The organism is Paucisalibacillus algeriensis, from assembly GCF_000577245.1.
In the GTDB taxonomy this organism is placed as follows: Bacteria; Bacillota; Bacilli; order Bacillales; family Amphibacillaceae; genus Ornithinibacillus.
The window spans coordinates 1-57,671 of record NZ_CBYO010000001.1 but is presented as its reverse complement, the minus strand read 5'-3'; the positions used below and the strand labels follow the sequence as shown (position 1 = coordinate 57,671).

The 57,671-nt window shown below is 34.2% G+C and carries 41 protein-coding genes, 2 tRNA genes, 1 rRNA gene, 1 riboswitch and 1 other annotated feature (1 of these 46 running past the window's edge); of the genes, 8 read left to right on the top strand and 36 right to left on the bottom strand.

Annotated features, from left to right (window positions below; genetic code table 11):
- The 7 genes from TY11_RS00220 to TY11_RS00190 all read right to left on the bottom strand — a co-directional run.
- Positions 1 to 1,149, bottom strand: the 5' portion of a protein-coding gene (locus tag TY11_RS00220; RefSeq protein WP_042141910.1) for an ABC transporter ATP-binding protein. The gene continues 564 nt to the left of window position 1, outside the view; only the first 1,149 of its 1,713 coding nucleotides appear in the window; the start codon lies at positions 1,147 to 1,149; its stop codon lies beyond the left edge, outside the window.
- Positions 1,150 to 1,173: 24 nt separating this feature from the next.
- Positions 1,174 to 1,722 carry an ECF-type riboflavin transporter substrate-binding protein gene (locus tag TY11_RS00215; protein ID WP_042141909.1) on the bottom strand — a complete coding sequence of 183 codons (549 nt, stop codon included), beginning with the start codon at positions 1,720 to 1,722 and terminating at the stop codon, positions 1,174 to 1,176.
- A 53-nt stretch (positions 1,723 to 1,775) separates the two neighbouring features.
- Positions 1,776 to 2,636 (bottom strand): SAM hydrolase/SAM-dependent halogenase family protein, encoded by an 861-nt coding sequence (locus TY11_RS00210; RefSeq protein WP_042141908.1) that lies wholly within the window; start codon positions 2,634 to 2,636, stop codon positions 1,776 to 1,778.
- Positions 2,637 to 2,694: 58 nt separating this feature from the next.
- Positions 2,695 to 2,965, bottom strand: a binding site (T-box leader).
- Positions 2,966 to 3,121: 156 nt separating this feature from the next.
- Positions 3,122 to 4,324 carry an aspartate kinase gene (locus TY11_RS00205; RefSeq protein ID WP_042141907.1) on the bottom strand — a complete coding sequence of 401 codons (1,203 nt, stop codon included), beginning with the start codon at positions 4,322 to 4,324 and terminating at the stop codon, positions 3,122 to 3,124.
- 123 nt (positions 4,325 to 4,447) lie between these two features.
- A riboswitch (Lysine riboswitch) is annotated at positions 4,448 to 4,714 on the bottom strand.
- 195 nt (positions 4,715 to 4,909) lie between these two features.
- Positions 4,910 to 6,913, bottom strand: a complete 2,004-nt coding sequence (locus TY11_RS00200) for a bifunctional diguanylate cyclase/phosphodiesterase (protein WP_369797373.1) — start codon at positions 6,911 to 6,913, stop codon at positions 4,910 to 4,912.
- A 207-nt stretch (positions 6,914 to 7,120) separates the two neighbouring features.
- Positions 7,121 to 10,897, bottom strand: coding sequence for a Cna B-type domain-containing protein (locus TY11_RS20755; protein WP_369797377.1), 3,777 nt, complete (start codon positions 10,895 to 10,897; stop codon positions 7,121 to 7,123).
- Between the two features lie 11 nt (positions 10,898 to 10,908).
- Positions 10,909 to 15,765 (bottom strand): SpaA isopeptide-forming pilin-related protein, encoded by a 4,857-nt coding sequence (locus tag TY11_RS00190; protein WP_042141906.1) that lies wholly within the window; start codon positions 15,763 to 15,765, stop codon positions 10,909 to 10,911.
- Between the two features lie 240 nt (positions 15,766 to 16,005).
- Here TY11_RS00190 and TY11_RS00185 point away from each other — a divergent pair, with 240 nt between their 5' ends.
- Positions 16,006 to 17,139 carry a response regulator gene (locus tag TY11_RS00185; RefSeq protein WP_042141905.1) on the top strand — a complete coding sequence of 378 codons (1,134 nt, stop codon included), beginning with the start codon at positions 16,006 to 16,008 and terminating at the stop codon, positions 17,137 to 17,139.
- Positions 17,140 to 17,334: 195 nt separating this feature from the next.
- On the opposite strand, the gene TY11_RS19965 is transcribed toward TY11_RS00185, so the two are convergent.
- Positions 17,335 to 20,442: a hybrid sensor histidine kinase/response regulator gene (locus TY11_RS19965; protein WP_081755775.1), complete on the bottom strand. Its 3,108-nt coding sequence runs from the start codon at positions 20,440 to 20,442 to the stop codon at positions 17,335 to 17,337.
- A 261-nt stretch (positions 20,443 to 20,703) separates the two neighbouring features.
- On the opposite strand from TY11_RS19965, the gene TY11_RS00175 reads away from it, so the two are divergent.
- Entirely contained in the window at positions 20,704 to 23,781 is a 3,078-nt protein-coding gene (locus TY11_RS00175) for a hybrid sensor histidine kinase/response regulator (protein ID WP_042141904.1), read from the top strand.
- A gap of 274 nt (positions 23,782 to 24,055) precedes the next feature.
- Here TY11_RS00175 and TY11_RS00170 read toward each other — a convergent pair whose 3' ends face one another.
- Genes TY11_RS00170 through TY11_RS00155 form a run of 4 tightly spaced genes read right to left on the bottom strand, consistent with a single transcriptional unit; the run spans position 24,056 to position 27,033 of the window.
- Positions 24,056 to 24,838 (bottom strand): Rv2686c family ABC transporter permease subunit, encoded by a 783-nt coding sequence (locus tag TY11_RS00170; RefSeq protein ID WP_042141903.1) that lies wholly within the window; start codon positions 24,836 to 24,838, stop codon positions 24,056 to 24,058.
- Positions 24,835 to 25,572 (bottom strand): fluoroquinolone export ABC transporter permease subunit, encoded by a 738-nt coding sequence (locus TY11_RS00165; RefSeq protein WP_042141902.1) that lies wholly within the window; start codon positions 25,570 to 25,572, stop codon positions 24,835 to 24,837. The genes TY11_RS00170 and TY11_RS00165 overlap by 4 nt, the downstream gene beginning before the upstream one ends.
- On the bottom strand, positions 25,553 to 26,422 hold the full coding sequence (locus TY11_RS00160; protein ID WP_042141901.1) for an ABC transporter ATP-binding protein: 870 nt from the start codon (positions 26,420 to 26,422) through the stop codon (positions 25,553 to 25,555). The genes TY11_RS00165 and TY11_RS00160 overlap by 20 nt, the downstream gene beginning before the upstream one ends.
- Entirely contained in the window at positions 26,419 to 27,033 is a 615-nt protein-coding gene (locus TY11_RS00155) for a TetR/AcrR family transcriptional regulator (RefSeq protein WP_042141900.1), read from the bottom strand. Before TY11_RS00155 ends, TY11_RS00160 begins: the two co-directional genes overlap by 4 nt.
- A 250-nt stretch (positions 27,034 to 27,283) precedes the next feature.
- Here TY11_RS00155 and TY11_RS00150 point away from each other — a divergent pair, with 250 nt between their 5' ends.
- On the top strand, positions 27,284 to 28,267 hold the full coding sequence (locus TY11_RS00150; protein WP_231495746.1) for a DUF3231 family protein: 984 nt from the start codon (positions 27,284 to 27,286) through the stop codon (positions 28,265 to 28,267).
- A 337-nt stretch (positions 28,268 to 28,604) separates the two neighbouring features.
- Here the strand turns inward: TY11_RS00150 and TY11_RS00145 are convergent, their stop codons facing one another.
- From TY11_RS00145 to TY11_RS00135, 3 genes are read right to left on the bottom strand one after another with little or no spacing between them, the layout of a single operon-like run.
- A complete protein-coding gene (locus tag TY11_RS00145; RefSeq protein WP_042141899.1) occupies positions 28,605 to 29,321 on the bottom strand; it encodes an ABC transporter permease in 717 nt (238 codons plus the stop codon).
- A complete protein-coding gene (locus tag TY11_RS00140) occupies positions 29,321 to 30,112 on the bottom strand; it encodes an ABC transporter permease (RefSeq protein ID WP_042141898.1) in 792 nt (263 codons plus the stop codon). The genes TY11_RS00145 and TY11_RS00140 overlap by 1 nt, the downstream gene beginning before the upstream one ends.
- Complete coding sequence (locus tag TY11_RS00135; protein ID WP_042141897.1) at positions 30,096 to 30,830, bottom strand: ABC transporter ATP-binding protein; 735 nt, start codon at positions 30,828 to 30,830, stop codon at positions 30,096 to 30,098. Before TY11_RS00135 ends, TY11_RS00140 begins: the two co-directional genes overlap by 17 nt.
- 585 nt (positions 30,831 to 31,415) lie before the next feature.
- On the opposite strand from TY11_RS00135, the gene TY11_RS00130 reads away from it, so the two are divergent.
- The gene (locus TY11_RS00130; protein ID WP_042141896.1) at positions 31,416 to 32,132 is read left to right on the top strand and encodes a LytR/AlgR family response regulator transcription factor; all 717 of its coding nucleotides are present in this window, start codon (positions 31,416 to 31,418) and stop codon (positions 32,130 to 32,132) included.
- A gap of 81 nt (positions 32,133 to 32,213) precedes the next feature.
- Positions 32,214 to 33,131, top strand: coding sequence for a sensor histidine kinase (locus TY11_RS00125; protein ID WP_042141895.1), 918 nt, complete (start codon positions 32,214 to 32,216; stop codon positions 33,129 to 33,131).
- 585 nt (positions 33,132 to 33,716) lie between these two features.
- Here the strand turns inward: TY11_RS00125 and TY11_RS00120 are convergent.
- The 11 genes from TY11_RS00120 to groES form a co-directional block, all read right to left on the bottom strand.
- Positions 33,717 to 34,934, bottom strand: coding sequence for a hypothetical protein (locus tag TY11_RS00120; protein WP_042141894.1), 1,218 nt, complete (start codon positions 34,932 to 34,934; stop codon positions 33,717 to 33,719).
- A 682-nt stretch (positions 34,935 to 35,616) separates the two neighbouring features.
- Positions 35,617 to 37,551 (bottom strand): DUF3732 domain-containing protein, encoded by a 1,935-nt coding sequence (locus tag TY11_RS00115; protein ID WP_042141893.1) that lies wholly within the window; start codon positions 37,549 to 37,551, stop codon positions 35,617 to 35,619.
- Positions 37,548 to 38,039: a three component ABC system middle component gene (locus tag TY11_RS00110; protein ID WP_042141892.1), complete on the bottom strand. Its 492-nt coding sequence runs from the start codon at positions 38,037 to 38,039 to the stop codon at positions 37,548 to 37,550. The genes TY11_RS00115 and TY11_RS00110 overlap by 4 nt, the downstream gene beginning before the upstream one ends.
- Positions 38,029 to 39,183, bottom strand: coding sequence for a hypothetical protein (locus tag TY11_RS00105; RefSeq protein WP_042141891.1), 1,155 nt, complete (start codon positions 39,181 to 39,183; stop codon positions 38,029 to 38,031). Before TY11_RS00105 ends, TY11_RS00110 begins: the two co-directional genes overlap by 11 nt.
- A 355-nt stretch (positions 39,184 to 39,538) precedes the next feature.
- Positions 39,539 to 40,540, bottom strand: a complete 1,002-nt coding sequence (locus TY11_RS00100) for a reverse transcriptase family protein (protein WP_042141890.1) — start codon at positions 40,538 to 40,540, stop codon at positions 39,539 to 39,541.
- 245 nt (positions 40,541 to 40,785) lie between these two features.
- A complete protein-coding gene (locus TY11_RS00095) occupies positions 40,786 to 42,777 on the bottom strand; it encodes a retron Eco8 family effector endonuclease (protein ID WP_042141889.1) in 1,992 nt (663 codons plus the stop codon).
- A gap of 227 nt (positions 42,778 to 43,004) precedes the next feature.
- Positions 43,005 to 44,123: a UvrD-helicase domain-containing protein gene (locus tag TY11_RS00090; protein WP_042141888.1), complete on the bottom strand. Its 1,119-nt coding sequence runs from the start codon at positions 44,121 to 44,123 to the stop codon at positions 43,005 to 43,007.
- Positions 44,107 to 45,711, bottom strand: coding sequence for an ATP-dependent nuclease (locus tag TY11_RS00085; protein WP_042141887.1), 1,605 nt, complete (start codon positions 45,709 to 45,711; stop codon positions 44,107 to 44,109). The genes TY11_RS00090 and TY11_RS00085 overlap by 17 nt, the downstream gene beginning before the upstream one ends.
- 207 nt (positions 45,712 to 45,918) lie before the next feature.
- Positions 45,919 to 46,479, bottom strand: a complete 561-nt coding sequence (locus TY11_RS00080) for a hypothetical protein (protein ID WP_042141886.1) — start codon at positions 46,477 to 46,479, stop codon at positions 45,919 to 45,921.
- A gap of 409 nt (positions 46,480 to 46,888) precedes the next feature.
- Positions 46,889 to 48,511: a chaperonin GroEL gene (gene groL, locus TY11_RS00075; protein WP_042141885.1), complete on the bottom strand. Its 1,623-nt coding sequence runs from the start codon at positions 48,509 to 48,511 to the stop codon at positions 46,889 to 46,891.
- Between the two features lie 46 nt (positions 48,512 to 48,557).
- Entirely contained in the window at positions 48,558 to 48,842 is a 285-nt protein-coding gene (gene groES, locus TY11_RS00070) for a co-chaperone GroES (RefSeq protein WP_042141884.1), read from the bottom strand.
- 246 nt (positions 48,843 to 49,088) lie between these two features.
- On the opposite strand from groES, the gene TY11_RS00065 reads away from it, so the two are divergent.
- Together TY11_RS00065 and TY11_RS00060 are read left to right on the top strand one after the other, a co-directional pair.
- A complete protein-coding gene (locus TY11_RS00065; protein ID WP_042141883.1) occupies positions 49,089 to 49,802 on the top strand; it encodes a CPBP family intramembrane glutamic endopeptidase in 714 nt (237 codons plus the stop codon).
- Between the two features lie 6 nt (positions 49,803 to 49,808).
- Entirely contained in the window at positions 49,809 to 50,009 is a 201-nt protein-coding gene (locus tag TY11_RS00060; protein WP_042141882.1) for a YdiK family protein, read from the top strand.
- Between the two features lie 41 nt (positions 50,010 to 50,050).
- Here TY11_RS00060 and TY11_RS00055 read toward each other — a convergent pair whose 3' ends face one another.
- On the bottom strand, positions 50,051 to 50,698 hold the full coding sequence (locus TY11_RS00055; protein WP_042141881.1) for a redox-sensing transcriptional repressor Rex: 648 nt from the start codon (positions 50,696 to 50,698) through the stop codon (positions 50,051 to 50,053).
- A gap of 186 nt (positions 50,699 to 50,884) precedes the next feature.
- On the opposite strand from TY11_RS00055, the gene TY11_RS00050 reads away from it, so the two are divergent.
- Positions 50,885 to 52,807 (top strand): ABC-F family ATP-binding cassette domain-containing protein, encoded by a 1,923-nt coding sequence (locus tag TY11_RS00050; protein WP_042141880.1) that lies wholly within the window; start codon positions 50,885 to 50,887, stop codon positions 52,805 to 52,807.
- 36 nt (positions 52,808 to 52,843) lie between these two features.
- Here TY11_RS00050 and TY11_RS00045 read toward each other — a convergent pair whose 3' ends face one another.
- The 9 genes from TY11_RS00045 to rrf form a co-directional block, all read right to left on the bottom strand.
- Positions 52,844 to 53,281: a hypothetical protein gene (locus tag TY11_RS00045; protein WP_042141879.1), complete on the bottom strand. Its 438-nt coding sequence runs from the start codon at positions 53,279 to 53,281 to the stop codon at positions 52,844 to 52,846.
- A gap of 261 nt (positions 53,282 to 53,542) precedes the next feature.
- On the bottom strand, positions 53,543 to 54,553 hold the full coding sequence (gene tsaD / locus TY11_RS00040; protein WP_042141878.1) for a tRNA (adenosine(37)-N6)-threonylcarbamoyltransferase complex transferase subunit TsaD: 1,011 nt from the start codon (positions 54,551 to 54,553) through the stop codon (positions 53,543 to 53,545).
- The gene (rimI, locus tag TY11_RS00035; protein ID WP_042141877.1) at positions 54,550 to 54,996 is read right to left on the bottom strand and encodes a ribosomal protein S18-alanine N-acetyltransferase; all 447 of its coding nucleotides are present in this window, start codon (positions 54,994 to 54,996) and stop codon (positions 54,550 to 54,552) included. The genes tsaD and rimI overlap by 4 nt, the downstream gene beginning before the upstream one ends.
- Positions 54,989 to 55,693 (bottom strand): tRNA (adenosine(37)-N6)-threonylcarbamoyltransferase complex dimerization subunit type 1 TsaB, encoded by a 705-nt coding sequence (tsaB, locus tag TY11_RS00030; RefSeq protein WP_042141876.1) that lies wholly within the window; start codon positions 55,691 to 55,693, stop codon positions 54,989 to 54,991. Before tsaB ends, rimI begins: the two co-directional genes overlap by 8 nt.
- Positions 55,694 to 55,719: 26 nt before the next feature.
- A complete protein-coding gene (gene tsaE / locus TY11_RS00025) occupies positions 55,720 to 56,175 on the bottom strand; it encodes a tRNA (adenosine(37)-N6)-threonylcarbamoyltransferase complex ATPase subunit type 1 TsaE (RefSeq protein ID WP_042141875.1) in 456 nt (151 codons plus the stop codon).
- A 4-nt stretch (positions 56,176 to 56,179) separates the two neighbouring features.
- Entirely contained in the window at positions 56,180 to 57,145 is a 966-nt protein-coding gene (gene thiL, locus TY11_RS00020; protein ID WP_042142131.1) for a thiamine-phosphate kinase, read from the bottom strand.
- 134 nt (positions 57,146 to 57,279) lie between these two features.
- Positions 57,280 to 57,356 (bottom strand) — tRNA-Asp (locus TY11_RS00015).
- Positions 57,357 to 57,432: 76 nt separating this feature from the next.
- Positions 57,433 to 57,509: transfer RNA gene (locus TY11_RS00010), tRNA-Met, on the bottom strand.
- A gap of 67 nt (positions 57,510 to 57,576) precedes the next feature.
- Positions 57,577 to 57,671: ribosomal RNA gene (rrf, locus tag TY11_RS19700) — 5S ribosomal RNA — on the bottom strand; the annotation flags it as partial.

Genomic DNA, 57,671 nt, shown 5'->3' with positions numbered 1-57,671 from the left:
CTGCATGACCATGCCAATTCGACTGGATCGTTCATAAATTGTGTCTTCGGTAATGTCTACTCCTTTATAAAGGACTTTCCCAGATTTGATTTTCTCAAAGCCGCATATTAGCTTAGACAAAGTGGATTTCCCAGCACCATTCTTCCCAACAATGCTAACCATTTCTCCTTTATGAATAGTTAAGGAAACGTCTTGAATAGTTGTAGAACTTTTATGGTAACCAAAATTTATATCTCGCAGTTCGAGAATAGGAGAATCCTTTTTCTCATATGTTACTGGACTTGTTGCTTCATACCACTCAGAAAGCTTGTCCTTACTTTCATCCAATTTCAATGTTTCAATGCTGGCAGGGCTCATCTCTGGCATCACCTTACAACCAGCATATTTTAATGCTTTGATATATAGTGGTTCTCTAAGACTACAAGACTCTAATACATTGGAAGCGAGTAGCTCATTAGGGTTTAGATCACTAACGATACTCCCTTCATTCACTACTATTATTCTATCAACATCCTGTGATAGAACATCCTCTAAGCGATGTTCTATTATGATAACAGTAGTATTGGTTTCCTTTTGTATTTCATTAATAAGGGCCATTGCATGTTTTCCTGTTGCTGGATCAAGATTAGCAAGTGGTTCATCAAATAACAAAATATCTACCTCTTCAACAATAACACCGGCTAAAGAAACACGTTGTTTTTGACCACCTGAAAGTTCATGAATCGAGGATTGGATCTTTGTTTCCATATTGATCAGTTTCGATACATTCAAAACTTGTCTTACCATTTTTTCCTGTGGTATAGCTTCATTCTCCAAAGCAAAGGCAATATCCTCTCCTACAGATAATCCAATAAATTGTCCATCGGGATCTTGGAGAACGGTACCTACCATTTGCGAAAGTGTAAAAATGTCGAGCTCTTTCGTATCTTGCCCTTTAATGGTTACACTTCCTTCCATTTCACCTTTATAAGAGAACGGAACTAGCCCATTTAAACAATGGGCTAGTGTACTTTTTCCAGAACCTGATGGGCCAACAATGACTACCTTTTCACCTTCATAAATCGTTAAATTGATATGATGTAATGTTGGTTCTATTTGGCTCTTATACTTAAATGAAAAGTTCTCAAACTGAATAATTGGTTTTCTCATGATTGACTCCTTCAGTTAATATGCTTATTCTTTTGTTAAACTATTACTCTTAGTACGAGTTTTGGCATAAGCAGCTAACAAAATAGTACCGATTATTCCTACCGTAATAATGTTTGAAATACCAGCAAATGCTCCTTGAGTAAATACCTTATTCGCAGGCTCTGCGTAAATTAATATATCAAGAACTGGAGCAAGAACGAACCAGCCAATCACTTGGACAACTACCTGAATTACATTAAATGAAATTATTTGCTTCGTACCAAACTCGCCGTTTTCCACATCTATTCGTTTTGTAAAAAGACCGATAAATAGACCAACAAATAATGAAACAATTACCCAGCTCCACCATACGGATCCGTAAGATAAGGCATCATTTAATGTATGACCAATAAATCCAATAAGTCCCCCAGCAATTGGTCCAAAAACCACTGCCATTAAAGCTAGAAATGCATAAGATGTTTGAACAGTTGTATTTGGTATTCCTGTAGGAATTGCGACAAACTTGGCTAATATCGCGAAAACAGCTGCTCCAATACCAATTGCTACAATAGTTTTAATAGAAAGTTTTCTCATTTTGTATTCCCCTTTTAAAGTTTTTTATATATTATTTTTATTCATAACCATCATTAATTATAATGAATTCCCTTTGCTTTGCGTATACTAATTTTCCAGTTTGCCCCTGTTTCAATATGATAAGCTTTCGCAAAGGAACCCTGATTGATTGCAACACCTATTTTGTCTAAAGAATTGACAAATAAAATTGGCTCTCCTAATCTGCTATCGGCAAATGAACGACCAAATTTAATGATGTTCTTATAAATATGGCGGCGGTTATTTTCAATTGAAACTTCCAATGCATCTCCATAATTAATTTCTGTTTCTTTGAAAATATCACGATCAATGTTCGTCCATAAGTTTCCAAAACGGACATCTAGTATATCGATATTTCCTGTCACTACCTCTTCTGTATAGCTGGCCTCTGTTAGTGGTAACTCAATAAGTTGGTCTACATCATATGATGGACCTACTTGCTCATAAGAGATAACTCCTGATGCAAGTCTTGCTCCAGTATAGGCATATACATCGCGACCATGGAATGTATAGGATTCACCTGAGTTTGGTAGTCGATTTACCTTTTCATCAATAATTCTCGCTTCGACGATACCAACACTTTCTTTAATATGGGTTAATGTTCCGTTGTCAGGAGTAACAATATATTGGTTATTCGCCGTTTTCACTACCACGCTTAGGCGATCTGTTCCAACCCCTGGATCAACAACCGACACAAACACTGTTCCTTCTGGCCAGTAGTTAACCGTTTGGAAAAGACGATAAGACCCTTCCCAAATATTATGTTGTGGTATTTCATGTGTTAAGTTATAAACACCTAAATCAGAATCGACTGATAGGGCTACGCCGTACATTGCACTAACCGCACCATCACTAAGTCCAAAATCTGTTTGTAATACTAAATGCTGTTTACTCATATACTTCTCCTCCAATATTCATATAAAATTAAAAAAACCACGTCATTATCGAAAAATCGATAAGGACGTGGTTTGATATACGTGGTTCCACCTTACTTCACTGCATGCTCACACATACAGCCTCATCAAGTACTTGAGCCCAAAAAACTCTTCATACTGTGGTGTTGGTAACGAGCACCAAATCTCGTCGTAACCTACTAATATCAACCGATACGTTCAGCACGAAACTCCAAGGCCATTGTTCAGATTCGTATTTTCGCTTCTTTTCAGCTACCGAAGCTCTCTGTGTAAAATAGCTAAATCCTACTTTTCCTTATCATCGTCTTTGAAAGAAAAATGATTCAATTGAAATATTGAATTAATTATAGTTAATAATTTTGAAATATGCAAGAGTTTTTTGCAAATTTATTTTTTTATATAAATTTCTGGGTATTATTCATTTCTTATAATTGCTCATATATGAGCAATGAAAGTCTTTATCTTGATTACAATTCAAATCGTTCACACAAGAGTTGAACTGCTTTATCACCGTTTTCAACATTAACTACATAAGAGATACTGATTTCTGATGTTGTGACTTGGTAAAATGGAATATCTGATTCAATTAGTGTACGAAATACTTTCGAAGCAACACCTGTTATGTCACGCATTCCCGAGCCAATTACGGATACTTTGACAAATTGGTTTTCAATTTTGAAATAGAGTTCAGGGTAATACTGTTTAAGGTGGAAGAATATTTTCTGGATTTGATGTTCTTCCGTATCTTTCATTGTAAATGATAATTGTAGTCCTTCGTTGTTCGTAATCTGCGAAATCATATCGACATTGACTTCTTCTTGTTCTAAATTGATGAATAATTCATCAAGTAGATGTGTATCATATTCTGGATAGTTCAATGTCACATGAATCATATCTTTATCAATCGCAACACCTGTGACTGCTTTCTTCTCTAGCATTTCAATAGTTGACATAACCCAAGTTCCTTTCTCCTCCGATAGTGTTTTACCTATATAAATCGGGATGTTGTAGTTCTTTGCAATTTCTACGCTTCGAGACACGAGTACTCCCGAACCCAGTGCACTCATTTCCATCATTTCCTCATAAGAGACAACTTGAAGTCGTTTTGCTTTCGGAAAGAGTCGAGGATCCGTACTATAGACCCCAGCAACGTCAGTATAAATTTCACATGGGCACCCGTGTGCTGCTGCAAGTGCTACAGCTGTTGTATCAGAGCCCCCACGTCCAAGTGTGGTAATTTCATTTTCTGTATTAAATCCTTGAAAACCCGCAACGATAAGAACATCATATGTAACAAAGAGTTGTTCAAAAAGCTTTGTATTGATTTTTGAAATCTTACTCTTTAAATGATGGCCAACCGTTTCAATTCCAGCTTGATAACCTGTGAGTGGCTTCGATTTTACTCCAAGATCATTGAGGATAATAGATAAATAAGAGATTGCCTGCTGCTCACCAGTCGTTAGAAGCACTGCCAGATCCTGCTCATTTGGTGATTGTGTAATTGAGCTCACATTTGCCAAAAGCTCATCTGTTGTTTTCCCCATCGCACTAACAACTACTACCAGCTGTTCCCCCTCTTCCACACGGTCCTTCAAGTAACAAGCAATATTCTTAATCTTCTCAAAACTACCAACACTCGTTCCACCAAATTTAAGCACATTTCTTTTCATAAACATCCTTCTTTCTGGGTGCCTGCCAATTCCCGTAATTTGTTAGAATTTGTCGAGGGCTTTCCCCGAACAAACAAAAAAACAAGCCGGAAATTCCGACTTGTTTTATTATCTGCCCTATATACAAGTGGAAGCACTCCATTATTACTAGAAAAACTCTCATTCGTTTGCCTTTTGGCGAATGTGTTAGTTTTTCTTGTGCAGACGGGAAAGATTATTATACTTTCCTACCTGCCAAAGAATAATGACAGACTGTATACTCTTAATATACAATCCAACAAAGTCCCATCTGCATATAGAACTCCATTTCGGCAAAGTCCCCTTTCACTTATTACAATTTGCAGCTTCACGTAATAAGTTACTGATGACCTTTGCTCCTCATCCATCAATTATTTAATTAATATTGTAAGTATACGAAAGTTTCATAGAATTGTAAACCCAATAAATTAGAAATGTCCCTAGACCATTTGGCAGGCTGGAGAATGATTACAAAAGAAAAAAGCTTCCCAAAAAGTTTAGTTTACTTTTGAGAAGCTAACAAGTTTTAAATTTGTTTATCCTTGATTCACTTATTCTAGTTATCCATTATTGCAAAACTCCAACATTATCATGGAATATCATCCAGTTTTCCACTTCATCCACCTTCATAGGCTTTCCATAAAAGTAACCTTGGATAACACGACAACCTAATTCTGTTAGATAATCGACTTGTTCCTGGTTCTCGATTCCTTCAGCGATTACATCTAATTTTAAATGTTCCGCCATCAAAATAATCGCATTTATAATCGCACGTTTACTAGTAGTTTCTAAATCATTAGTAAATAGCCTGTCTAATTTAATCGTATCAAGCGGTATCCTATCGAGTAAACCAATAGAAGAATACCCCGATCCAAAGTCATCTAAAGAAATCCTAACCCCCAATGAACGAAGTCTTTGCAATTGATTGAACACATTATTTACATCTGATAGCACTAATGACTCTGTAATTTCCAGTTCAAGTAAATTGGGATCTAGCTTCACTTTCTCTATTACCTGTTGTACTTGCTCTACTAAATTATCTGTTTGAAAAATTCGTATGGACAAATTCACAGAAATTGGTTGTATGATCCCCTTTTCCTTCCATAGTGCACACTGCGTACAAGCTTGTTCCAACACCCATTTTGTTATTGGAACAATAGCACCTGTCTCCTCAGCAATGGGGATAAATTCTCCTGGAGAGACTAAACCTAGACGAGGATGTTGCCAACGCAACAATGCTTCAAGTCCTTGTAATTTACCTAATTGTACATTCCATTTTGGTTGATATTCTATATAAAATTGTTGATTAGCTACTGCGAACTGTAAATCCTTTTCCAATTCCATTCTACGAACTTCCTTCAACCCAATGCCTTCATCATAGACACAATAACGATTCTTCCCTAAACTTTTTGCTCTATACATTGCTGTATCCGCAGATTTTAAGAGCTCCTGTCGATTCGATGTAATTGGACCAATACTAATTCCAATACTACCTGTTGTATATAGCTCATTTCCATCTATATAATATACTTCTTTTATTCTTAGTAAAATTTGATTAGCTACTTCCTCAGCTCGCGATCTTTCACATTTATGGATAACGAGCAAAAATTCATCTCCACCCATGCGAAATACTTGTTGATCTTTCGAAATAAATTCACTAAGGCGTGTGCCAACTTCCTTAACAAGTAAATCGCCAATATCATGTCCGAGTGTATCATTCACAATTTTAAAGTGATCTAAATCGATATATAGCACTCCAATTTGGTCACTTCCGATATACGTATCAAAAAAGCGATTCATTGCATTACGATTAGGTAAGTTGGTTATTGAATCTTGATATGCCATATTTTCTAGTACATGGCGCTCTAAAAACGTAATTAACCAAGAGATTAAAAGTATCACACCAATAGTTACAGTTACACCATACAGAAGGAAGTGATCATTCGATTGACCTGTATGATCCATCCCAGTATGAGGAAATATAGCAGCCTCCATTCCTGTATAATGCATGCCACAAATAGCAAATCCCATAATAACAGCGGATAATCCTTTTAACCAACTTGATGTCTGGTCATTACGAAAACGCAAGAATAAAAATAATGCAGCATAAGAGGCAGCATAAGCAATTAAAAATGATAGGAGCAGCAACGATATATCATACGATATACTAACTTCCATAATCATAGCTTCCATTCCAACATAATGCATTGTAATAATTCCACTACCCAGAATAAAGCCACCGATTGCCAATCTATACCACTTAATCTCCTTAGGCATTGTTATATAAAAGGCAATAAATGAGGAAACAATGCTAGCCAACATTGATAATAAAGTCAGCCACACATCATATCTCATTTCCATATTCAAATGAAAAGCAAGCATTCCAATAAAGTGCATGGACCATACTCCACTACCCATCACTACGGCCCCGGCCAATAACCAGAAATACTTGTATTTTTTACTCGCATATGAAATTTTCGCTGCAATATTTAATGCTGAATAAGATGCTAATATAGCAATCAAAACAGAGAGTGATACAATATAAAGATTATAGGTTCCATTCATGTTCATATATCACTCCATTCACTACTTTAAATATCTAAAACACACTCAAGTATATTAACACAGAAGTAGGTGTTTTGCTCAAATAAATTCTGGTCAGACTTGGACACTAGCTCTAGTTCACTTATCCCATAAGTCAAGGTAGCCACGTTCAAACACGTACATGGCTACCTTGTTGTCAACCAAAGTTTCTAATAGAATGGCAATGCTTTACAATTAAGCTTTTCCTTTTCTTCTATAGACTAGTAATATAGTAAATCCAGCTATTAATAATCCCAATCCAAGGGCAATTACATTAAACATATTTGTTGCTGTATCTGGTAATTTACTCCCTGTATCTGTTGGACCTGATACCTCTTTTTCTGGGGCATTTTGGTCACCTTCAGCATCAGGTATGTTTTCCCCTGGTTCTTCATTTTCTGGAGTAACTGGTATTAAAGTGTTTATAATATTGAAGCCTTCTACCGTTGAGTGATAACCTGCCACTTTTTGTTCTTTGACTGTGTATTTATAAGCTACACCATTCTCATCATATTCTGGTAAATTTTTAAAGCTATATTTCCAATCTTGAGATGCTGTGACTACCACTTCTTGGATCTTGTTGCCATTTTGAAGGAGTTCTACAACGATGGAATCTGGACGATGTATTGAATTGTCGTCTTTCCAAGTTTTTGTACCTTCTACAGCTGTTGTACCTACTCGAACATTGGTGATGTCATATCCATCAATTATTGTTTTATAACCTTCAACAGCTTCTTCCTTGATCGTATATTCATATGCCACACCATTTTCGTCATACTTATCTAAGTTTGTGAAGCTATACTTCCAATCCATTTCTGCAGTAACTTCCTTGGCATGGACTACAACACCATTCTGAAGCAGGTTAATTTTTATCATTTCTGGGCGATCTTTGGAATTATCGTCTTTCCACGTTTTCACACCTTCTACTGATGTTGTGCCTATTCGTAAGTTTGTAATGTCAAAACCATTAACACTTGATTCATAGCCAGCAACAACTTGTTCCTTAATTTCATACGTGTAAGCTTTTCCGTTTTCATTAAATACAGGAAGGTCTTCTATTTCTAAAACCCAATCTGCATCAGCTGTAACTGTGTATGTGTCAACTAGTTCTTTCTCACCGTTAGTAATTGATCTAAATAACTCTACTTCAATTGAACTTGGGCGTTCTTCCGAATTATCATCTAACCACGTTTTCGTAATTTCAATTGACTTCATATCTGCACGTGTGTTGGTAATCTTAAATCCATCTACCTCTGAAGCATAACCTGCGACATCATGTTCCTTTACCGTGTATTCATAGGCTTTACCTGCTTCATCATATTTTGGCAGATCGGTGATGGTTCGTTTCCAATCATTCTCTTTAGTTACTTCATACTCTGCATAAAAATCACCGTTTTGAAGTATGTTGACTTTAATTGTTTCTGGTCGTTCCATTTCCTGTTCGTCTATCCACAACTTAGTTACTTCTATTTCCGTTGTACCGATGCGTAAATTTGTTATGTCGTAACCATTAATGATTGTCTCGTAGCCATCAACCGCTTCTTCATCAACCGAATAAACAATTTCTTCTCCTTGATTATCATACTTATCGAGGTCGGTGAATGCATACTTCCAATCTGAATCGACGGTAACCTCAGCAGTCTCACCCGTTTTCTCACCATTTACAAGTAAATAAACAGTAATAGATTCTGGACGGTCTTTTGAATTATCATCTAACCATGTTTTCGTTCCTTTTATATCCTTCTTACCAACGCGCAAGTTGGTAATGTCGAATCCTTCAATAGATGTTTCATAGCCATCTACTGGGACTTCTTCGATTGTGTATTTATATGCGACACCATTTTCATCGTACTTATCCAAGTTGGTGAAACTATATTTCCAATCTGTTGCTGCGCTGACTTCTACTGTGTCAATTTCTTCATCATTTTGTAGTAGCTTAACTACAATTTCTTCTGGGCGATCTGCTGAATCGCCGTCTTTCCATGTTTTTGTTCCCTCAACAGATGTTGTTCCTACACGAACGTTAGTGATGTCATAGCCATTAATTATTGCTTTATAACCTTCTACATCTTCAGTAACCTTATAATCAATTGCTATTCCATCATTATCATAAGCATCTAAATCTTTAAATTCATACTTCCAATCTGTTGCTTCTGTTACTACAGTTGTATCAACTTCTATACCGTTCGCTAAAAGTTGAACAGTAATTTCTGTTGGACGATCTGCAGATTCATCATCTTTCCACGACTTCGTACCTTCAACATCTACTTTGTCAGTTCTTGTATTTACAATATCAAAGCCATCGATAGTTGTTGAATATCCTGGAACTGGTAATTCATTAATCTTGTACGTAATTTCGTTACCGTCTTTGTCGTATTTCGCTAAGTCTGTGAATGTATACTCCCATTTATTCTCAGCTGTTACTTCCTGTTCTTTTACGACTGTGTCACCCTTCATTACTTGAACAATAATCGACTCAGGACGGTCTCCGGTTGCATTTTCATTATCTTTCCACGTTTTCGATCCAGAAATCTCGATTGATTCTTGTGTGTTTGTAATGTTGTAGCCATCTACGCTGGACTTATATCCGACAATATTTTCTTCCTCAATCGTGTACGTAATTTCTTTTCCTTCCGAATCAAACCTATCAAGACCTGTGAATTCATATTCCCATTCATCATTTGCTGTTACTTCTAAGCTCTTCTCAATTGGTTCACCATTGGCAAGTAAGTTCACCGTTATGAAATCTGGGCGATACTGTTCATCTACTTCTATCCAAGTCTTCTTTCCAACTACATCGATAGTATCTGTTCGTAGGTTTGTAATCTTAAAGCCCTCATCTATAGCTTCAATGCTACTGATATAACCCTTAACATCTTCTTCTTTTACTGTATACGTATAGGCTTTTCCTTCTGCATCAAATTCTGGTAGGTTTTCAAAAGTATATTTCCAGTTATCTTCCTCATCCGCTTTAATTGATGCATCCAATTCTGTTAAATGAATGTTATTCTGATAGAGTTCTACGATAATTTCATCTGGACGATCACCTGTTGCGTCCTCATTATCTTTCCACTCTTTTTCTACTGCTACTTTTGTTTCACCTGTACGGACATTAATAATCTTATAACCATTGTCTGTTTCTACAATGTCTTTTACCTTATAACCGACAACTTCCTGTTCTTTAACAGTATAGGTATATGCTTTTCCATCGTTATCAAATGCTGCTAGATTATCAAAGGTGTACTTCCAATCTGTATCAGCTTTAATAGTTGCTGACTTTAGGGGATTTTCAGTATCGTCACTACGATATAATTCTACAACGATACCTTCTTCAGGGCGGGAAGATTCTCCTTCGTCCAACCATTCCTTTTCTACTTCTACCTTTGTTTCACCTGTACGAACGTTAGTAATTGTAAAAGTGTTGCCGTCCCTTACAATTCCTTCAAGCATATATTTTTTGTCAATGTCTTTTTCTTTTACATGATACTCATAAGCATTACCGCCCTCATCGTAGACAGTTAAGTTAGTAAAAGTATGTTTCCAATTATCAGTTGAGTTAATAGTCTTTGTTTCTACTAATTCTTCATTTTCATCAACTGTGCGATAAAGTTCTACTGTTATATTATCTGGACGGTCAGATTCACTTTCATCTTTCCATTCTTTAATTACTTGAACTGATGTTGTTAAAACGTTCGTAATAACAAATCCGTCTTTAGAGTTGCCCGTCTGACTTTCTTGTTGATAGCCATCTATCTCCTGTTCTTGAACAGTATACTTGTATTTATTACCATTAGAATCTACTGCATCAAGGCCAGTAAATATGTGATTCCAGCTTTCGGCATTTAATGTTACCTGTTTAAACTCTTTGTCGTTTTGAAGAAGATCAACGGTAATTTCTGTTGGACGATCTTCGTTTTCACCATCGTTCCACTCTTTAGTTACCGGAACATTGACAAGCTTATAGTTTACGATATCTGGAAGAACTATTTCGTGTTTCTCATCTTGTAAATTAATCGTAAACGTAATGTCTTTCCAATACGGTTGGTACCCTTCAAGTGCCCAATTTCATTAAATTCATAACTTCCCGGACGTAAATTGTCTACAATTATTTTACCATTGGAATCTGTTGTATGTGTAGTCTCTATATAGGATCCACCGTTTATTAGTGAAGTAGCTTTTAATGCAAACTCAACACCTTCTAACGGTACATTGTTATTGTCTCCATCCACTTTCACAAGTTCTACAGAGCCCTTAATAATCTCATTTTTAAACGTTAAGTTAATTTCATTTGTTTCCTCCACACCATCTTTAACTACTTCAAACCTCTGTGATGTTGAATCCAACATATAGCCCATAGGTGCTTTTATTTCCTCTAGATAATATTGGCCCTCCGGTAATCCGGTAATACTTATTTGACCATTAGTATCTGTTTTCAAGCCAGTAAGAATATCATTGCCAGTTTCATCCGTTACTTTAAACTCCGCACCGTTTAATTTTGCATCCGTTTCAATATCTACCTTTTGAACGATGATATTTGCTAAAGGAGCATTTTCAATATTCCTTGTTACTGTTCTATCAAAATGCACATCATCAAGTGTCACTTCAACAGTAATTGGTTCAGTTTTTAAAATATAACCTTCAGGTGCATTTATTTCTTTAATCTCATACGTACCTGGCTTGAGATTCTCAAATGTAACTTTTCCATTTTCATCAGTAGTTCCTGAAGATAGTAGATGGCTGTACTTTCCGCCCTTATACTCTAATTCAAATACTGCGCCTTTTAATAATTGACTGCCGTTAATTGAATCGATTTTCGTTAATTCGATTTTTGCTGTTTTTACTTCATTCGTAATTATCCCTTCACCAATATCATACTCTAGTATTTCATTCGCTTTAGGAATTACCAATTCATGTACAGTAGTAGATTTCTTAAATCCTTTAGGTGGGGTTTTTTCTATAAGTGTGTATGTCCCAGGTCGCAATTCTTTTGTTGTTGCAACACCGTTTATATCTGTTGTAATCGTATCGACTATCGTACCTTCTTCGCCAAACACTTCAAAAATTGCACCTTCTAAAACAGAATCTGGATTGTCAGCATCTACTTTTTTCAACGTACCTTTACCTGGAATTAATTGATTTTCGACAGTTATGTTTACTGGTACTTGCTCTTTTTCGCCAACCCTTGCAGGGATTTTTTCTGCATTAAGTTGGTAGTATTCTGCTGCTTTTGTTTCCTGAACATAATATGTTCCAGCACCTGGCAAATCTTTGAATAAAATCTTTCCATTTTCATCTGTTTTACCAGTCTTAATAGGATTTGTTGCATCTTCTGAATCATACAATGCAAATTCTGCACCTTCTAATAATACACCGCTATCTTCAGCATCCGTTTTAGTTAGTTCGATCGCAAAAACAGGTTCATAGTTTTCGACTCGATACTCTAATTTTGTTTCATCATTACCTGCTTCATATTTCTTATTTATTACAATTGTTTGTCTTTCGTCCTTCGTTACATAACCATCCGGAACAACGCGTTCATGTAACTCATATTCTCCAAAGAGTAAACGACCAAAATCAATTTGACCATTTACGTCTGTCATTCCTGTCTTTAATACTTTTCCAGTATCTGCGTCAATTAAGTCAAATTCTGCGCCAGCCAATTTTGCTTCTTCTTGACCATATGTTATATCGACTTTATCGATGACCAGGTAGCCCACTTCACCCGATCCGCCACCTGAGGATAATTGTTTAATAGTTACCGTACCATCACCATCTGTTGTACCCCCCTCTATGATGTTATCACCTGTTACTTTATAGGTATTGGTTACCTCGCCATTATGCTTCTCAAAGAAGAGTGTGGAGTATTCGACAATAAACGCACGTTCTACCTCATTTTTCCACTTAACTGTGAAAGATGGATTTCCTGGAGTATACGTTACATCGTATTGTTCTACAGGAAGTTCTTCCCCTTTTGTGGCATTTCCATCACCGTCAACTGTTGCTTCGTAAACTTTAATTGTATCTGTTAAATATTCTTGATTAGGAGAAATCGCATCTACTAGTGTTAAATTGCTTATCTTTTGCTGCCCCAAATTCACTTTTACGGACCAATGAACTTGTTTCCCATCTTGATAACCAGATTTTTCTCCGTACGTATCGGACTTTGCAATACCTACTTTAGCATTTAAGTCGGATAATTTTTCACTACCATCTAATACTTCTGCTTTATTCACATATTCCTTTTGGATATCGCTTAAACCAGCAAGTGATGTCTTGTACACAATTTTGTAAGCTTTATTTGTTTCACCGATTGTTACTTGTAATGTATTAGCACTTTCATCTATAGTCGCAACGTTAGAATCTAACTGTCCAACCTCAGTTATTCTTCCATCTTCCTCTATCGCTAATTCTGTCACTACAACTGAATCCGGAACAATCTTTTGATTCCCTTGTGGTGCATCTTTAACTATTAAACTATCAATCTGATTTTCACGGTAGTTTGTGTAAATTGTCCACGTAATTTCTTTTGAGGTAGGATCATATGATCCATTCTTCCAGTGACTATTTTTCGTATTATTGTTCAGTTCTGTTCCAGCTGCAACTTCTTTTGTTATGGACTCATTACCGCCTTCAGGTGTCCAAGTAATTGCCGCTTTATTTGTCGGCTTATGATTTGGAACCTCATCCGCAACATAACTTGTTTTATACGTAATTATGATTTTTTTATCTGTTGTAAAGTTATCCGGGAACTTAATTGTGAATGGATTATCCCCTGCGATTGTATAATCTGTATATTTAATACCATCCACTGTTATGTTAAGCGTATCTTCTTTTATTGTTAGTCCGTCACCTAATGTATCCGTAATCAATATGTTTTCCATTGGGTATTCATCATGGTTAATTTCAATTTTCCAATCGATTGTTTTATTTTTATAATCGACTGTTCCCGCTGTTTTTGATCCGTAATACGTACCAACACCTGTTCCGGACCCTACAGATTCTGTTCCAAATCCTGCAGTATTTACAACTTCAAAAGGTTCCAATACACGCTCTTTCACCTTGGTTTGATACGTTATTTTATATGCCTTATTCGTTGTAATACCAGTTATCTCAAACTGATCTGTTCCTGGAATAAGCACGGCACCCTCTGGTAAACTAACATTTTCTGTTTCATGAGCATTACCATTCTCGTCTATTGTTACTTCTGTGAATTTCAGGCTATCCTCAACTAACTCTAACTTTCCCTTAGGTGTCCATGCATCTACTAAGGTAACATCTGATAAATCTTTCAAATTATAATTAAATTCAATTTCCCATTCAATCATCCCTGTTTTAGGATTATAGCTTTTAGCTGCTTTTTTCTTAACTGCTTCTCCACGATCAATCGCTACGGTTGAATTTGCTGTAACAGCTTCCATCAAGTCATCAGAAAACATAGCGTTATTAGTGAATTCCCTTTTTTCATCATCCGTGACTGTTGTCACGTATTCGATGCGATAGGCATCTTTAATATCGCCAAGCGGGATTGTTAATTCACCATCAACTACTGTTTCCCCGGTCACAACAACTTCCTCTAAATCCCCTAAAATATTTCCGTACAAATCTACCTTTAATTTAATGACTTTTAAGCTGTCTTCTTTGTATTCTGTACCTGTTGGGAGTACATCTATAACCTTTGAATTTGTTAGCGATGTTTTATTTTTATTAATGATTACGTCCCAATTAATTTCATCTGCATTATATCCTTTATTTGGGGTTCCCTTTTTCTCAATTGTTTTCTCTTTGTTTCCTTGTTCTATTGGGATCCTTATCTCGCCCTCTTCACCTATTGGGTCAATAATTGCTTCCCCATCTTCAACGTCAACATTTTCTTCATCCAATGTTGCAATAATTTGTAGCCAACCTTGAACATTACTATGTGTTTCAACAAAATCTGTAAACGTTAATTCAACTTTCTTATCGGTTGAGATGTTATATGTCGCAACAACTAAACTTCCATCCTTTAATTCACCAGTTATTTCTTCTACTATCTTAATGCCTTTAGGTAAATTAAATGTTTTTTTGTCACCAGCCATATAAGTATGTCCATTTACTAGAAGCCACCTGAGATCTAATTTAAACTGATCTGTTGGATTTAGTAGACTTTCTTCTGTATACGGGTTCCCATCAAGGTCTGTTACTTGACCTAGCTCTAGGTTAAATCCTTGCTTCTCTTCCTCTGTTACCTGTTCTAGACCCTCTTCTAAAATTGTACTATTACTGTCCGCTTGGTCTAAATGGTAATTTTTTTCTGTAGATTCATCGTCATTTTCTCCAATTGTTTCCGATTTAGATTCTTCCTCCGCAATTGCTGTCTCTTCTACCGACTCTTCACTAATTGATTCAGAATCAACCTTTTCTTCTTGAACAGTATGATCAACAACAAATGCTTCTAGCACAAATGACCCATTAGCATCCACACGTTCTTCTACTTCTTTATGGAAGGTTAGGGCTACAATACCATTTACGGAAGCCCGGTATGTTCCAACTTCAATCTCCCCATCCGTCAATATTCCTGTTTGCTCCTGTTCAACATACAGGTCAGTAGGAATTGAAAAACTTTCTGTACTTCCTTCCCCAACTTCTACATCTACAACAGACCAATCAACCTGTATATTTACTGTTGTTCCAGCTGGCATGTCCTTATGAAATTCATTTCCTTCTGCATCTGTTACTGTTATACCAGTAATAACACTTTGCTTAGCCCCTTCTGCAATGGCTTGCATGGGTAAAACTAAGCTACTTGCTATTGTCTGAACAATTAACATTAGCACTAATATTAAGCTAATCCTTTTATTCAACTTTCCGCACCCCTATTATTTTTTTGTTAATCCATTAAGACATTATAAACAATGCACCTTTACAACTTCTTAACAAAAATAGTTAATAACAACTATTAGAAATAGGTATTTAAGCCTATTTCTGAATGAATTTTGTTACTATTTTTGCTTAAACAACTACATTGCAATACAATCGAATTACATACAGCATTCGGAATTATTCATGAACTATAAGAGAAACAACCAGTTAGGATGATATCTGTGAAAGCCATTCTTATCGATGATGAACCACTTGCTTTAGATTTTCTTGAGCGTCAAATCAAAAAGATAAGCAATATAATGGTTGCTGGAAAATTCACTACTTTTAATAGTAGTAAAGAGTCAATATTAATTAAGGAAGTTGATATTGTATTTTTAGATATCGAAATGCCCGAAAGTAATGGGCTGGAATTAGCAGAACAACTCCTAGAAATCAATCCAAATTTATTCATTATTTTTGTTACAGCTTTTAAAGATTACGCAGTAAATGCATTTGAGCTATGTGCATTGGACTACATCTTAAAACCCGTTCAACTGGAACGATTGCAATTAACGGTGGATAAAATCAAGAGAAGTTCAAATAATCAGATGAATACAATTTTACCAGTCAGCCTTACATTACAAATAAATGTATGTAGGGAATTAACATTTCAATTTACAAAAGATAAAATTCAAATCGTTCACTGGCGAACAACAAAAGCACAGGAATTATTTCTCTATTTACTGCATAATTCTGGAAAGACAATCCATAATTCTACATTAATTGAAATTCTTTGGCATGATATCGATCATGATAAAGCCCTTTCTAAGTTATATAACGCAATATACCATGTACGAAAAACACTAAGTAAATATAGCAACCATTTTTCAATAAAAAATGTTCCAGAAGGGTATATACTCTTAACCAAAAATGCTTTCATTGACATAGTAGAGTGGGAAACTAGAATTGTTGCTGCTCCCCCTCTCAGTATGGAGACAGTAGATGATTACGAAGCAATTATGGATTTATATACAGGGCCCCTTTTACAGCAATATGATTATTGGTGGGTAGAAAATGAGCGCCATCGATTAGAGCTACTCTGGACAAGTGTGGCTTATCAACTTGGAAACTTTTACTTTGAACATGGAGAATTGAAAAAGTCGAGAATGTGGTTCATCAAAATATGTACGGCTAGACCTGAAGAGGAAAATGCCCATTTTTCTTTAATGAAGTTGTTTGCTATTTTAGGGGATGTTAAGCTAGTTGAACATCAATACACGCAATTAAAAAATGCTTTAAAAGAATTAGATATTCAAGTTAGTTCGAACATAAAAGAATGGTATGACCATTGGATTCAAAATCAACCTGGGAATTGACTCGACAGGATAAGATAAGATAAGGAAAGCATCCCTTAGGAAAAATTAGATTTCTTTTTCATAATCGAAAAACCCCTTTCAAGTCAAAAAACTAGATTTGAAAGGGGTTATACTGACTCTTAACCTTCGATACATACTGATTTTCTATCTTAATCCTTAATTTATTTTAAATAAGTCTCTTTAGTTTTCTCGAAACTACGAGTTATTTGGTACAGAATATGAAATTGTCGTTCCAACACCAGGAGTGCTAATAACATGCAAACCTTTGCCATACAACCGCTTCAAACGTTGATCAGTATTGACTAGTCCAATTCCTTTTTTTTGATTAGGTTGGATGGTGAAGATTTTCCTTACCTTTTCTTCGTCCATACCAACACCATCATCGATAACAGAAATCTCTGTATAAACTTCTTTTTTACCTATTCGGATTGTTATTAATCCACCTTCGATTTGCGCTAGCACCCCGTGATTGACCGCATTTTCTACTAATGTTTGGATAGATAAAGGTGGAATCAACACATCTCCTACTTCGTCAATTTCCCATTTTATATGGAGTCGCTCCCCAAATCGCTCCTTTTCTATATATAAATAGGATTCAAGTAATTCAAGTTCTTGTTTAAGAGGAACAACATTATCTATATTTTTCAGATAGAAACTACTCTGTAAATAATGAGCAAACTTTTCAAGAAGAAGTGCCATTCTCGATGTATCTATCTCGCTCAAAGAAACAATTGCATTCAACGTATTTAACAAAAAGTGCGGACGAATTTGCGCCTGGAGCCATGCCGCTTCCATTCCTAACCGTTCCTTAATGGATGCTTGTAAATCGGTTAATGCATGTACCCGTGCATTTAATTCCACCGCATTAACAGGTTTTGTGACGTAATCGTTTGCACCCGCTAAAAACCCGGTATAGACATCATCAGGGCTACTTCTAGCTGTTAAAAGAAGAATAGGAAGTTCAGACAAGGAATACTTCTCCCGAACAGAACGGGTTAAATCATACCCAGACATGGTAGGCATCATAACATCCGAAATAATTAAATCCCAATCCGTCAGTTCAAGTTGTTTTAGTGCTTCTTTTCCACTTATTACAGTATTTACCTCAAATCGTTCTTTTGAAAGAATATTAGTCAGCACTTGTAAATTCACTGGATCATCGTCAACAACTAAAATTCGCGATTTGAATGAGACTGGGGTATTTTTAGAAAATGCTTCCATCACGACATGATTCAAAGCAATAGGTATTTCTTTTATAAGAAGGTCGCTCCTATCTATACACGGGGTTGTTGCTGCAATTTGCTCTTCAAAAGAACTTTCTGCTAGTGGTAAAGTAAATGTAAATACTGATCCCTTGCCCAAGACAGAACTCGCCTTTATTATCCCACCGTGCATTTCCACTAATTGTTTGCAAATACTTAGACCTAGGCCGAGTCCTCCCCCAATTGCTGTAATACTAGAATCACCTTGTTTATAGGCTTCAAATATTGTACATAGAGTCTCCTTATTCATCCCTACACCCGTATCGGTAATGTGAACATGGGCATCTCCCTCTTGTGTGTCAGCATCTATGGTAATAGAGCCTTCTTCCGTATATTTCACCGCATTATGAAGAAGATTAAACAAAATTTGAATCAGTCGATTTTCGTCCGCTGCTACACTAGGAAAATCACTTGGGATTTGGACTTTCATCTGGATATTTTTATTTTCAGTAAGAACTTTTAGCATATCAACAACGCCCGTAGAGATAGCTTGAATGTCAAGACGCTTCCTTTTAAGGTGAATCCTATGTTCCTTCAAGCGGGTAATGTCTAGTAAATCTTCTAAAGTCCTTGACATATGATGTCCAATTGTCAATAGAAGCTCCAGATCCTTTTTGGTTTTTTCATCCAGTCGATTGGGTCTGTTATGTAAAATAGATTGTGAAATATTAATAATGCCATGTAGTGGATTCCTAAGTTCATGGGATGTATTTGCAAGAAAATCATCCTTTTGCTTCAATTCTTTTTGTAGCTCCCTAGCAAGCTCCTCATTTGAGGCATTTAAGAATAATAATTGCTTATTTTGTTGCTCTGTTTTTTGGGTCGTCTCTGCAAAGTCTTTACTCATCAAGATGACATGGATGACTACATAAACACCAACTGCTGGCAACATCAATGTGACGGATTGATACCAATTCTGCCCAATCGCAAAGTCATTGAAAAACGCCAGAAATATAAGTCCCATTCCAATTAGATTTACTTTTGCCTTTTGATTATTTTTACGAATACTCCTAAAAACAACATAAATCATATAGAAAAAGAATGGGATAGTTATATAAAACACATGGAAAAAAAGTGCCTGGAAAAATACTGGTTGTGTAAATAATGTCGTAACAATTAGTGCTAAATGTATCGTAACAAGTCCATACATGATTTTCTTAGAGAATTCTTTTTCATGCCACTTCCAGAGTAAAATAACGTAAAACATGGAAGTTGCCTCTGTTAATATATATTCTAATCTTGTACCCCAAAGCCAAGACATATCTAGTATGAGCGTATAGTAAAAAGGAACAGAAAATAGAGCACGAACAGAAATGAGCATCGCAAACATCCCGAATATAAAGAACAAAAGCTCTTTTTTGCGATACAAAGCAAATAAAACCATAAATAAACCTATGATAAAAATACAACCATTAATAAAAAGAGTGACGATCATATTCAAATTAAATTTTTGTGCCACTACCGAAGCTTCCCCTAGATAGATAGAGTTCTCAAATCCCCCTCGTATATGTTCAAAGCTAGATACCTGCATCGTGAGTAACACTTCATCCGATTGCGCAATAAAATAACCTGTTTTCGGAGCCATTTCAGCAGTATGTGAAGCTGAATCTGCGCCCACCACACCATTTCTAGCGACTTCTATATCATCTATGAAAAGTGTATAGGCACTATATTGATAGGGAATGTGGATCGCTAATGTTTCCCCTATATATTCTTTCGGTAATTTAATCGTTGTACTATATGTTCCAAATGTATTTATTTCTCCTGTTTGTGTCTTAAACGAGCTCGGAAGTGAAACCACTTGTCCCATTCCATGCCTTAATTGCTCTTTCACCTCATCTGGTGTTAACAACTCTTTCTCAAAGAAATCCCAATTTCCATTCAAGTCTGTATAGAACTCTTTTGGCTGTTCCATAATACTAAAATCAACTAAACTCGATTGATCATACTGTTTTGCCAAGACACCACTTTCATCCATCACCAATGTCAGGAATAAGGTGAGAATAAATACTAATGAATATAGCTTATGTTTAAATTTCAACTAAATCGCCTCACTATACCACCTTTTATAGATGAATCAATCGACTTACTTTGAGTAAACTCAATTCTATTACATTAATAATACTAATCTAGTAGCCACATTACAATTAAAAGTCTATATTTTCTATACAATTCCAGGAGCCAATTCAAACAGATATTTTAACAAATGAAATAAATCTACCAACTCGTAATCCAGTAGTGACTCCCTCACCAATTTACTATATGATAAAGAAATAAAAGTAAAAACGGAGATTGAAATTTCATGAAAAAATCGATTAAAACTCCTAAATGGATTTTCCTTATTATTATTTTCCTTATCCTATTAACGGCTATCCGCTTATCTTGGATGGGCTATTTGTCAACCATTCACTATAAAAATCCTCCAACTGCAGATCATGGTGTGCTTGATTTACGTGGATGGAAGTTTAATGATAAAGAAACACTTCAACTAGATGGAGAATGGGAGTTCTTTCCATCCACGCTTAAGGCATCGTCTGAACAGCTAAATAAGACGTCAAACAGGTATATCAGTGTACCGAGTAAGTGGAATGCAATGTTCGAAAGTAATGATTCCTTTCACTATGGAACTTATAAACTACGTATATTACTCGATAAGGATCATGATTATATTTTTGGACTACACATGAATCAAAAATATAATAATGCGTCTGCCATATATGTTAATGGACAACATATTGGTGAATCAGGTCAAGTTGCAACATCATTAAATAATTTTAAAGGAAGCAGTATTCCCTACTCCGTTTCTTTAAAACCTGATCGAAATGAAATAGAGCTAATTATCCAAGCTTCCAGCCACCAAAGTAGTGGTGGCATTTTTAAATCTATCCATTTTGGTACGATGGACGCCATTCAATATCGAACGAAGTTATCAGAAGGGTTGCAGCTTTTGCTTTGTGGAATCTTATTATTACATAGTGTTTACGCTGCTATTTTGTATTTCACCCGATTTAAACCTGGCCATGGATTACTTTATTTTTCCTTAATGCTTATATGCGCCATTATTAGTGTACTTAGTTCGGATGACAAATTATTATTTAGATGGATTTCAGTAGATTATGATTGGGGAGTAAAAATTTCTTTCTTATCGTATATAGGGGTTGCTGCATTTATACCGCAAATTATTAAAACCTTATTTCCTGTAAAAACCAACAAGTTTTTAATCAGGGCATTCACCGCCTTATGCATACTATATGCGTTATTTATTCTAGTAGCATCACCATGGAGCATCATACTTTCTTCTAGAGTATTGTTCTATGTCATTTTTGGTTTTTCTATTTTCTTAGCTACTCTAATACTCCGGAAAGCTACCATACATAGAGATGAGAGTATCTTTTTAGTTCTTGGTTGCCTTAGTATAGGATTAAATATTTTCTGGACCTTAATCCATAATCTTATAACAGAACAAACCATGCATTATCCATTTGACCTTATTGCTGCCTTGCTATGTTTTACAGCTTTTTGGTTTAAACGCTTTTCCCGGATTGCATCTGATGCAGGGTATTTAACAGAAAAATTACAGATAGAGAATCAACGTAAGGATAATTTTTTAGTAAATACCTCACATGAGTTAAGGAATCCGTTACACGGTATTTTGAATGTTATCCAAACGCTTTTAGATGATAAAACCAATCCCCTTCATGAAGAGCATCGGAAGCGTTTATCTGTTCTAGAAAATGTAAGTAAACGAATGTCCTTTATGTTAAATGACCTTCTTGATGTCACTAGATTAAAGGAAAAGACAATTCCATTGCATATTGAAAGGGTTGCTATACAAACAGTGGTTGCCGGTGTAATCGATATGACTAAATTAATGACTGAAGGAAAACCTATTGATTTACACATTGAGATACCTGATTCGTTCCCTTCTGTCGCGGCGGATGAAACCCGACTAATTCAGATATTATTTAATTTAATTCATAATGCAGTGAAATTCACAGATGAAGGAACTATTACTATTAGAGCAGCTATTAAAGATGAAATAGCCCATATTCAGATAGAGGATACTGGAATAGGGATTCAGAAGGATGAATTAAATCATATATTCGAACCTTATGAGCAAGCCACTGTGATTAAAGAAAGGTCAAGCGGCGGAGTTGGGCTTGGATTAAATATTTGCAAACAATTAGTGGAACTGCATAATGGGGAAATAACAGTTCAGTCTACCCCAGGAAAAGGCTCTATTTTTACCTTTACACTTCCTCTTTTTAAAGGGGAAGATAACTTTGAGATTGTTACTTCTCAACCTATTAAAGAAAATAATGAGATAGCTGCAACAACTACCGATATTTGGCAGTCGGATAATACAAGAGATGTAGTTGGAAAACTTAAAATTTTACTAGTTGATGATGATCCAATGAATGTAACTATTCTCCATTCCATTCTTGCTGGGGATGGAAAATATGTTGTTACTGGTGCTACTAATGCAAAACAGGCAATTAATAACCTCCAAACAGAGACTTATGATCTTGTCATTGCAGATGTTATGATGCCTCAAGTATCTGGTTATGAGTTAACAAGAAAGATTCGAGAAAGTTATTCTATTTCTGAACTGCCTGTACTTTTATTAACTGCACGAGCACGTACGGAAGATATATTAGCAGGTTTTCAAGCTGGTGCGAATGATTATGTTACAAAGCCTGTTGATTCCACAGAATTAAGGGCAAGAGTAAACGCCTTAACCAAACTAAAAATTTCTGTTGAGGAACATATTCGTATGGAAGGGGCATGGTTACAATCACAGATTCAGCCGCACTTTATTTTCAATACATTAAATTCCATTGCTGCACTTGGAGAGATTGACGTTACTAAAATGCAACAGCTTCTTGTGGAATTTAGTAATTATTTACGATTGAGCTTTGATTTTCATAATGCGGAGCCAGTTATTCCTTTAGAACATGAGCTCTCCTTAGTTCGGTCCTACTTATATATCGAAAAGACGAGATTTGGAAATAGACTGGAAATTGAGTGGAAGATTGAAACAGATGCCACTGTATTGCTTCCCCCTTTATCCATTCAACCATTAGTTGAAAATGCCGTTAAACATGGTATTCTACAACTTAATAAGGGTGGGAAAGTTTCTATTCAAGTTATGGAGCAATTAGATTATATCGAAGTTTCGGTTATAGATAACGGTAAAGGAATGACTGAGAAAGAAACGAGCAACCTCTTATCAGGGGAAAAAGAAAATGGGAAGACTAGTGTGGGACTTCGAAACGTTGACTCCCGTTTAAAACAACTTTATGGAAATGGATTATTAATTCGAAGTAAAATAGAACACGGAACAACTGCCAGCTTTCAAATACCAAAAAATAAGGAATGAATAAGTTCATTCCTTATTTTGGTACTATAACTCAGCTTTAGCAGACTGTAATTGTGTGCAGAGCCTGATATCTTTTAACATAATGACATAGTAATATTAAGGCATGTAAAAACTTGTATTGTACTATCTTTAACAAGATTCTATATTTTTTACTGGATTGCGTTAGCAAAACGTTAGCATGCTCTATAACATATAAAGTGTTATCTCCACATACCGCATTTGTTTAGAGTATGTAGCAACGCAGATTCAGCAACCGGTTCTAGTAAAATGGTAATTAAAGACTTCTTAGCATTTTTTGATAAAAGATATATAGGAAGATTGTAATGTTAATCACTCCTCCAAGATACAATATTGCCCAGTTTTGTATTAATCCGAAGTATTCACCTGTCATACTCATATAAGCTGTTTCAACTAACCATGTCATAGGAATAATGTAGGCAAATCCTGTCCACCAACTTTCAAACATATAAGTTACTATGGGCCCGATGGAGAAAATCGAAATCAACTTTACATAGGTAATTCCCTCCACCTTATTTTTACAGAATGATGCTAAATACATTGTTATCAAGGGTCCAAGTAAAGATACTACCGTTAGTGTCAGCAGCAATAATCCCCAGTTAACCAATCCATCCCCCATTAAGAATAAAATAACTAGAACAAAAGAAATGACAAACGATATGATTAAAGGGATTGTTATTCGATAACCTATAAAGCCCGTTCGTTTCATCGGGGTAATATCCATGTAATTCAGGATTCCATCATCTTTTTCGTCCAAAAGAAGAAACCCCGTCAGCATTCCTACCATCATCGGTGCAATCAATACTATAAAACAAGTTATTAAATAAAAATGATCCATCAACTGAAAGTAGGTATACTTTTCAAGTTGATTGTCCACAAATGGAATTCCATACTTTACAACAATAAACAGATATAAAGGAGCCCCTAGCACCAGTAACATTAATGGATCACGTAGCACGTTTTTCGCATCGCTTATTACCAATAACTTCACTTGGTTTATGTTAATTCCTACTGTTTCATCATCAGCATCTCTTTTCATACAGACACCTCCCTGACTTCTCCCGTATTTGAAAGTATATATTTGGAGAAGCGCCCAAAAGCTATTTGATAAGCCAGAAGCCCCCAGATAGTGAGTAATCCAACATGTATCAATACACTAAAATTAGGTATGTGTAGTGAAAATATCCCTCCAGCTCTACTCATTGCATATTCCAAAAGAAATAGTGCAGAGTAGCTAGGCATAACCTCAACTAACCGGAATGAAATCAAATCAAAATAATTTAATACTGGAACATATAAAACAATCATAGTAACAATCGCTCTGAACATAAAGTGATTCATTGACGGTGAGTCTACAGAAATTATTAATCCACAAGAGGTAAAAAAGAAACTACATAGGAGGACGACAATAGTTAACCAAATAAAAGAAACTGCTGTTTCTAGTGCAGCATAAGCAATAAACAAACTTGTAAGCCATGCAATAAGAGTTAGAGATAATATCTTTGACCATAGATAACTCTTTAGTTTTATTGGAGTAATGAAAAGATAGGTTAATAGCTGTTGATTTCGCTCAAGCATAACAATAGCTCCGACAAAAAAGAACCCTAACGTTCCTGGATCTGTAAAGACAATAAGAATACTCCAGGAACTGCGGAACTCTAAAGGAACAAAAAGTAGAACTGTAATATATATAGCTGTCACGAAAGCATATACATAATAAAACCCATGCCTGAACTGAAACCGAACATCTTGTTTAATTAGTTTTGCTATCATGAAGTTCCCTCCCAGTTACCTCTACAAAAATATCTTCCAGTGTTTTTTCAACCGTACTAATCTTGATGAGCTCATCTCCTTTTAAGATTTGTTGGAACTGCTTGTTCTGACCAAGTAGTTTCATTTGAAAATACTCCAAGTTTTCTTTTCCAGCTTCTTTATATAAAACTGCAATTTCATTTCTACTAAATGCCTCTTTAAGCTTTTTAGGAGAATCTATTAAATTAATTTCACCCTCTACAACAAAAGCCACTCTATCACATAGAGTTTCGGCAACATTCATATTATGAGTGTTTAAAATAATGGTTTTACCTTTTGCTTTTTGTTCTAATAAAAACTGCTTCACTTTTTTAACATTAACTGGGTCGAGTCCTGAAGTTGGTTCATCAAGAAAAATAAGGTCAGGATTATGAAGGAACGCTCTGACGATATTCAGACGCATTTTCATTCCCTTTGAAAAATTTGATACTCTTGTGTTATACGCGTCTTTAAGAGCAACTTTTTCCAGGAGCTCTTCCACATTTAATCTATTGTTGTTATAAAACCCCGCAAAAAACTCTAGGTTTTCTTTAGCTGTAAATTTCTGATAAAAATTAGGTGTTTCAAAAGCTACTCCAAGTTGTCTATAAAACTGACTGGATGCTTTACTTACATCCTGATTGAGTACTCTTACATTTCCTTGATAATCCTTTAAAACACCTATTAGAATTTTCTGTATCGTACTTTTACCTGCTCCAGAAGGACCGAGAAAACCAAATATTTCCCCATCCTTGATAGATACATTGACATTCTTAATCGTTGGTGACATATTCCCTGGATAAGTGTAGAATAAGTTTTCCACTTGTATCACGTATTTTCTCCTCCCTTAAACAGTCTAAGTGCAATCCCTTCTGCTAAAAATTGAAGGCTTTGATCGTAAACATCCTCACCTATCTCCCTTTTATGGATTGTCATTAGAAAAAGAGCACGTAAGGCACTCGTGACAACTTCATTTGATAAATTAGCATCAACTTCCCCTTTATTTTTCCATTGATCCAGTAATGGATTAAGGCTTAATATGTCATTTTCACTATGTTCTTTGAGTAGTTCATTTGGGAGTTTTCTCACTAATAATTCATATTCTTCTGTTGTATATAGCCTGCGAATTAGCGGATAATTTTCAATTTGTTTAACCGTTGTATAAATTACATTTGCAAAATTAGATGGTGTTATCTCTTTTGACATTAATTTATTGATAACATTTTGCTTAATTTCTTTCTCATCCTGCTCAAGCAATAGAAAATAAATAACCTCTTTTGATTCAAAAAAATTATAAAAAGTACCTTGAGCAATTCCCGCCTTCCCAGTTAAATCCTTAATACTGGTTTTCTTTAAACCCAAAGAACTAAATAGTTCTCTCGCAGCGGACAACAACTTATCTCTAATAAACTCTTTTTCATTAGCATTAAATCCTCTTGGCATTGGCACTACCTCCATCTCTAACTAACTTGAATATGAATGTATTTTTGTTTATATGAATAAAAAATGAAAATGTTCATACACTCATACTATTCCACGATTTATTGTATGTCAATATTTCTTTTCCTTCTTTTTCCATCTTAAAAATCCTTGAGTCTATTCGGTTCTTTCTTATTCAAACTTATTATTGGATACATAATTGTCGGTAGGATAGGCAAAATACGTTTAAAATACATATTTGGAGGTTTGTATATTGTCTGATTCTACCAAAATGAGTTCCACTGAACTAGGTGCGCTATGGATGACATATCATAAAAAAACAATGATTTTAAGGATATTGGAGTACTTCATCGAAAAAGCCGATGACGAAGAAGCGAAAAATCTCATGTCAGGCTTGTGGGAGCAACTTCATCCAAATGTACTCAAAATAACGTCCATGTTTGAAAATGAAGGGGCAGCAATCCCGCAAGGCTTCACCAAAGAAGATGTTAATCTAGAAGCACCAAAGTTATGGGAAAATGGCTTTGATATTATGTTTAGTCGAATTCTAAAGGAAATTAGTACTGGGATGTACGCACTTCATTTAACCATATCTTATAGGGAAGACATCGTGAACTTTTATAAGCAACTTACTGAAATAACAGAGAATTATTATAATCTGTTTACACAATATCTTCTTAAAAAATCGATTCTGCCCCGACCAAATGATGTCGCTATGCCTAAATCAATTGATTTCATAACTGATAAACAGTACATGAAAGGAACTAACATTTTAGGGCATAAGCGACCATTAAATACTATTGAGTTTGGCGTATTATATCGCTCGTTAGAAGGTAATATTACGGGGATGCAATTAATGAAAGGCTTTGCTCAATGTGCCAAAGATGAAGATGTAAAAAAATATTTTAAAAAAGGGATGGAACTATCAAGAGAAATTTTAAAGGAAAATGAAGGCGTCCTTCTACAGAATAATATCCAGCCTTCTACTACATCAGGAGGAACAGTTACGAGTTCTACCATAGCTCCATTTTCAGAAAAACTTATGATGTTTTGTAATTATCTCTTGGGTAGCTTTAGTTTGGGAGGTCAAGGCTTTAGTGCTACTTTCTTGTGGCGAAATGACTTGATAACAAGAGCAGGATTGCAGGCCAAAGATGTGTATGAATACACACGAGAAGGTGCTATGCTCATGATGACTAAAGGATGGCTTGAGGAGCCACCAAAAATGGATCTTTGATCTCCATATTCTATCAAACCTTAAAAATTGTTTCCTATACTCTGATTTTGAGCAGATTCATGGTGGGAAACATACTTTACGGTGTTGCAATCTAAACCAAACCTCTTAGTAGCCATGTTCATCCAATACTTTACCAACATAAAAGACTACCTCCCTGTTTTTTAGGAAGTAGTCTTTTCTTTAGGAAAAAATCATTTACATGAAGACCTCTAGTTAATCCATAAAAAGGTCTTTCTGGAATCTTCACATAAAATAAATTACGTAATTATACTGAAGATTTTACACCAACATATTCCGTATAATTGCACTTTATTAATAGAATCAAGTCTATACCAAATTAACGAACATTACGATATAAAAACAACCAAGCAGAAATAGTAAATAATAATACTGTCCAAGAAAACTGAACCGCTAGTCCCAACCATTTGTCCAAAAAGATACTTACTGTAGGTATATAAAATAGATTCATTGTAGCAAGAGTTGGTAAAAATTTTGCCAACTCAGATATCATAAACAACATTTGGCCAAGTCCCACGATAAGCGGGAGCATAATAGCAATCGGTATTACCATTGATTTTGTCATTATAGATAAAGTAGAGGCAATCCATGCTAACTGGATCCAACTAAGCATGCCAAGTGCAACACTTCCAAGCAACTCTAACATGAGAGCACTCGTCCATTCTATATCATGTTGAAATGAAAGAACGATTAAGTTAATTACACTCGAAACGATTCCTGTAATTACTACGATTATAGTAATGTTCATAAACTTCGTGAATAGTAATTTTTTTCTCTCTGGTTGTGTAAGAAGTGTTGTTCTTAGAGAGGAGTGTGAATATTCTTGTCCAAAATAACCTGCACTGGCAACAACAATTCCAAGTTGACCTAAATAGAGGGCTTGTAAGCAAAGAGAAAGTATCTCTTCTCCTACTACCTTTGGTGTATCGGATATTAATAAATAGAGAATGGGAACGAAATTACCACCCATTATACCTAAAACACACCAACCATAAGAAAAAAATTTTGTTTTCTCACTACGGAGCACAGCGTACATTAATATTTTCCTCCTACATCTCTACGAATAAATGTGTAATAAGATGTTAATAAAGCTAAAATCACCCATATCAGCAGTACGATACCGCCTTTTAGTGGTTCATGTTCAAGTGGATCTGTTGGTGTTGCAAAGAGAAGATTACCTGCTGCCACCGGGAGATACTCCCCCCATTCCCACCTTTGTGCAAAGTAATTTCCAAGATTGAAAACCTGAGGGACTAGAAAAACTAAAGGTACTATTGCATTTTTAAAAAGCATTCCGATGCCAAAAGAGAGTAAGGTTAGTAAAATCCAATCGAGTGCTGAAAAGCCAATAAACTGCCAAGCTATGGTACTTAAATAAAATGGATGTAATCCTAGATCTCCCAAACTGATATGCATAATAGAAATGGTAGCGTAAATGGATAAAAAAGATAGAAATGTACTGCATATCAAAAGTGCAAGTACTTTTGCAAAAAACACCTGAATCCGTCTACTTTGACATAGTAAAGTGGTACGTAATTCATGATGTTTATATTGACTTGCCCCTATCATTCCTCCAAAGACAACCATCGGTAGTAAACCAAATAACACGACATCAAACCCAATATAATTCAAAGGTGGGATTGCTTCTGCTAATATATCAGGGTGAGTTTCTGGTGTCGCGTCTAACCCAATCTGGACATAGCCTTTGGCTGCTATTATTGCAAGAAGTGGCTGAACAACGACAACTAAAGCACCAATTACCCACCAAACTATTCTTGAACAAACATTTATCAGTTCAGATTGTATGGTTCTATGAAAGATTTTCATTTATGGACTCACCTTCTTCTGTAAGAGAGAAAAACACCTCTTCCAATGATTCCAGATTCTTCATAACATCGTGAAGCTCACCCTGTGCTATTATTTTTCCATGATTAATAATAACTACATCATCCGCTACAGCTTCCACTTCAGAAAGAATATGTGAGGACAACAAAACTGTTTTTCCCATGTCTCTTTGCTGACGAATAAATTTTCTAAACCAGCGAATTCCTGTTGGATCAAGTCCATTGGTTGGTTCATCCAGGACGAGGTATTGTGGGTCTCCCAAAAGAGCTACTGCAAGTCCAAGTCGTTGCCCTTCACCCAACGATAAAGTTCCCAGCCTAGCTTTGCCTTTATCTGATAAACCCACTATCTTCAATACTTCAGATACACGACTGAAGGGAATGCCGCTCGATTGTGCGATGATTTTCAGATGGGTTTTTACCTTTCTAGAAACATTGCCCCCTATACCGTCAAATGCTGCTCCTACCACTTTCAATGGAGTATCAAATGTTACATACTTTCTGCTACCAAAAGTTGCCGTTCCTGTTGAACGATCAAGACCTAATAAAATACGTAGTGTTGAACTTTTTCCTGCACCATTTGGTCCAAGAAAAGCTGTGATTCTCCCTTGTTTGGCTTCGAATGATACGTCTTTTAAAATATCTTTTTTCCCATGTCGCTTGCATAATTGTGAAATAATAATATTGTTCTTATTCGTCAATATAATTTCTCCCCTCGAAATAATAGTAGTCTTAGTTAACACAAATTCTGTTTCTAAATAAAAAAAAAGGAACTTAATCCATTATTTGAGGACCTGGGCATTGGCTCAACATAATGAAACCAACTAGAAATTTATTTTCTAGTTAGTTTCATATTACTCTCTCTTTTTAACTATTTTGATTTCATGTAACAATCTGCATGTTATATGTAATTACTTACAGATCATTTTTGTTCTAATAAAGGAATTCAGGGAGAAGGAGCTTAATTAGAATTATTACTATATTACTGTTTGGAGGATGGTTGTTGGGTAGAGGTATTCCTTATAAACCGTTTTTGTGGTATTCTTGTCCCAGTATTCTCCTAATAAATTGGGAATTGGACAAGACAACCTTCCTTCTATTTAAAAAGGAGTTTAATGGCCTTTCATACTATATTTATCAATCTACTACACCTACGCAAGTGTGTCTTCATCAAGAAAAAATCACCTTTGATATATTCCACATCTTGTCTGACTACATTACATCATTTTTCGTATATAGTTCACCCTTACACCACTACAAATTACCAATATCAAAGGAGTGATACGATGGTACTAAAAGTTGCTATTTGTGACGATGATCCTATTATTACAAAAGCTGTCGAAGAATTAATGTTAGAATATGACTCCTCGTTATTCGAAATAGACATATTCTACAATCCATTTAGATTAATTGAATTACTTAAAGAAAGTACATATGATTTGTTTATACTAGATATTGAGTTTCCAAATTTATCAGGAATAGACATTGCCGAGACTATTAGAAAGAGTAATTATACTTGTCCAATTATCTTTATTACTAGTTACAAAGAATATATGGAAAAGGCTTTTAAAGTTAACACATTTGATTACATCTTAAAGCCGGTAACAAAAGACAAAGTATATCCTGCCTTGATTCGCACTATTAAATATTTAGATTTAAATGATTCAAAATTTACGTTTAATTTTAATAAAGTGTTCTATAGTCTTTCGTTTAGCGATATCGTTTACTTTGAAAAGAATAAAAGGAAAGTACTTATTTACACACCTACTGATACATTTGAAACGCTTCTTTCAACTAATGACCTTTTATCCAAGGTTAATGATAATTTTGTACAGGTCCACACCTCGTTTATTGTAAACGTGAGGAGTGTAAAACAAATTAGCAATAATTCGATTATCGTTAATTTAAATGATAAGCAAACTATTGAGATACCAATGAGTCGTAAGTTTGTGGATAGTGCCAAAAAGAAAATTTTGATGAAGTTTAGAGACTTAATAAACTAAATTACACTATCGTTGCATAATTAGACTTTACTATTTTCTGATTATCTGCATGGTTTTCTCTATATCACTGGAGGGGAAGGTATGGTTTTAATATTATTACTAATGGCTGTAGCTGTTCTAGTAGTTATTGTTCTTCAAAAGAATCTATTTAAGAGTCCTAGAAATATTTTTCTCTTCATGACAATATTCTCTATACCAATCATATCCGTTTTTACGTTAACTACTTCTGTATCGGAAGTTCAATTTATTAATCATCGTAATGTTATTTCTTTATTTATTACTGCATTTATTGTCTATATGAATATTTGTATACTATTTCTTTATATATCCCTCAGAAATTATTATGGAAAGCTGGAAAAAACGACAACACAAAAAGAAGTATTTGAATCGGAATTGAAATTTTTCAAAGAACTCAAGGAATCACAATCTAAACTTTATTCCATGAAGCATGACTTAAAAAATCAGTACGTCATTCTATTAGGGATGTTAAGTCAGGGAGATATTGCTCTAGCTAAAAAATATCTTCAACATTCAATACAGAAAATCGAACACAATGATTATTTTTTTACAAATAACTATGTGTTAAATTACCTTCTTAATGAAAAAGTGTCTGTTGCTAAAAGCAATGGAATCCTATTAAAGGTTAAGTCTTTCCTTCCAGAAAAGATTAATTTAGATACTGATATTTTTGCAGTAGTACTAGGAAATTTGATAGATAATTCTATTAATGCAGTCTTACGTTTACCGAATCCTAAAGAAAATAAGATTTCACTTCTGATCAAACAATTTGATAATAACCTACTAATAGAAATTTCAAATGCATTTGATACCACAGAGCTTCATACTCGAAAGAATAGACGACTCGAGGGAATAGGAATTAAAAATGTGAAAAGAATTGTAGAAGAGCATGGAGGAATTTATAATCAATGGATGCAGGATAATCAGTATGTCGTAAGTATTCTTTTACTCAATGTTTATGAAGAAGAAATGGAAGAATAGTAAAGGCTGTTCGGGTCACTCCTCGAAAGAGATGCTTAACATAATAAAAACTCTATATTTGCCTGGGTTATTGGACAGGAGATTTTTTGAGTACTCGTAAAACTGATTCGTAAAGGGGTATATCACCATCCTTCTTTGCTCGCAGAAGCTGGTCTGTTGATTTAATGGATCATGAAAAGATTAAGGCATTCTGACGATAGAGCAAGCAAGAATATTTACTTGTATACAACGGAAGAAATAAGAAAAAGAGACTCCCCGTAAAATTCGGGAGTCTCATAAAATATGTGCTTAAATTTGACTGAATTTGGTCAAAATGTGGTCAAGATTATAATGTAGAACTGTTAACCGTTGATATATCAACGGTTTCGGGTCTCTATTACATCATGCCGCCCGTAAGATGAGAGTGTGTAATATCGTTAACGGGAGGTGAAATAAATGCGGTAAATCAACGTTTTGGATGTTGTTAGCTGTAACATCTTTAACGGGGATTTACCGTTTTTCATGAGATTGCGTTAGCAAAATGTTAGCATTCTTATGTATTTACCTATAACTGTTAAAATTTAATCTAGCAGTTACAATCCAAACCTAAATATCGTTTTTTAAATGAAAATTATTATACTTCTCAATAATAGAAGTTGTTAATGGTTTTTGGGTATTGTTAAAATTAAAATTTAGTTTTTCAATTTCAATTTCTTTAATTTTCTCAGGGATTGGAAAACTTTCTAAAAATTCCTTTCTTATATCATCAAAGATAGAAAAATTTACATCTTCTAAAAATGAATTCTCAGTAACGAAGAAATAATCTAGTATATACTTTTGTTTTATTCCATCCATTTCATTCCATATTTTAGGTTGAATAAACCAATGATCTGTACCATGCATCATAAAACTTTCAATAAAATTTAATATAAAAAGAGGATGTTGAACTACATAATCATAGTGGTTCTCTAATATATCTTTATCAATAATATCTCCAGCAAATATAAGTACTGTTGATGATTTAAATGGAATAACGTTTAATATCATTTTAATTTCTCGATTATTTTTTTTATTGTCAGTAATATTTGCGTATCCTACTCCACTTAGTGCAACAGGAAATTTCATGTCTATATTTACTACATTCATAACAACATTTTCCTGAGTCTGTTCATTTTTTATTATTTCCAAAAATTTTTTATGAATCTTAGAAGAAAACTCCAATTTTTCAGTTAATTTACTTTGGGCTATTTTTGCAAATTTTATGCGATAGTCATCATATTCAACTTTCACTTTCTCAATTTTTTTACTAATTTTATTTTCCAATACTAGTCTATATTGTTTATTTCTTTCATTTTTATATTTATAAATGGCTATCCTTACTTTGTCTAAATGAAGCTTGTCAATAACAATTTCCCTACAAATGCTTCTATAGGCTTGTAATTTGGCTTGTTCAATGGAATCAATTTCTTTTTTTTGTTCAAATTCAGAAAATATCATTTCATGCTTTTTACAAAAACCCGGAAATGTTGAAGCATCTCCTATGCCTATTCTATCCATTACCATTCTTAATTCATCTGAATCTTCATCTAAGTGTGGATATAATAAGTGTGAATCATCAGAGATTAATTTTAGTGAACCTGATTTTGGTATAGTATGAGATCTTTTTATGCTTTTGCTTTCACAATTCGGAAACATACATTTTTTTTTACTCTTAACAGATTGATAAAACTCATTTTTTGAATCAAATTTTAATTTTTTCCTAATATTCAAATCTATAAGGCTATCATTAAATAATTTTTCATCTAACTCTGTAAAGATATCCATTAATTAACACCAACATATTCTTTAATTGTATAAACCACACAGTAAGATGAGAGTTTGTAATATCTTTAACTTGATGTGCAAAAAGTGCGTTAAATCAACGTTTTAGATATTGCTTACTGTACCATCTTTCACGGGGATTTACCGTTTTTTATGGGATTGCGTTAGAAAAATGTTAGCAAGTTTAATGTGTCAACTTCCTAGACTATTAATAACACATAAATCACACTTAGGGCTTACAAATATAGAGTTTTTATGGTAACCATCAAATTTTGTCAAAAAAGTCTATAAATAAACCAGTGGATTAGCCTTCGCCTTCAATATCTACATTATAATACTGGTCCAGCTCTTAATCATTAAATAATATGCCTCTGAAAATAAGCTGTCTTATCTTTTACATACAGATTGTAATAAAATTATTAAGTAGGCCAGAAATAGTGTGATTCAGGGAAGGCTTTTCATTATTGCAACATTTATTAAAAGTGTGGTTATCAGATTCTTCTTGTATTGATTCAATACCTTATGTATGAAATTATTTCGTTATTGTTCTATGAGTTAATAGTCTAACTATATCATTAGCACTGTAAATTTATCTTTAGTTATATGTTTATATTGGTTATTTTAAAACTTTTTTTCAACATCAATATTGTCATGACATTCATAGATTATTCCTGTAATTTCATAGTTATATTAAAGCTTTACCATTTCTCCAATCTCCCCTTACATATGAAGCAAACTCATCTTTAATTTCTAAATCTTGTCCATCAACATGATCAACTATCAATATTTGCGGAAGAATACCAGTGTCTTTACCAATGGCATTAACTTCATCAAATATAGTTTTGTACATTTGATTAACTGCTTTTAGATCAGAATCCGATAGTTCGTTCCTATCATTCTTTTCAATTGTCCCTTGAGGAAAATAGACTTGGCTAGGTTGGTCAAAAAACATTGTTAATGGCATAGGCGATTTCTCTTGGGTAGCAAAATATCTTAAAAAACTAAGAAAAAGAGCTATATGGCACGACACCCAGTTTGCTCCACTTCCCATTTCATACAAGTGAATTTTATCATTTTTTTGAAGCTGATAAACGTCGAAAGTTTCATCTAAAAGTCCAAAATTTAGATTTAATGGACGATATTCTTCCTCAAAATCTAAAGTAAGTGATAGACGATTCATATTATCAGAAAGAAAGGATTGAGCTTTTGCCTTTTTATTATTCAAATCAAACCCATCTATTTTCGTTTCCAGTTGAAAAATACTATTTTTCAACTCTTCTATATCCTCATCGACATTATCCAATAAACCGGAATTTACCATCTCAGAATATAATACAATTCTCGCTTTCGCATAATTAACTTTTTCTCTTTTTGAAACAAGCTCTTTTGAATTGATATATTTACGTTCAATGTTTTTAATCTGCTGCCATACATTCTTTATTTTATTTTCTATTTCTCCATGTGCCTCTTCAAGCTTTCGAACATCCTCAGAAAAGTCATTTGTAAACTTACTAGTAATCTCTAACTCTTTATCAAGCCATGCAGAAGCTTCTACCAGTCTAGCATCATCTTCAGAAACTTCTTTACATACTCCTCCACATAGAGGACAAGAATATTCTTTTATAAAGTTTCCTGAAATACTTGTCTGGTCTTTTAATTCTTGTAACATGCCCGTAAAGTTTATTCCGTTTTGACTTGCATCATCTAAATTATCAATTTTAAGTAACACGTCTCTCTCTTGATCTCTTAATTTATCTAATTCATTATTAAGTTGACGGTATCTTTCTGCGATTCCATTTTCATTGAAAAGCTGTGTTTCATCAAATTCTGGTAAATTAGAAGCAAGTTTAAGCATTTTTTGTATCGTAATATTTGAATTAAAAGGAATATCTAACAAAGCGTAATAATCTTCTAATAAAGGTTGTAAATTCTCTTTTATATATGTTGAACTTTTTTCATTGGCTTTTTGAACCTTTTGTTTTCTCTTCAATTGAGCCTTTAAATTAGTAAGCTGGATTAAATCACTGTAATATTTTTGTCCAATCATTCCAGCAAAAACAGGAAATTGCTCTATAATATCTTTCCTCTTATAGTAATCGGAAAATCTATAAAACAATGCGAATTTACTTGCCATCAAATTCTGATGTTGAAATAGGTACGATACCATATTTCTTAGTGAGGCTTTTTTTCCTTGCTTTTCGCTATCAGTAACAATATTAGTGACATATAATCCCAATGCAGACTCAATCTCATATTGTGCATCCTTTACGGATAATAAGGGCTTATCCTCAAAATATTCTAGTGTTATATTATCTATTGGAAAATCTGAGGATTCTTTTAACACATGCATTTTTCCGCCACTTTCCCAATTGTATCTAGCAATTACATATGTATTATGATTTATAAGCATGGGCATGACATAGAGATATGAAAAATCCGTGATTTTTCCTTTTGGTATGGTTGATCTTGAACTGCATAAACAATAATCTATTATTTCAACAAGAGCACTTTTGCCAGTTTTAGATTCTCCCGTTACAATATTGACTCCCGGTTGCAACGGAACCTTTCGCAATTCTCCTGATTTATTAAACAACATTATAGACTTTATAAAGCTTCTCATTCTCTGCCCACCCCTAAGAAATAATTCAAGTGATCTTCATTACTCTTTGCAAAAACAACTCCTAAATAATGTGCAGCCTTAATCCAATCTCTTATAGAACCATCATAATCCAAATATTTTATTGGTTCTATTAGTATTATTTTTTTTTCATTTAATACTATCTTCTTTTTTGAGTACAAAATCACTAACGCCTTTTTCGAAAAAATCTTTAGCTCATTATAGCGTCTTACATATCCTGCAAGCTTTACTTTTCCCGAAATATTAATATTATTTTCTAATCTCTCTGGTTTGTTAAATAAAGTTTCCATCCTACTTGTACTTTTTGCGGAAGCTAACTTTTTTCTCGATTCAGAATGTAACAGAATAGGCAACGCCATAAAAATTAATCTTATCTCACAAGGCTTATTGAAACCCGTTAAAAAGCCTTGCAAAAGAACGCTAAAAAAATGAGAATTCATTGATAATGCCCGTATATTTTTAATACTCATCTTCTTCACCTATATCCCAACTAAACTCTTTATCGTCAACAATAGTATGAATAATTCCTCTTTGAAAGTAGCCCTGATTTCTAACTATTGAGCCTAAATCCTTTGCATCCCACCCCATAACCTCAGTGTACATCAATTTTGAATTCCTAATTTCTACAGTTCTATTCATTCCTTCAGTTTCGATAGCTTTACTTTCTTTAACATATTTTAATTTTCTTTTTAACTCATTTTTATATAGTGGTACACTTTTAAGATATAAAAAGTCATCTTTAAAATATTTTATGACTGTCATTTCAGCTTTCCAATAATCCGAAACAGCATCCGGTATTTGTTTATCATATTCAATTTTTCGAATAGCCTCTACAAATTCTTTATTTAATAGTGATTGTGCTTTTTGTTCAGGAACATTCACCTCTGCAAAGTCACTCGGTAATGGTTTTTTACTTGGATTAGAATAAGCAGGTGATTCTTGTTGTAATATTTTATCAAACTCTTCTCTAGTTACTTCCCAGCGGTGTGGTGGGTCTTTAATTATAGAGACGATTCTTCCAAGCAATGCGCCAATATAATTATCACGGTTGTTTTCAGGAATATGTCCTATGTAGGAACTAAATTCTTTTGAAATACCTGAAATTTGATTTTGAGAGGATTCAATGGTAAATCTTGATAAAATATTTAATAACTTACTCTCATCATAAATTGCTTTTGCAAAAATTTTATTATAGTATTTTCTAAATGTTTCTTCTCTCTTTTTATTCACTTTTCCAATCGATTGCAAAATTGCGATTTTATCGTTAGGTTTTTTAGTATTCCAATTGTAAAAAGGAGAATCAGAGGATATCGTAGAAGTGGTATGTAAAATCAAACTTGCAAATTCTGTAATTCTATCATACTCAACATACCAATTAGATACAGTTTTCCAAAAATCTACATCCCTATCACTAAGATTTTTATTTCCAAAATGATGCTTTACCTCTTTCTGAAATGAATCCTTTGATAAATCCGCAATAAGACTTACATCACCGTTAACCTCGATTTGCAATTTATCTCCACTTTTCAATTTAAAACAATCGCGTAATGCAATATAATATTGAAAAATGTCCCCAGCTTTCACCAAAGTTGCATCATTTATAGCTCTACCCATAGTATCACCACACAACAGTTTATATAGATATAATTATACCATGTTTTTCTATAATGAATTAGAATTTATCAGAATTATCTAGGTCTTAAAACTTCTTTAGATAATAAGTTAATTTGCAACCAATTGACAAAATAAAATAATGGAAAGGAGCTTCAATTTCAGGAGTTCGAGAAAATGAAATGGGGGATTAGCAATCTGTATATCAAAAAAGACACCTGAGTTCTAAGGTGCCTGACTTTTTGACTGTATTGACAAAAGTATAATATTTGTTAGGAATAGACATTCTTTATAGTGATAGCTGTTGTATTTAACTATTTCAAGAAGCTAGCAAAAGTTACATTATTTAGTATCCGGATTACCCTCGTAACAATTCAATGGAATTTTGTATTCTATTAACGTACTTAGAAATTTTTTTATTATAATAATCCTCTGGGTTTTCTCTATCTAAAAATTGCAATAAAAATGCCCTATAACCAGCTAAATAGTTTAGTAGTGAATATTTATTTTCAATTTCTCTATTTAATCCACTATTGTTAATATCAGAGAGTACTTTTGTTATATCAAAATTACTCCTATGCTTATCAATTATAAATAAAGTATTTGATAACCCTTTCAGTTTGCTCCTTGAAAGTCTAATACTATCTTCTATAACAAATCCATTTAAAGAAATAGAGTCTTGATCATATCTTATTTTATGTTTATTTATTTCGAATCCCCTAGTGGAAATAATATATTTGATTTTCTTTATAAAGAAATGATTATGTAAGAAATTATTATCAGAAGAAAATAAAAGATCGTCGGCATATCTAGAGTAGTTAATATTAAACTTTTTACAGTATTTATTTATTCTAATATCTAATTGCCTAAATACAATATTAGATATAGTGGGAGACGTGATTGCCCCCTGTGGTAACTTTCCGTCTAATGTGATTAAATCAATAAATAATAATAATTCTTCTTTTTTTCTATTATCATTCAGACGAAAATAATATGAGAATACAGATTCTAGAGTGTCATTTGTAATGTTTTCAAAAAAGTTCTTAATATCTAGTCTCAGGTAATATTTTCGTCTAACATGGGGTTTCAGATAATCGCTGTATGATTGACCTGATACAAAACCATAAACATAGTTTGGAATAGATATTGTATTTAAGAAGTTAATTCGAATGCTTTGCTGAATTTTTGATAAAGCCGAATTTTTTTCAAGGCAGTTGATAGTACGAAAACCATTTTTTTTCGGGATTCTTCTTTTGGTATAATATTTACTTTTATCTTTTAGTATTTCTTCAACTAGTGATTTTGAGGTTGCTAGTATCTTATTATAAAAGAAATCTTCCCTATATATGTATATTTGCATAACTATCCTCTTTTTAGAGTAGAGGGAGTACTTTCTCAAAATTACGCGTAGCGAAACTTAGCGACTATAATACCAATTAACAAAGTTAACATGATAACAAATTAGAGTGCGCCGATCGGCACTTCTAATAGAGACACTAGACCCTTGGCTTTTTATATCCTACTGATGTAATTCTATGTAGAAATACTGAGAATATAATTCTCAAGGTATGGAATACTCTATATTAATATTCCTTGCTACTCCCTCTAACTCATCTTATTTATATTTTTTATTATATCGTAGAGTTCTGGAAAGTAAATACTAAACTGCTTTACTTGTTCTTCCCTCGTGTTGTGAATATTTATTTCTTTACTAAAAACATAATCTAACCATGCGGATACCCAGCCAGTGGTTTTATCATACTCATGTCTAAGTCTATGAATTGTAAGATATGACTTTCTAATAGTATCAGGAAATGAATTTGTTTTATTATCTTTCATTATGTTTTTCAAGGTGTCGTATTTACCATTAACAATAAGACGAAATGCAGTTGTTAGGGTTTCTTTATTATTAGAGATATTAAATAGATCATGAATATATCTTTGGTCATATGGATGATTAGCTATTAACCAATCCCTAAATAAATTTAGATTATTGTAATTCACCAAAGAACCTTCAATGGTTGTATTAATTGGATAAACTTTATATTTTAGACAATATAGCTTAATTAATTCCTTGAAATCTTTAAAATAATCGCCATAAACTGTACACCAATATTTATCTAAACTATACTTATATGAACTTAGCGAATTTATTTTCATTCTTAAATCATATAATTTTCCATTTTCCCCAAAATGAAACATCTCTTTATCGTGCTGCGTTTTAAATCTTACATTGTCCAGTGGATTTAGGAAATCCTTTTTACCATGTTTTAACACTGGATTCCCTACATTATCAACTTCAAAGATATAATCATTATCTACTATAATTAAATAGGGAATTTTTGTATTTCTAATCTCTGGATGTATTGTTGAAATATTCACAGTATCCCCATCAAATGAATAAAAGTCAACTTGTCTTAAAAAGGGAAAAAGCGTCATCAAGTTATTATTATTAAACAACTCTAACTCTGTATTCCCTTCCACAAATACAATTTGTTCAGAAAAATAGTAGCTAGCTTCTTCATCTGATAATATATTTTTTTCCCTATGGTCTTGGAATTGATTAATTATTGTTATGTTTGCATAACCATTCTGCCTATTAGTTGCATGTAGAATGTTGTAATCGTGTGTTTTTTTTATAATATTTTTTAATACTCTAGGTGCATGTGTAACTATAATGCTTTGATTCTTATTTTCGTTCCTAATTAAATTATTCATTAGATCATCTATGTATTTCGGATGTAATCCTACTTCTGGTTCGTCAAGTAGTAGTAAAGGAATCTTTAATTTTTGTTCTGCTATTTTTGCCACTAAACTACAAAATAGCTGTAGATAATTAAATGAGTTTGTCCCTTCAGAAAAGTAACTCAATTCTTTATATCTATACCTTAGTTTCTCCCCACCTAATTGTAGCTTGATTGCATTTAAGAACTTCTCTTGATTGGTAAAAGGACTAATTACTATATTATTTCTATCAAATTTATCTCTTAATATATCTATAATTTTTCCATATGAGTCACCATATTGTTGGTTTATTAAATCACCAAGGTCCTCTTCTAAGTTAAAGCTAGGGAGTTTAGCCATATCCCCAACCATTTCCCATAGAGTTTCCCAATTTGTATGATCATTATTTTTAATTGATATATAGTAAAATGGGTAAATTGTTTTAAGTACTTTACGTAATTCAAAGGATAATCCCGTTGCCCATTCTGTATTACCTTCTTTGTCTACATATAATCTAATTGCTAACATATTATTCCTATCTACAAAGGAGATTAATTCCCCTATATTATCCATAAAGTCGCTTTGCTTCATCTCACCAATAGATTTTTTAAAAGAATAAACTTCATATACTGTGATAAAATAATTAAAGTCAAAGATTAGCTCAATTTCAGCAAATTCATTATAAGGATTATTTTTATCAAAAATTATAAAATCACTTTTCTTACCTTCAAGAGAGTTATAAAAGTATTGTATTGCTTTTATAAAGGTTGTTTTACCTACCCCATTTTTACCAATAATACAGTTGTTTTTATCAATCTTTATATCTACTTTCTTGATAGACTTACAGTTCACTAATTTTACTCTTTTTAGCATACTTTAATCTCCTAGTTACTCTTTGCCAATTATATTTATTCCAAATTGGTACCTCATTTTGCAACAGTTTTTATACATATTTCAAACTAATAATTAAACCTATAGTTTTATCTTTAACTTATTTTTCTCTACAGTTTCTTATTTTCAACATTAAATCAAGGTTAAAAGTATATTACATTCAAGACATTTAGTGCCTATTAGTTAATTGATTAATAGGAGCTTTAAGCTTAAACAGTCATTCCTTCACTATCTCTTAGAGTGAATTCTTCAACAAACTCATTTGAAATTACCTTTTGGTCAGTTACAAACGCAACACTGAATCTCGCTGTTGTTAAAGCAACATACAAAGCTGCTTTAGTTTTGGGTTTACTCACAGCTTCATAATCACCTTTTAAAAACTTATTAACTGGGCCATTTGGATAAATAAGGACTCTATCAAACGTTAATCCTTTGGACTTTCCAAAATTTAAAGGTGAAAAACTATCTGGTATATTTTTAGTCCTTTTATCATATCTCAACACCACTGGAGAATACTTTTTTACATATTCCAAAACTTCGCCGCTTCGAATGTAAAAAACACCATCGTGTCCAGTTTCCATATCATTCATGGAATTGGTTTTAGGCATTTCGGGATAAAGTGAATCTGCAATGTCACAGATAAATTGGTTACATCGGAAACATTCTGTCTTATATGTAATAGAACAGAGTCCTTCTTTCTGCCATTCACTAAACAGTTCAAAAATAGTTTGCCCTCTATATTTTTTGTTTTTCCTTGAATTATTGGTGAAGTAAGTAGCCTGTCGGTTATCTCCAACAATAATATTATGTATATTAGATTTTAATAATAGATAAAGGAAGTTCAAATCACTTCCAGCTAGATCCTGTACTTCATCGATCATAATGATATCATACAAATCTTCTAATCGTTCTATAATCAAGCCGTTTGATATTTTATTAACCTCAAGCACGAAATCACACAACTTGTCAGTATAAATATATTTTCCATCACGAAAATAGTACTTTTCGACATCGGTTTTAGCTATATATAGTGTAGATTGACCATTAACAAATTCTATATTTTCAATTCTTTGTTTATCGTATAAGAAGTTTTGATAAGGCCTTACACATTCTCTTAGTAAGAAGGAATACCATGTTTGAACAACAACATTCTTAGGGACATATCCAATTTTATCAAAAATTTTTTCCTCAATTTCTTTTGTATTATCTATTGTAAATGTTGTTATCAATATCCTTTTGTCATTATTGTTCAATGCTTTTTCAACTAGATCTGATGATTTTCCTGAACCTGCTGCAGCAATAATTACTCTGTTATTGAATTGCATCATTTATATACCCCGGTATAACAATTTTTTGGTTTGAATCAAAAATACGCATTGCACACTCACTTTTATTACCTGAACTTGTCATATATTTAATAAGCTCAGCCTCTGAGGTATAATCCTTCCCTAAAATATCATTTAAAATAGATAACTCATTTACTGATACCAACTGCGGTTCTAACGTTGCATATCTCGTGTCGTCACTATAGCAAATTTTGATTGTTGGATGTTTTAGGTAATGATCACCATATTTTTCAATAATATGCTTATCAATATCTCCATCATTATCGGTAACAACAGCAACCTCTTTATTTAGAAGATCAGCTATCTCTAGAAAGCGCTTAAATGATAATCCTCTTACAGTAATAATATCTATACCATCTTCGATAGGAAGCCTATTATGCTTTTGAAGATATGCCTTTTGAACAATTAACTCATCTGATGGTCCTTCTACTAAAATAGCCTTATCAGCTAGCAATAATCGAAGTGTATCGTAACCGGGTAATTTTTTAAAATAATTATAAGTATCCTCATTTAAATCTCTTAATGTAATGTGTTTTCCATTATTCATCAATACTACTTTGTCTAAACCAAGTTTATTTAAAACGTAAGTACTATGTGTTGTAATTATTAACTGCTTCCCTTCACATTTTTCGGAAATTTGATTAATTAATTTTTGCATATTTGAATGCGATAAGTGGTTTTCTGGTTCTTCAATTAAGATTACTTGAGCCTCTTCAGCATTTGATTCGAGTGATAACTTCAATTTTACCGAGTTTTGCTCACCTTTCCCAATGAAATCAAAAGGTATATCATCCAGATAAGCAGTCAAGTTGGATTCCCATCCATTCTTTTGAGATATATCTAGAGAAATAGCAAGTTCTTTATCTGAGATATCCCCTGTTTTTTCAGAGAGTGTACTATTAATCTTTGATATAGATTCAATTTGAGAGAATTTCTCTTTAATATCTCTAAAATTAAAATTTAAAGTTGCGCGCTGTTTAGGGTCTAAGGTATCACCAATTACACTTGAAATATACCTGTCTGTTCCGTTCCATGCCTTTCTTTCAGTTGGATCGATTAATACACATTTAATAGGATTGCTTCGTGAAGTTATTGGATTAGATGCAAAAGAATACCAATTAACTTTATAATACTCTATCGGTATATTTCTTATATCAGTAGATTGTTCTATGTATTGTTGATATTCTTCAGTGTAGTCATTATCAAATTCTATGGAAAAACTAATGCCACATGCATTTTCTTTAATTGAATTGTTTGACCCCTTCAAAGATGCATTCTGATTATTTTCCTTTAAATATATTTCTATAAGTATGCTAGGTGGGGTTACATGCTTACCTTTAATAATGTTTTTTATGTAATCTTCAACAACAGTCTTATTAAAAAGAAATGGATTTAGTTCATTATGTATATTTCTCTTATTTAATGTACTAGTTAGTGCTAAATTAACGGCTTCTAATATAGTAGATTTTCCTTGTTCATTATTACCAACAAGAATATTTATTGTGTCGTCTAATTTTAAATCTAGATAATCAATAGATTTATAGTTTTTAATAATCACTTTTTCTATCAATGGGTGAACTCCTTTCAATGCTCAGTCTTTGTGAAATATCTCTTTATAACAAAAAGACAGAAGTACACTGTATTAGTGCTAATCTTCTGCCTGTCCTAATGATGTTTTATATAGTTAATATACAGCCCATATTTCTATCCATTGAGGATTAGATGATTTTTCCTTTTACCTCTATTTATACATTGAAAACAAGTATGTGCATAATTTTTATATGGCATTAATTTTAGCCCTATATTCAGCCTCGATTTCATCTTCAATATCACATTCTAATGTCCAAGTATTTTTTAATAGGGTTCTTTTATAACCACATTTAGGACACTTATATTTATACCTACCAAAATAGGTTCTTGATACTTTCATCCTTCTATAATCATTTTTACAATAGGGTCCATCTACTCTACCAACTTTTATATCTAGTATTTCATTGGAAAATGGATCTCTACGTTTAGCATGAGCATATATCTTCCACTTGAACCCATATCCCTCTCCACTGTATTCTAAATCATAATGGCTTCCAATACTCATTACCATAGGGTAAGGAGTTTGCAACTTATCAATTCTAGTTCTTATAAACCAACGAACCATAATCACAAGTAACAGTAATAATATCCAATATACTAAATATGTATAGTTAATAACTATATTTATAAATCCCCTAAAATCTAAAGCAATACCAATCTGTATAAAATGGTAAGCATATGTGGTTAAAAATGTAGCTACTAAAGAGGCTAGGACACTTATAATAAAATCCTTGAATTTATCGATCATTCACAGGCACCCGACCTTCTTTATAATAAGCACAAAATTTCTAATTCTATTATACAGGATTATGCAAATAGATGGTATGTTATAAAATTTAAGCACTAGTTTATCCAAAGTGAAATTACCAATCTCATTCTAAAATTGACATCAATTCCTCTGAGACATGCCTATACATTACTCTTAACGGAAGCTGGTGTAGCACTCGAATAAATTATGGACAGAATTGGCCATTCAGATGATCAAATAACAAAATAATCTATCTCCACTTAACTCAAGAAATGAAAAAAGAAGCCTCTCAAAAGTTCAGTGAACTAATGATAAGCCTCCGTTAATAAACCTCAATGTTAGCAAAATGTTAGCAAAACACTCTCACCTTACTTATAAACCCATTCATATCAAGGGTTCAAGGGGCAGTTTACATCATTCCACCCATTCCACCCATATCCGGCATTCCGCCACCAGCATTCTCTTCAGGAATGTCAGCAACTACAGCTTCAGTAGTTAGGAACATAGCCGCTACAGATGCAGCATTTTGTAATGCAGAACGAGTAACTTTGACTGGATCTGTGATACCAGATTCAACCATGTTAACCCATTCGCCAGTTGCAGCGTTGAATCCAAGTCCAACCGCTTCGCCTTTTAGACGTTCTACTACTACAGAACCTTCTAAACCAGCATTTTCAGCGATTTGGCGTACTGGCTCTTCAAGTGCACGAAGAACAATTTTTGCTCCTGTTGCTTCGTCGCCTTCAAGTGCTAGACCAGCAACTTTACTGTATACGTTCACTAATGCAGTACCACCACCAGCTACGATACCTTCTTCAACAGCAGCACGAGTGGAGTTTAATGCGTCTTCAATACGTAGTTTACGTTCTTTTAGTTCTGTTTCTGTAGCTGCACCAACTTTGATTACTGCTACACCGCCAGCTAATTTAGCAAGACGTTCTTGTAATTTTTCTTTATCGAATTCAGAAGTAGTCTCTTCTGCTTGTGCACGGATTTGAGATACACGGCTAGAGATAGCTTCAGGGTTACCTGCACCTTCAACAATTGTAGTATGTTCTTTCGTTACAACAACTTTAGAAGCAGTACCTAATTGTTCGATTGATGCGCTCTTAAGCTCTAATCCAAGATCCTCAGTGATTACTTGACCACCAGTTAGAACTGCAATGTCTTCAAGCATTGCTTTACGACGGTCCCCAAATCCAGGAGCTTTTACAGCAACTGCATTGAATGATCCACGTAGTTTGTTTAATACTAGTGTAGCAAGTGCTTCACCTTCAACATCTTCAGCAATAAGCAATAATGGTTTACCTTGTTGAACAACTTGTTCTAAAACTGGTAGGATTTCTTGAATGCTTGCGATTTTCTTGTCTGTAATTAAGATATATGGATTTTCTAATACAGCTTCCATTTTATCTTGGTCTGTAACCATATATGGAGAAGCGTATCCACGGTCAAATTGCATACCTTCTACCACTTCAAGTTCTGTTGTAAATCCTTTTGACTCCTCGATTGTGATAACACCATCGTTACCAACACGTTCCATTGCTTCAGCTATTAATTTACCAACTTCATCATCGCCAGCTGAAATAGCTGCAACTTGTGCAATAGATTCTTTGTTTTCAACTGGTTTTGAAATTGCATGTAGTTCTTCAACAGCAGTTACTACAGCTTTTTCGATACCGCGGCGGATACCAACTGGATTTGCTCCAGCAGTAACGTTTTTCAAGCCTTCACGAATCATAGCCTGTGCAAGAACAGTAGCAGTTGTTGTACCGTCCCCGGCAACATCATTCGTTTTAGATGCTACTTCTGATACAAGTTTAGCACCCATATTCTCGAATTGATCTTCTAGTTCGATTTCTTTTGCAATGGTAACACCATCGTTAGTAATTAGAGGTGAACCAAATTTTTTATCTAAGACAACGTTACGACCTTTTGGTCCTAATGTTACTTTTACAGCATTTGCTAATGTATCTACTCCACGAAGCATTGCGCTACGTGCGTCTTCACTAAATTTAATTTCTTTAGCCATTTGAAATGCCCTCCTAAAAAAGATTTTTTATCATAAGTATAAATTTTTATTCAACTACAGCTAAAATATCACTTTCACGTAGAATTAAGTATTCTTGTCCATCGTACTTCACTTCTGTTCCAGCAAATTTCGAGAAGATAATACGATCTCCTTCTGAAACTTCAAGTGCAACTCTTTCTCCACTATCTGTTACTCGGCCAGTACCAACCGCAACAATTCTACCTTCTTGTGGCTTTTCTTTTGCAGAGTCTGGAAGTACAATTCCGCTTGCCGTTTTTTCTTCTTGCTCAACAAGCTCGATAACTACACGATCTCCTAGTGGTTTAATCATGAAGAAAACCTCCTTAATTCTTTTCCATTATTTTTTATTTGTTAGCACTCTCTTATATCGAGTGCTAATTCCAATTATTATAATAAATAATTTCTCTTCGTTTTGCAAGTATTGTGTTATGTAATTTTTATTTTTCTTGTCCAAGTTGATTCTATTATAATGTACAGCTTGAATATGATAAAATACACAGGAATCAATTTTTTCCTTAAGATTGTAAACTACGTAGACTTTAAGGAGCTGAAACTTTTGCCTAAACGTTACTGGTGGGTCATCCTTACCTACATCATCATGCAACTTTCAGGTGCACTTTTTATACTCATTTTCAAGCCTATTATCCCGGAATATATTTTGGAAGCATCGATATACTATTCTATATTTAGTTTTACAATTGGTTTAATTATTGTTTTAATTCTAATGAAGCCAGATATGAAAATGGCACAGACAAGAAGTAGTTTGTTTACTGTTGATATCGTGCTATGGTCTATCTTAGGGGTAATAATGGCCTATGTAGCACAAGCAGTTGCGGTTACTATTGAAACAAACATATTTGGTATGGAACCTGGTTCCGAAAATACGCAGGGTATAATGAATATAACACGTACTATTCCCTTATTTGCAATCATTCCTGCAATAATCGCACCGATATTAGAAGAGGTTATTTTCCGAAAAATCATTTTCGGTTCCTTATATAAGCGTACAAACTTTTTTGTAGCTGCTTTACTATCGGCATTTATATTTGGGATTATTCATGAAGGCTTGGAGCACATTTTAATCTACGCATCCATGGGTTTTGTTTTTGCTTTTTTATATGTGAAAACGAAAAAAATCCTTGTTCCGATTATTGTGCATATGGCCTTAAACTCTATCTCTGTCATCGTTCAGTTTTCCTTGACCCCTGAAGATATAGAAAAAATCCAGCAACAATGGAATCAAGTGCAAATGATTCTAATCGGAGGTTAATAAGCTATGAGAATCACCGCTAGAACCATGGCCCTCATCTATTTTGCTATGGGAATACTTTTTATATACGCAGCTATTCAAAGTGCAGACGAAACCATTTGGAATTTTATTACCATTCTACTAGCTCTAATTGCAACATTAGATTTCGGAGCCGGTATTCGGTATTTGCGTTTACATTACAAAATAAAAAAAATAAAGAAGGGGTAGCACTAGTAAAGTGCTACCCTTTCTTGGTTTTCTACTGAGGCTTAAAGAACCTCTTCTTTCGTATCTAGTGGATAATGCTTTAAGAAATATACCAGGGCTTGTAATTCAATCGCTAAATCAATATGATGTACCCGAACATCATCAGGCACGGAAATTCGTGCTGGTGTAAAGTTTAAAATCCCTTTAATACCTTTAGAAACCAAGCGTTCCGTTACGCGATCTGCTTCTGTAGCTGGAATAGTCAAGATTGCAACCTTCACATTCCCTAACTTTTCTTCTAAATCATCAATATGAAAGATTGGTACTCCGCCAATCTCTTTTCCTGACTTATTTGGATCCGCATCAAAAGCTAAAACGATCTTTGTATTATTATTTTTAGTAAAGTTATAGTTTAAAAAAGCTGTACCTAGATTACCTACTCCAATTAATGCCACATCCGTAAGTTCATCCTGATCTAAGGTCTTTCTAAAAAAACCTAGTAAGTATTCAACATTATACCCATAGCCCTTCTTACCAAGAGCACCGAAGTAAGAAAAGTCTCTTCGAATAGTAGCTGAGTCTACTTTTACAGCTTCACTTAATTCCTTAGAAGAAACACGTGTTTTTCCCTGCATTTGTAAATTATTCAAAAATCGATAATATAACGGGAGTCTTTTCGCAGTAGCCTGTGGAATTTTATTTTGTTCCAACTGATTTCCTCCTTACTATCAGTCCTAGTATGTCTAAGAAGAAACATCTTATGAACGGTACATTTTCTTCATTAATTCTATTTTAACAAATTTTTCAAAATAAGTCGTGATATTTTTCACAAATTGACAATTATATTGCCCGAATCCTAAAGATTAGATAAACTGAAGCTACTAGAGGTGACAAATATGATAATCATGCAATTAAATGATATAACGAAATCATTCGGTGCTGAGGAAATACTAGCGAATATTAAAATAGAAATTAAAGATAAAGATAGAGTTGCTATTGTTGGCCGTAACGGTGCAGGAAAATCGACATTATTAAAGATTATGGCCGGTGAAATGACCTATGATTCTGGAGAATTAATAAAGCCAAAGGATCTTACTTTAGGCTACCTTTCCCAGCATACAGGCTTAGAGTCTAATAATACCATCTGGAATGAAATGTTAGAAGTCTTCTCGGGATTGATTCAACAAGAAAAAAAGATACGGAATATGGAAGCAAAAATGGCCGATGTAAATCTACTAGAGCCCAAGGAGCAAACTAAACTATTATCAGAATATGATCGTTTACAACAGGAGTTTGAAACAAATGGGGGCTATAGTTATGAGTCTGAAATAAAAGCTGTTCTATCCGGATTAAACTTTTTAGACTATGACGACCAAACTCCCATTAATGAGTTGAGTGGTGGACAAAAGACTCGCCTTGCTTTAGGAAAACTATTACTTAAAAAGCCAAACTTACTTATTTTAGATGAGCCTACTAACCATTTAGATATAGAAACATTATCCTGGCTGGAAAAATACCTATCCTCTTATCCTGGTGCAGTAGTTATTGTTTCCCATGACCGATACTTTCTTGATAAGACTGTATCGATTGTATATGAAGTTTCGAGACATCGAACCAAGAAATACCATGGTTCGTATAGTGAGTTTCTTCATCAAAAGGCTTTAAATTATGAGCAAGAGATGAAAGAATTTGATAAGCAACAATCGGAAATAAAGAAATTAGAAGAATTCATACAGAAAAATATTGTAAGAGCCTCCACAACGAAGCGTGCTCAAAGTAGAAGAAAACAGCTTGAGAAGATGGATCGAATAGATAGACCCTTGGGCGATGAATCTTCTGCATCCATAACCTTTGAAATCACAAAGCGTACTGGAAATGATGTATTAAAAATTGATGACCTCTCTTTTCATTATGAAGGCGAAGCAGAACCAATTTTTAAGAACTTATCCATCCATGTGTCCCGTGGGGAGAGTATTGCATTAGTTGGTCCTAATGGGGTTGGAAAGACTACCTTACTAAAAAATATCCTTGGAAAACTGAATCCCTCGGAGGGATCAATTCAACTAGGAACCAATGTTCAAATTGGATACTATGACCAAGAGCAAGCAAATCTAAGTTCTCATAAGACCGTATTAAATGAGCTTTGGGATGAATATCCTCATGTGAATGAAAAAGATATTCGTACCGTGCTTGGTAACTTTTTATTTTCTGGTGACGATGTGCTAAAGCCTGTACAATCCCTTAGTGGTGGAGAGAAGGCCCGAGTAGCCCTAGCAAAGCTTCGCATGCAAAAGGCAAACTTATTAATACTAGATGAGCCTACTAACCACCTTGATATCGACAGTAAAGAAATTCTAGAAGCTGCCCTTATTGATTTTCCTGGGACAATCATCTTTGTCTCTCATGACCGATACTTTATTAACAAGATTGCTGATAAAGTAGTAGAAATGCAGAAAGACGGGGCTACTGTCTACCTAGGTGATTATGATTACTACCTAGACAAAAAACAAGAAGAAGCTGAACTGGAACGTTTACAAGCAGAAGAAAATATCTCCAAGGAGGCTAATGATAAGAAGTTAGACTTTAAAGAGGAGAAGAAACGTCAAAGTGAAAAGCGAAAACGCGAACGCCAAATTACCAGGTTAGAGGAAGAGATTGAGAACCTAGAAGAGAAACTAGCGTTACTGGAAGAAAAAATGACAGAACCCGAAGTTTATGAAAATCATGAAAAGGCATTGGAATATACGAATAAGACAAATGAAGTCAAACAGGATATTGAGAAGTTAATGGAAGAATGGACCCTATTACAGGAAGAATAACGAATGGCAGGTTGAGTATATCAGCCTGCCATTTTTTTATTTATAATTAGAAAGATATGCTCCTACTTCTTCTGGAACTTTGAAACTAAGTTTTATATTTTTTATATGAAGGTCTACGTATGGGATATCTTGATACGTTATAAATTTACCAACCTCTTTTAATTCCTTTTTGTCTGAGCTCGATTTCCCAATTTTCACTGTTTCAGTCTGATATAGTTTGAATTGTTTTTCCACAGTAGCATCAGCAGAAGCTTTTTCGATTTTCCAATCATCTAACCGAAGTTCCTTTACAAAGTCCGCAATATCTCTTTCATCTGAAATTGTAGTTAGTACCTCTTTATTATGGGATAAAAAGATATCAATCTTCTGTGTTCCCTTAAAAGCAGAATCTAAATCTGCATCCTTATCAACACTACATGCTATTAATAATATTGGGATGCTGAAAAGAACTACAAACTTATAGACTTTTCTCATCGTTTCTTCTCTCCTTTTAAAGCCATTTAGCCCCACTTCATTATACAATTATTTGGAAATTATAACCATTCCTTCGTCAGAAGTATTAATACTGTATATCCACAAAAGTTATCCACCATAGAACCCCCATTATACCGGTTATCAACAAAGTTATGCACAATATCCACAAGTAAATTGAGAGTTATGCACAGATATTATCAACATACTAAACCGCTTATAATTAATAATCACAAAAAAATATCCACACACCTGTGGATATTTTTATCGTAATAGTAATGATGGGTTTGCATTTAAAGCTAGTCCGGACCGTTTTCCTTGTTCAAAATTGATTGTTCCAGCTGCAGCAATCATCGCTGCATTGTCTGTACATAGCCTTAATGGCGGTATTAATAAAGGAATGTCAGTCTCAGAAAACTTAGCTTCTAGCTCTTGTCTTAAGCCTTTATTTGCAGCAACACCGCCAGCCACAATAACTTGCTTTACATGATACTGTTGTGCTGCTTTTACAGTTTTTGTTACTAACACATCAATGACACTTGCTTGAAAGCTTGCAGCAATATCTTCCTCTTTTAATGGTTCTCCTTTTTGTTTAGCATTGTGGATTTTGTTAATAACTGCTGATTTTAACCCACTAAAACTAAAATCAAAACTGCCTTCTTCTAACCATGCCCGAGGAAATTCAATGTTTTCCTCACCCTTAGCTGCTAACCGATCAATATGCGGCCCACCAGGATAAGGAAGGCTTAACATTCTAGCAACCTTATCATACGCTTCACCAGCCGCATCATCACGTGTTTCCCCTATTACCTCATATTGACCATGATCTCGCATCAAAACTAGCTCCGTATGGCCACCAGAAACAATCAAAGCGAGTAGTGGAAATTGAAATTCCTCTTCTAAGCGATTCGCATAAATATGTCCCGCTATATGATGGACGCCAACTAGAGGCTTGTTTTTTGCAAATGCTAAAGCCTTTGCAGCGTTGACCCCAATTAGTAATGCACCAACTAAACCAGGACCTTCTGTTACTGCAATAGCATCAATGTCATCCCAACTTAACCCTGCCTCTTTAAAAGCCTCTTCTAATACTAAAGTAATTTGTTCCACATGATGTCTTGAAGCAATCTCCGGAACGACTCCTCCAAAACGTTTATGGCTCTCAATTTGTGAAGCAACCACATTGGAGATAGTTTCCCTACCATTTTTTATAATAGCAACAGCTGTCTCATCACAGCTTGTTTCAATTCCAAGTATATAAGTTTCATTCATCATAAATTCACCCACATTACAATCGCATCTTCATGATTGTCCGTATAATAATTTTTTCGAATACCTCCGGGAACAAGGCCAAACTTACGATACATTTTCTGTGCAACTACATTTGTTACCCTTACTTCTAAAGATAATCGAGTTACTCCTAAACTAATCGCTTTCTGCATAGCAAAACGGAATAACCTTTCTCCTAGCTTCTGTCCTCTGAACCCGGGTAGTACTGCAATATTAGTTATCTGTGCATCATCTAAGACGATCCACATTCCAACATAACCAATAATTTTCTCATCTATCGTCATGATATAGTAATGAGCATGTTGGTTCTCTATTAGTTCCTGTTTAAAAATTTCTTCCGTCCATGGAGAGGTAAAGGAAGCAATTTCTACAAACATTACTTGGTGTATATCGTCTAACTCCATCTTACGAATTGTTAATTCAGCCATTTTGTTTTTCCTTTTGAGTCTTTATCCAGTTGACCTCTGCTTCAGCTAGACGTAAATAATTTGGTGTTAATGTATGTGTGTCATCAATCTCTTTATCAGAAGCTGCCAATGCCAAGTCAGAAGGCTTGGCAATATGATAAGCCATTTTTGGTATTTCCGCATAATCCTCTAATTTTGATTGGATTAATTCTGTATGCTTTTCTATATCTGGACTTAAGAACACAACTTTTTTCTTTTTTTCTACTAGGTGATCAAGCCATTCTGAAAATAGAATATTTCGCTCTTTATCTACAAGCACCATATTACCGTCCTTGATTTCGTATAATCCTGTATACACTAATCCTCTTCTAGCATCGAAAAATGGGCAAATAATGGCGTTAGAAAACTTAGCCCGATATGCCAATGCTTCCAGACTTGATACCCCTACAATAGGTATATTTAAAGACCATGCTAACGTTTTAGCTGTGGTAAGTCCTATCCTTACTCCAGTATAAGATCCTGGGCCCTTTGCAACAACAATTTTATCTAACTGCTCAGGTGTGATATTTACTTCCCTCATTAGATAATCAACGGCAGGCATTAATCTGATGGAATGATTTTTCGCTATGTTTGTTACGATTTCTCCTACTAGTTCATTGTCCCTTAATAACGCGACACCTAATGCTTGATTTGACGTGTCAATGGCAAGTATGTACATTTATGTAACTCCTTCTTAAAACAAATCTAACCTATAATTGCTTTTACAACCTTTTGAAAATGTTCTCCAACAGGTTCAAACTCGATTACCCTTGACTCTTCATCCAAATACTTAATCGAAATATTTAAACGTTCAGGGGGTAAGTAATCTTCAATAAACTGTGCCCACTCTACTACAGCAATTCCATCCCCATGAAAATACTCGTCAAAACCAATATCTTCGTCTGATCCTTCCAATCGATATACATCCATATGATAAAGAGGGATGGTTCCTTCATATTCTTTGACTATCGTAAAAGTAGGACTACTTAACGTCCTATTAATTCCAAGCCCTGTTGCTATCCCTTTTGTAAATGTCGTTTTCCCTGCCCCTAAATCACCTTCTAATGTTAAAACATCCCCAGGTTTAAGTATGGTAGCAAGTTTTTCAGCTAACGATTTTGTATCTTCTGCCGAATATGTTTCTATTATATTCTTTCCCATAATTTCACCTACTTAAGTGGTTATATCCCTTTTTCTCTAATCGCTCTAATTTTTCATTCTTTCGTTGTAGGAAAACTTGTCCAACTGAGTTCCTAGAGCTTACATAGCCAATTTTTGTAATTGGTACTTTCAACTGACTAGCAACCTGTTGCACATTTTTCCAATCATGCTTTGGAACGGCACCCAGAAGTTCAAAGTCTTCTCCACCAAAAAGTTTCCATTTATTTTGTAGTTCTGAATCAAATTGAATGAAGGTAGGATGAACTGGCAATCTATCCTCATAGATCATTATAGATACTTTTGAGGCTTCCGCAATTTCATTTGCCTCACTGGCAATTCCATCACTAATATCGTTTAGTGCAAGTCTAGAAATTTTCTGTAGACCTTGAGAAAATTCAACTCTTGGACTAGGCATTTGGTGTCTGGTCATATAATAATCTTCATCTCTAAAAATACCACGGTTGTTCAAGATATGTAATCCAGCCTGGGAATCCCCAAGGGTGCCAGTTACAAATATAACATCGCCTTCTTTAGCTAAGCTTCTATACCTTGCCTTATCAGTATCTCCAATTACAGTAATGGAAATTACCAACTCCTTACCTGAGACAGTATCCCCACCAATGAGATCAATTTTATAAGTATCTGCTATTTTTTTCATTCCCCTAAAAATCTCATTAATTTCACTTGATGACCATCTATCTGAAATAGAAATACCTACTAAGTAAAAGAGAGGTTTCGCACCCATTGCTGCCAAATCACTTAGATTTGCAGCAAGTGCCTTGTAACCAATATGGTATGGATGCATGGTATGTTTTGCAAAATGAACATTTTCCACAAACATATCTTTTGCCGTCACTAGGTCTTGGTACTGCGGTCGAAACACAGCAGCATCATCACCTATTCCTTTTATAAGCGAGGATTGCCTGTAGTGTGGTTGTTGAATTGAACCAATAAATGAAAACTCATCCATACCTCTCACCATACTTTCTTTACGATATATCAATGATAGCAAAAAGATGAAATAGATACTATTTTCCACACTTAAAATAACAAAAAACATGATTTCCTTAGAAATCATGTTTGAATATGTATTATTAAATTAAATGGCGGTCCGGACGGGACTCGAACCCGCGACCTCCTGCGTGACAGGCAGGCATTCTAACCAACTGAACTACCGGACCAAATTTGGTTGTACTTACAGCACTACTGATATTCAATTAACTAAGAAGTAATTCGACGCAGTTAGTTGAATTTTTTTGGTTGCGGGGGCAGGATTTGAACCTACGACCTTCGGGTTATGAGCCCGACGAGCTACCAGACTGCTCCACCCCGCGATAATAAAAAGTATTTAATTTTGCTCATGCACTATATAAAGTACATGGAGTTTATTCGATATGAATCGCCTGGCAACGTCCTACTCTCACAGGGGCAATGCCCCAACTACCATCGGCGCTGAGAAGCTTAACTACTGTGTTCGGTATGGGAACAGGTGTGAC

What these genes read in the sequence shown, in the direction of transcription:
- TY11_RS00215 (WP_042141909.1), bottom strand. Translation starts at nt 1,722, where the DNA reads ATGAGAAAACTTTCTATTAAAACTATTGTAGCAATTGGTATTGGAGCA.
- TY11_RS00210 (WP_042141908.1), bottom strand. Translation starts at nt 2,636, where the DNA reads ATGAGTAAACAGCATTTAGTATTACAAACAGATTTTGGACTTAGTGAT.
- TY11_RS00205 (WP_042141907.1), bottom strand. Translation starts at nt 4,324, where the DNA reads ATGAAAAGAAATGTGCTTAAATTTGGTGGAACGAGTGTTGGTAGTTTT.
- TY11_RS00200 (WP_369797373.1), bottom strand. Translation starts at nt 6,913, where the DNA reads ATGAACATGAATGGAACCTATAATCTTTATATTGTATCACTCTCTGTT.
- TY11_RS00175 (WP_042141904.1), top strand. Translation starts at nt 20,704, where the DNA reads ATGAAAAAATCGATTAAAACTCCTAAATGGATTTTCCTTATTATTATT.
- TY11_RS00170 (WP_042141903.1), bottom strand. Translation starts at nt 24,838, where the DNA reads ATGAAAAGAGATGCTGATGATGAAACAGTAGGAATTAACATAAACCAA.
- TY11_RS00165 (WP_042141902.1), bottom strand. Translation starts at nt 25,572, where the DNA reads ATGATAGCAAAACTAATTAAACAAGATGTTCGGTTTCAGTTCAGGCAT.
- TY11_RS00155 (WP_042141900.1), bottom strand. Translation starts at nt 27,033, where the DNA reads ATGCCAAGAGGATTTAATGCTAATGAAAAAGAGTTTATTAGAGATAAG.
- TY11_RS00145 (WP_042141899.1), bottom strand. Translation starts at nt 29,321, where the DNA reads ATGTACGCTGTGCTCCGTAGTGAGAAAACAAAATTTTTTTCTTATGGT.
- TY11_RS00140 (WP_042141898.1), bottom strand. Translation starts at nt 30,112, where the DNA reads ATGAAAATCTTTCATAGAACCATACAATCTGAACTGATAAATGTTTGT.
- TY11_RS00130 (WP_042141896.1), top strand. Translation starts at nt 31,416, where the DNA reads ATGGTACTAAAAGTTGCTATTTGTGACGATGATCCTATTATTACAAAA.
- TY11_RS00125 (WP_042141895.1), top strand. Translation starts at nt 32,214, where the DNA reads ATGGTTTTAATATTATTACTAATGGCTGTAGCTGTTCTAGTAGTTATT.
- TY11_RS00120 (WP_042141894.1), bottom strand. Translation starts at nt 34,934, where the DNA reads ATGGATATCTTTACAGAGTTAGATGAAAAATTATTTAATGATAGCCTT.
- TY11_RS00115 (WP_042141893.1), bottom strand. Translation starts at nt 37,551, where the DNA reads ATGAGAAGCTTTATAAAGTCTATAATGTTGTTTAATAAATCAGGAGAA.
- TY11_RS00110 (WP_042141892.1), bottom strand. Translation starts at nt 38,039, where the DNA reads ATGAGTATTAAAAATATACGGGCATTATCAATGAATTCTCATTTTTTT.
- TY11_RS00105 (WP_042141891.1), bottom strand. Translation starts at nt 39,183, where the DNA reads ATGGGTAGAGCTATAAATGATGCAACTTTGGTGAAAGCTGGGGACATT.
- TY11_RS00100 (WP_042141890.1), bottom strand. Translation starts at nt 40,540, where the DNA reads ATGCAAATATACATATATAGGGAAGATTTCTTTTATAATAAGATACTA.
- TY11_RS00095 (WP_042141889.1), bottom strand. Translation starts at nt 42,777, where the DNA reads ATGCTAAAAAGAGTAAAATTAGTGAACTGTAAGTCTATCAAGAAAGTA.
- TY11_RS00090 (WP_042141888.1), bottom strand. Translation starts at nt 44,123, where the DNA reads ATGATGCAATTCAATAACAGAGTAATTATTGCTGCAGCAGGTTCAGGA.
- TY11_RS00080 (WP_042141886.1), bottom strand. Translation starts at nt 46,479, where the DNA reads ATGATCGATAAATTCAAGGATTTTATTATAAGTGTCCTAGCCTCTTTA.
- groL (WP_042141885.1), bottom strand. Translation starts at nt 48,511, where the DNA reads ATGGCTAAAGAAATTAAATTTAGTGAAGACGCACGTAGCGCAATGCTT.
- groES (WP_042141884.1), bottom strand. Translation starts at nt 48,842, where the DNA reads ATGATTAAACCACTAGGAGATCGTGTAGTTATCGAGCTTGTTGAGCAA.
- TY11_RS00060 (WP_042141882.1), top strand. Translation starts at nt 49,809, where the DNA reads ATGAGAATCACCGCTAGAACCATGGCCCTCATCTATTTTGCTATGGGA.
- TY11_RS00050 (WP_042141880.1), top strand. Translation starts at nt 50,885, where the DNA reads ATGATAATCATGCAATTAAATGATATAACGAAATCATTCGGTGCTGAG.
- TY11_RS00045 (WP_042141879.1), bottom strand. Translation starts at nt 53,281, where the DNA reads ATGAGAAAAGTCTATAAGTTTGTAGTTCTTTTCAGCATCCCAATATTA.
- tsaD (WP_042141878.1), bottom strand. Translation starts at nt 54,553, where the DNA reads ATGATGAATGAAACTTATATACTTGGAATTGAAACAAGCTGTGATGAG.
- rimI (WP_042141877.1), bottom strand. Translation starts at nt 54,996, where the DNA reads ATGGCTGAATTAACAATTCGTAAGATGGAGTTAGACGATATACACCAA.
- tsaB (WP_042141876.1), bottom strand. Translation starts at nt 55,693, where the DNA reads ATGTACATACTTGCCATTGACACGTCAAATCAAGCATTAGGTGTCGCG.
- tsaE (WP_042141875.1), bottom strand. Translation starts at nt 56,175, where the DNA reads ATGGGAAAGAATATAATAGAAACATATTCGGCAGAAGATACAAAATCG.
- thiL (WP_042142131.1), bottom strand. Translation starts at nt 57,145, where the DNA reads ATGGATGAGTTTTCATTTATTGGTTCAATTCAACAACCACACTACAGG.